The 56,302-nt window shown below is 65.0% G+C and carries 53 protein-coding genes, 1 tRNA gene and 1 pseudogene (2 of these 55 only partly in view); 36 read left to right on the forward strand and 19 right to left on the reverse strand.

The annotated features are described in order from the left end of the window. The 13 genes from ACE10W_RS19695 to ACE10W_RS19755 form a co-directional block, all read left to right on the forward strand. Positions 1-75, forward strand: the end of a protein-coding gene (locus ACE10W_RS19695; RefSeq protein ID WP_271557526.1) for an acetamidase/formamidase family protein. Its footprint begins 1,167 nt before the window's first position; the window shows 75 of its 1,242 coding nt (coding positions 1,168-1,242); its start codon lies beyond the left edge, outside the window; the stop codon is at positions 73-75. 281 nt (positions 76-356) lie between these two features. Next, positions 357-2,687, forward strand: coding sequence for an acetamidase/formamidase family protein (locus tag ACE10W_RS19700; protein ID WP_271557926.1), 2,331 nt, complete (start codon positions 357-359; stop codon positions 2,685-2,687). A gap of 17 nt (positions 2,688-2,704) precedes the next feature. Continuing rightward, positions 2,705-3,088, forward strand: a complete 384-nt coding sequence (locus tag ACE10W_RS19705; protein ID WP_271557527.1) for a RidA family protein — start codon at positions 2,705-2,707, stop codon at positions 3,086-3,088. Positions 3,089-4,341: 1,253 nt separating this feature from the next. Then, the gene (locus ACE10W_RS19710) at positions 4,342-5,505 is read left to right on the forward strand and encodes a PspA/IM30 family protein (protein WP_271557529.1); all 1,164 of its coding nucleotides are present in this window, start codon (positions 4,342-4,344) and stop codon (positions 5,503-5,505) included. 10 nt (positions 5,506-5,515) lie between these two features. Further along, positions 5,516-6,175: an OB-fold-containig protein gene (locus ACE10W_RS19715; protein WP_011087241.1), complete on the forward strand. Its 660-nt coding sequence runs from the start codon at positions 5,516-5,518 to the stop codon at positions 6,173-6,175. Between the two features lie 28 nt (positions 6,176-6,203). Continuing rightward, positions 6,204-7,898: a flotillin family protein gene (locus tag ACE10W_RS19720; RefSeq protein ID WP_271557531.1), complete on the forward strand. Its 1,695-nt coding sequence runs from the start codon at positions 6,204-6,206 to the stop codon at positions 7,896-7,898. A 211-nt stretch (positions 7,899-8,109) separates the two neighbouring features. Continuing rightward, positions 8,110-8,478: a hypothetical protein gene (locus tag ACE10W_RS19725; RefSeq protein ID WP_060912259.1), complete on the forward strand. Its 369-nt coding sequence runs from the start codon at positions 8,110-8,112 to the stop codon at positions 8,476-8,478. A 136-nt stretch (positions 8,479-8,614) separates the two neighbouring features. Further along, a tRNA-Asn gene (locus tag ACE10W_RS19730) sits at positions 8,615-8,689 on the forward strand. Positions 8,690-8,906: 217 nt separating this feature from the next. Continuing rightward, positions 8,907-9,086 carry a hypothetical protein gene (locus ACE10W_RS19735; protein WP_011087243.1) on the forward strand — a complete coding sequence of 60 codons (180 nt, stop codon included), beginning with the start codon at positions 8,907-8,909 and terminating at the stop codon, positions 9,084-9,086. A gap of 138 nt (positions 9,087-9,224) precedes the next feature. After that, entirely contained in the window at positions 9,225-9,887 is a 663-nt protein-coding gene (locus tag ACE10W_RS19740) for a protein-L-isoaspartate O-methyltransferase (protein ID WP_271557535.1), read from the forward strand. A 206-nt stretch (positions 9,888-10,093) separates the two neighbouring features. Beyond that, complete coding sequence (locus ACE10W_RS19745; protein ID WP_271557927.1) at positions 10,094-11,485, forward strand: TolC family outer membrane protein; 1,392 nt, start codon at positions 10,094-10,096, stop codon at positions 11,483-11,485. 306 nt (positions 11,486-11,791) lie between these two features. Continuing rightward, on the forward strand, positions 11,792-12,565 hold the full coding sequence (locus ACE10W_RS19750; protein WP_271557537.1) for a PopZ family protein: 774 nt from the start codon (positions 11,792-11,794) through the stop codon (positions 12,563-12,565). Between the two features lie 141 nt (positions 12,566-12,706). Further along, positions 12,707-15,583 carry a valine--tRNA ligase gene (locus tag ACE10W_RS19755; protein WP_271557540.1) on the forward strand — a complete coding sequence of 959 codons (2,877 nt, stop codon included), beginning with the start codon at positions 12,707-12,709 and terminating at the stop codon, positions 15,581-15,583. 89 nt (positions 15,584-15,672) lie between these two features. Here the strand turns inward: ACE10W_RS19755 and ACE10W_RS19760 are convergent, their stop codons facing one another. Beyond that, on the reverse strand, positions 15,673-16,275 hold the full coding sequence (locus tag ACE10W_RS19760; protein ID WP_271557541.1) for a DNA-3-methyladenine glycosylase: 603 nt from the start codon (positions 16,273-16,275) through the stop codon (positions 15,673-15,675). Positions 16,276-16,405: 130 nt separating this feature from the next. On the opposite strand from ACE10W_RS19760, the gene lipA reads away from it, so the two are divergent. Both lipA and ACE10W_RS19770 read left to right on the forward strand, forming a co-directional pair. After that, positions 16,406-17,362 (forward strand): lipoyl synthase, encoded by a 957-nt coding sequence (gene lipA, locus ACE10W_RS19765; protein ID WP_060912256.1) that lies wholly within the window; start codon positions 16,406-16,408, stop codon positions 17,360-17,362. Between the two features lie 6 nt (positions 17,363-17,368). After that, complete coding sequence (locus tag ACE10W_RS19770) at positions 17,369-17,839, forward strand: type II toxin-antitoxin system RatA family toxin (protein WP_027542754.1); 471 nt, start codon at positions 17,369-17,371, stop codon at positions 17,837-17,839. A gap of 110 nt (positions 17,840-17,949) precedes the next feature. Here ACE10W_RS19770 and ACE10W_RS19775 read toward each other — a convergent pair whose 3' ends face one another. The 6 genes from ACE10W_RS19775 to ACE10W_RS19800 are packed head-to-tail and all read right to left on the reverse strand — an operon-like array spanning position 17,950 to position 22,996. Continuing rightward, a complete protein-coding gene (locus ACE10W_RS19775) occupies positions 17,950-18,765 on the reverse strand; it encodes a c-type cytochrome (RefSeq protein WP_028174071.1) in 816 nt (271 codons plus the stop codon). Beyond that, positions 18,765-20,387: a b(o/a)3-type cytochrome-c oxidase subunit 1 gene (locus tag ACE10W_RS19780; RefSeq protein WP_271557544.1), complete on the reverse strand. Its 1,623-nt coding sequence runs from the start codon at positions 20,385-20,387 to the stop codon at positions 18,765-18,767. Before ACE10W_RS19780 ends, ACE10W_RS19775 begins: the two co-directional genes overlap by 1 nt. Further along, positions 20,374-20,937: a cytochrome C oxidase subunit II gene (locus tag ACE10W_RS19785; RefSeq protein ID WP_271557546.1), complete on the reverse strand. Its 564-nt coding sequence runs from the start codon at positions 20,935-20,937 to the stop codon at positions 20,374-20,376. The genes ACE10W_RS19780 and ACE10W_RS19785 overlap by 14 nt, the downstream gene beginning before the upstream one ends. Beyond that, on the reverse strand, positions 20,934-21,110 hold the full coding sequence (locus ACE10W_RS19790; protein ID WP_271557548.1) for a hypothetical protein: 177 nt from the start codon (positions 21,108-21,110) through the stop codon (positions 20,934-20,936). Before ACE10W_RS19790 ends, ACE10W_RS19785 begins: the two co-directional genes overlap by 4 nt. A gap of 18 nt (positions 21,111-21,128) precedes the next feature. Next, positions 21,129-22,373, reverse strand: a complete 1,245-nt coding sequence (locus ACE10W_RS19795; protein WP_161534963.1) for a cytochrome c — start codon at positions 22,371-22,373, stop codon at positions 21,129-21,131. Between the two features lie 11 nt (positions 22,374-22,384). Then, entirely contained in the window at positions 22,385-22,996 is a 612-nt protein-coding gene (locus tag ACE10W_RS19800) for a c-type cytochrome (RefSeq protein ID WP_271557928.1), read from the reverse strand. Between the two features lie 189 nt (positions 22,997-23,185). On the opposite strand from ACE10W_RS19800, the gene ACE10W_RS19805 reads away from it, so the two are divergent. Next, entirely contained in the window at positions 23,186-23,386 is a 201-nt protein-coding gene (locus tag ACE10W_RS19805) for a hypothetical protein (RefSeq protein WP_129557617.1), read from the forward strand. Positions 23,387-23,520: 134 nt separating this feature from the next. Here ACE10W_RS19805 and ACE10W_RS19810 read toward each other — a convergent pair whose 3' ends face one another. Beyond that, the gene (locus ACE10W_RS19810; RefSeq protein WP_271557551.1) at positions 23,521-24,129 is read right to left on the reverse strand and encodes a CinA family protein; all 609 of its coding nucleotides are present in this window, start codon (positions 24,127-24,129) and stop codon (positions 23,521-23,523) included. A gap of 3 nt (positions 24,130-24,132) precedes the next feature. Continuing rightward, positions 24,133-25,329, reverse strand: a complete 1,197-nt coding sequence (locus ACE10W_RS19815; RefSeq protein WP_271557552.1) for a bifunctional 2-C-methyl-D-erythritol 4-phosphate cytidylyltransferase/2-C-methyl-D-erythritol 2,4-cyclodiphosphate synthase — start codon at positions 25,327-25,329, stop codon at positions 24,133-24,135. 279 nt (positions 25,330-25,608) lie between these two features. Between ACE10W_RS19815 and dusB the strand changes: the two genes are divergently transcribed. From dusB to hflX, 7 genes are all read left to right on the forward strand, one after another. Beyond that, entirely contained in the window at positions 25,609-26,610 is a 1,002-nt protein-coding gene (gene dusB / locus ACE10W_RS19820) for a tRNA dihydrouridine synthase DusB (protein ID WP_271557929.1), read from the forward strand. Continuing rightward, on the forward strand, positions 26,607-27,782 hold the full coding sequence (locus ACE10W_RS19825) for a nitrogen regulation protein NR(II) (protein ID WP_011087259.1): 1,176 nt from the start codon (positions 26,607-26,609) through the stop codon (positions 27,780-27,782). Before dusB ends, ACE10W_RS19825 begins: the two co-directional genes overlap by 4 nt. Positions 27,783-27,791: 9 nt before the next feature. Beyond that, the gene (ntrC, locus tag ACE10W_RS19830) at positions 27,792-29,234 is read left to right on the forward strand and encodes a nitrogen regulation protein NR(I) (RefSeq protein WP_028174062.1); all 1,443 of its coding nucleotides are present in this window, start codon (positions 27,792-27,794) and stop codon (positions 29,232-29,234) included. A 491-nt stretch (positions 29,235-29,725) separates the two neighbouring features. Beyond that, positions 29,726-32,152, forward strand: a complete 2,427-nt coding sequence (locus ACE10W_RS19835; protein ID WP_271557554.1) for a PAS domain-containing sensor histidine kinase — start codon at positions 29,726-29,728, stop codon at positions 32,150-32,152. A 17-nt stretch (positions 32,153-32,169) separates the two neighbouring features. Beyond that, a complete protein-coding gene (locus ACE10W_RS19840) occupies positions 32,170-33,540 on the forward strand; it encodes a sigma-54 dependent transcriptional regulator (RefSeq protein WP_011087262.1) in 1,371 nt (456 codons plus the stop codon). Between the two features lie 289 nt (positions 33,541-33,829). Beyond that, on the forward strand, positions 33,830-34,078 hold the full coding sequence (hfq, locus tag ACE10W_RS19845; protein ID WP_007591126.1) for an RNA chaperone Hfq: 249 nt from the start codon (positions 33,830-33,832) through the stop codon (positions 34,076-34,078). Between the two features lie 11 nt (positions 34,079-34,089). Beyond that, entirely contained in the window at positions 34,090-35,472 is a 1,383-nt protein-coding gene (hflX, locus tag ACE10W_RS19850; RefSeq protein ID WP_271557556.1) for a GTPase HflX, read from the forward strand. Positions 35,473-35,529: 57 nt separating this feature from the next. Here hflX and ACE10W_RS19855 read toward each other — a convergent pair whose 3' ends face one another. The 3 genes from ACE10W_RS19855 to mazG are packed head-to-tail and all read right to left on the reverse strand — an operon-like array spanning position 35,530 to position 36,823. Further along, a complete protein-coding gene (locus tag ACE10W_RS19855; protein ID WP_375762681.1) occupies positions 35,530-35,898 on the reverse strand; it encodes a GNAT family N-acetyltransferase in 369 nt (122 codons plus the stop codon). Then, positions 35,828-35,989: a hypothetical protein gene (locus ACE10W_RS19860; protein WP_375762682.1), complete on the reverse strand. Its 162-nt coding sequence runs from the start codon at positions 35,987-35,989 to the stop codon at positions 35,828-35,830. Before ACE10W_RS19860 ends, ACE10W_RS19855 begins: the two co-directional genes overlap by 71 nt. Positions 35,990-36,004: 15 nt before the next feature. Further along, a complete protein-coding gene (gene mazG / locus ACE10W_RS19865; protein WP_271557559.1) occupies positions 36,005-36,823 on the reverse strand; it encodes a nucleoside triphosphate pyrophosphohydrolase in 819 nt (272 codons plus the stop codon). Positions 36,824-36,951: 128 nt separating this feature from the next. Here mazG and queC point away from each other — a divergent pair, with 128 nt between their 5' ends. Further along, positions 36,952-37,665, forward strand: a complete 714-nt coding sequence (gene queC, locus ACE10W_RS19870; protein WP_271557561.1) for a 7-cyano-7-deazaguanine synthase QueC — start codon at positions 36,952-36,954, stop codon at positions 37,663-37,665. A 115-nt stretch (positions 37,666-37,780) separates the two neighbouring features. On the opposite strand, the gene ACE10W_RS19875 is transcribed toward queC, so the two are convergent. The 3 genes from ACE10W_RS19875 to nthA are packed head-to-tail and all read right to left on the reverse strand — an operon-like array spanning position 37,781 to position 39,440. Beyond that, the gene (locus ACE10W_RS19875; RefSeq protein ID WP_161534959.1) at positions 37,781-38,158 is read right to left on the reverse strand and encodes a nitrile hydratase accessory protein; all 378 of its coding nucleotides are present in this window, start codon (positions 38,156-38,158) and stop codon (positions 37,781-37,783) included. Beyond that, a complete protein-coding gene (gene nthB / locus ACE10W_RS19880; protein ID WP_271557564.1) occupies positions 38,158-38,817 on the reverse strand; it encodes a nitrile hydratase subunit beta in 660 nt (219 codons plus the stop codon). The genes ACE10W_RS19875 and nthB overlap by 1 nt, the downstream gene beginning before the upstream one ends. Next, complete coding sequence (gene nthA, locus ACE10W_RS19885) at positions 38,814-39,440, reverse strand: nitrile hydratase subunit alpha (protein WP_271557566.1); 627 nt, start codon at positions 39,438-39,440, stop codon at positions 38,814-38,816. The genes nthB and nthA overlap by 4 nt, the downstream gene beginning before the upstream one ends. Positions 39,441-39,502: 62 nt before the next feature. Here nthA and ACE10W_RS19890 point away from each other — a divergent pair, with 62 nt between their 5' ends. The 4 genes from ACE10W_RS19890 to ACE10W_RS19905 all read left to right on the forward strand — a co-directional run bounded on the left by ACE10W_RS19890 (position 39,503) and on the right by ACE10W_RS19905 (position 43,926). Further along, a complete protein-coding gene (locus tag ACE10W_RS19890; protein WP_271557568.1) occupies positions 39,503-40,261 on the forward strand; it encodes a hypothetical protein in 759 nt (252 codons plus the stop codon). Between the two features lie 144 nt (positions 40,262-40,405). Next, the gene (locus ACE10W_RS19895) at positions 40,406-41,878 is read left to right on the forward strand and encodes a DASS family sodium-coupled anion symporter (RefSeq protein WP_271557570.1); all 1,473 of its coding nucleotides are present in this window, start codon (positions 40,406-40,408) and stop codon (positions 41,876-41,878) included. A 256-nt stretch (positions 41,879-42,134) separates the two neighbouring features. Next, complete coding sequence (locus ACE10W_RS19900; protein ID WP_211433385.1) at positions 42,135-43,271, forward strand: methionine ABC transporter ATP-binding protein; 1,137 nt, start codon at positions 42,135-42,137, stop codon at positions 43,269-43,271. Continuing rightward, the gene (locus tag ACE10W_RS19905) at positions 43,261-43,926 is read left to right on the forward strand and encodes a methionine ABC transporter permease (protein ID WP_375762683.1); all 666 of its coding nucleotides are present in this window, start codon (positions 43,261-43,263) and stop codon (positions 43,924-43,926) included. Before ACE10W_RS19900 ends, ACE10W_RS19905 begins: the two co-directional genes overlap by 11 nt. A 92-nt stretch (positions 43,927-44,018) precedes the next feature. Here the strand turns inward: ACE10W_RS19905 and ACE10W_RS19910 are convergent, their stop codons facing one another. Continuing rightward, positions 44,019-44,576: a helix-turn-helix domain-containing protein gene (locus ACE10W_RS19910; protein ID WP_271557573.1), complete on the reverse strand. Its 558-nt coding sequence runs from the start codon at positions 44,574-44,576 to the stop codon at positions 44,019-44,021. 694 nt (positions 44,577-45,270) lie between these two features. Between ACE10W_RS19910 and ACE10W_RS19915 the strand changes: the two genes are divergently transcribed. From ACE10W_RS19915 to ACE10W_RS19940, 6 genes are all read left to right on the forward strand, one after another. Next, positions 45,271-47,259, forward strand: a complete 1,989-nt coding sequence (locus tag ACE10W_RS19915; protein ID WP_271557930.1) for a TonB-dependent siderophore receptor — start codon at positions 45,271-45,273, stop codon at positions 47,257-47,259. A 56-nt stretch (positions 47,260-47,315) separates the two neighbouring features. After that, positions 47,316-48,605 (forward strand): siderophore utilization protein FsrB, encoded by a 1,290-nt coding sequence (fsrB, locus tag ACE10W_RS19920; protein WP_011087276.1) that lies wholly within the window; start codon positions 47,316-47,318, stop codon positions 48,603-48,605. A 200-nt stretch (positions 48,606-48,805) separates the two neighbouring features. Further along, entirely contained in the window at positions 48,806-49,024 is a 219-nt protein-coding gene (locus ACE10W_RS19925) for a DUF6894 family protein (RefSeq protein ID WP_038967569.1), read from the forward strand. Between the two features lie 124 nt (positions 49,025-49,148). Continuing rightward, a complete protein-coding gene (locus ACE10W_RS19930; protein ID WP_271557576.1) occupies positions 49,149-49,976 on the forward strand; it encodes a hypothetical protein in 828 nt (275 codons plus the stop codon). Positions 49,977-50,155: 179 nt separating this feature from the next. Beyond that, positions 50,156-50,620 carry a hypothetical protein gene (locus ACE10W_RS19935; RefSeq protein ID WP_271557577.1) on the forward strand — a complete coding sequence of 155 codons (465 nt, stop codon included), beginning with the start codon at positions 50,156-50,158 and terminating at the stop codon, positions 50,618-50,620. Positions 50,621-50,767: 147 nt separating this feature from the next. Then, entirely contained in the window at positions 50,768-52,096 is a 1,329-nt protein-coding gene (locus tag ACE10W_RS19940; protein WP_375762684.1) for a Dyp-type peroxidase, read from the forward strand. Between the two features lie 185 nt (positions 52,097-52,281). Here the strand turns inward: ACE10W_RS19940 and ACE10W_RS19945 are convergent, their stop codons facing one another. The 3 genes and pseudogenes from ACE10W_RS19945 to ACE10W_RS19955 all read right to left on the reverse strand — a co-directional run bounded on the left by ACE10W_RS19945 (position 52,282) and on the right by ACE10W_RS19955 (position 54,481). Beyond that, positions 52,282-52,644: a hypothetical protein gene (locus ACE10W_RS19945; protein ID WP_231166479.1), complete on the reverse strand. Its 363-nt coding sequence runs from the start codon at positions 52,642-52,644 to the stop codon at positions 52,282-52,284. 206 nt (positions 52,645-52,850) lie between these two features. Next, positions 52,851-52,973: a hypothetical protein gene (locus tag ACE10W_RS19950; protein WP_256380385.1), complete on the reverse strand. Its 123-nt coding sequence runs from the start codon at positions 52,971-52,973 to the stop codon at positions 52,851-52,853. Positions 52,974-53,285: 312 nt separating this feature from the next. Continuing rightward, positions 53,286-54,481, reverse strand: a pseudogene (locus ACE10W_RS19955) (M24 family metallopeptidase). A gap of 478 nt (positions 54,482-54,959) precedes the next feature. Here ACE10W_RS19955 and ACE10W_RS19960 point away from each other — a divergent pair. Together ACE10W_RS19960 and ACE10W_RS19965 are read left to right on the forward strand one after the other, a co-directional pair. After that, positions 54,960-55,979, forward strand: a complete 1,020-nt coding sequence (locus ACE10W_RS19960) for a TRAP transporter substrate-binding protein (RefSeq protein ID WP_375762685.1) — start codon at positions 54,960-54,962, stop codon at positions 55,977-55,979. Between the two features lie 15 nt (positions 55,980-55,994). Further along, positions 55,995-56,302: the beginning of a TRAP transporter large permease subunit gene (locus ACE10W_RS19965; protein WP_375762686.1), read on the forward strand. Its footprint extends 1,582 nt past the window's final position; 308 of the gene's 1,890 nt are visible here — the first part of the coding sequence; the start codon lies at positions 55,995-55,997; its stop codon lies off the right edge, out of view.

Raw genomic sequence — 56,302 nt, forward strand, 5'->3', positions numbered from 1 at the left:
GGGGTCACCCAGGTGGTCGATGCCAATTGGGGCGTCCACGGCACGATCCGCAAGAACATCTTCCGGTGCGACTAGATCTCTCCGTCTTGTCATTCCGGGGCGAGGCAAAGCGTCGAACCCGGAATCCATTTCACCACCGTCTTCTGCGCCCGATGGATTCCGGGTTCGCGCTTGGGCACGCCCCGGAATGACGAGCGTCAAGACGAGCGCATCATGCTCTAACCCGTTGAAGGTTAGCCTGTTTTCGGAATGAGAGGATGACCAACGAGCCCCATTTGCGGCCCGTCGCTGCGACGGAGGATCGCGTGCGTCTGGCACAGAGGTTGCTTCGATCAACTGCAATCTGGGTTGATCCGATGAGCTTCCGGCCGTTCACGAGCGAGTCCTACGCGCAAGACGACCGCCCCGAAGCCTGGCGGGACGTGCTGGCTGCCGTCGGCCTGCAACCGGCGACCGGCCATTCCTTCCTTGACGGACATGCAACCGCATCGCATCGCCATACTGCGGGCGTCGCGCTGACGCGCATGGCCGCGGGCGCGCAGACCATCGGTCCACTCTCGCAATTCAACGAAGATATTCCGATCGCACTGATGCCGGTCGAGGACGGCATGGTGCTGAAGAGCGCCGGCGGCCACCGCATCGTTCCCGTCGGACATCTCGTGCTGCTGCCGCGCAGCGGCGACTGGAGCATCGTGTTCCAGCGCGACATGCGCGCGATCGTGCTGTCGGTGACCTCCGAAGCGCTGCACGGGCGGTTCTCGGGCAAGCCGCGGCTCGGCGAGCCCCGCGTCGTGCCGCCCGGCGGCTTTGCCGATGTGTTCGCGCGCCTGCTCGACGCGACCGCGCGCACGCTCGACAGCTTGAGCGATGCCGAATGGAATGCGGTCGCGCAGAGCCTCGTCGATCTCCTCCTGACGCTCGCGCATCAACTGGCGGCCTCGACGTCCGACGCCGGATCGAGCGCGACACAGGCGGCGCTCCTGCACCGGATCTGCCAGACCATCGAGCGCCGGCTCGACGATCCCGAGCTGGTGCCCGCGCGCGTCGCAGAGGCCGAGGGGATTTCCGAGCGCTACTTGCAAAAGCTGTTCGAGACGGTCGGCGATAATTTCACCCACTACGTCCGCGAACGCCGGCTCCAGCGCGCCTGGGCCGACCTGTCCAATCCGGCGGAGGCGCATCGCTCGATCTCGGAGATCGCCTACGCCTATGGCTTTGGCGATTCCGCGCATTTCAGCCGCGCCTTCCGCCATCGCTTCGGCCTGCCGCCGCGCGAGTTCCGCCAGCAGGAGGCGGAGCGGGCGACCTCGCAGCACGGCGTCGCCGGTCAGCGTGGCTGGCCGCAGGAGGCGCTGGCGCAGCTCCGGGTGCATCCAAGCGTGGAGGCACGCAGCAGCGTCGCGTGTGCCGGCGCCGAGGAGCGCACGACAACGGAGCGCAGGCATCACCATCTCCCGGTCGGGGCCAGCCGCGTCCATTGGGGCTATTTCAGCCGCTCATTGCAGCCACAGATCGAGATCGCTTCGGGTGACACCATCACCATCGAGACGCTGACCCAACACGCCTCCGACGCACCCGACATGATGATCGCGGGCGATGCCGGCGCCGAGAGCGTGTTCGGATGGACGCGCGATCGAAAGAACGTCGATCGCCGCGGGGCAGGGCCGATGGATGCCAGCGTGTTCGGCCGCGGCGCCGGCGAGGGGTTTGGCGTGCACATCTGCACTGGGCCCGTCGCGGTGAAGGACGCCCAGCCCGGCGACGTTCTGGAAGTGCGCATCCTCGACATCGTGCCGCGCGCAAGCCGCAATCCGATCCATGCCGGCCGCGTGTTCGGCTCCTCGGTCGCGGCGTGGTGGGGCTATCACTACAACGAGTTTCTCGGCGGTCCGAAGCCGCGCGAAGCCGTGACGATCTACGAGATATTTGACGACACCGTCGCGCCGCACGCCCGCGCGCTGTATTCCTACCGCTGGGAGCCACAGACCGATCCGTTCGGCGTGGTGCACGCGACCTACGACTATCCCGGCGTTCCCGTCATGCCCGCCACGATCAAGCGCCGCCACGCCGTGCTCGACGGAATCCGCATTCCCTTGCGGCCGCATTTCGGCGTGATCGCGGTGGCGCCGCGCGAGGTCGATTTCGTCGACTCCGTGCCGCCGTCCTATTTCGGCGGCAATCTCGACAATTGGCGGCTGGGGAAGGGGGCGGCCGTCTATCTTCCGGTCTCCGTCCCCGGCGCGCTGCTGTCGGTCGGCGATCCCCACGCAGCCCAGGGCGACGGCGAACTCAGCGGCACCGCGATCGAGTGCTCGATGACCGGCACCTTCGAGGTGATCCTGCACAAGAAGGCCGACCTTGCCGGCCAGCCTTTCGCCGATCTCTCCTATCCCCTGATCGAGACCGCGACCGACTGGGTGTTGACCGGCTTCAGCCATCCCAACTATCTCGCCGAGTTCGGCGCGCAGGGGCAGAGCGAGGTTTACGCTAAATCCTCGCTCGACCTTGCCATGAAGGATGCCTTCCGCAAGATGCGGCGCTTCCTGATGAACGTGAAGGGCCTCAGCGAGGACGAGGCGATCGCGCTGATGTCGGCCGCCGTCGATTTCGGCGTCACGCAAGTCGTCGATGGCAATTGGGGCGTGCACGCCATCCTCAGCAAGCGCCTGTTCGAGAACGCCTCCTAACCCCAAGGATATCCCAAGTGAAATTCCACATGATCAGCGGCGGACCGAAGCCGGTCGCGCCCTTCAGCCACGCCGTCGAGACCGACGGCTTTGTCTTCGTCACCGGCCAGATGCCGGACACGCCGCAGTCGCCGGGCGTGCTGCCCGACGGCATCGTGGCGCAGACGCGAGCAGTGATGGAGAACCTGAAAGTGGTTTTGGCCGGCATCGATCTCGGCCTCGAGCACGTCGTGATGACGCGGATCTACCTCACGCGTTTCAAGGAAGACTACGCCGCGATGAACGAGACCTACCGCACCTACTTCGCGCCCGACCGGCTGCCGGCCCGCACCTGCGTCGGCGTCACCGGGCTTGCCTTTGACGCGCTGATCGAGATCGACCTGGTGTGCCGGCGGCCGTGAGGCATGTGTGCTTTGTAGGGTGGGTTAGCCGAGCGGCTGCGCGAAGCGCTGGTCGGCTGGCGTAACCCACCACTTCTGCTTCTGCGGAGATAGACAGTGGTGGGTTACGCTGCGCTAACCCACCCTGCGACCCCACAATCCGCTCAGGCGAAAAGATTCCACTTTACCGAAATTCGGCTTTGGCGTATTCGTGCGCCACCTCATCCCGGTCAGAGGGGCGTATCGCGATCGTCACGACACGCGGGGTGAGCTGCGGTGGACGTTAGTCACATCGGCGCGAGGGCATCGCAGGGCGGGCAACCGTGAGCGAAGGCCGTCGCGCACACGACCGGTGTGATCTGCGTACGGCAAAACCGTGTCGTCCTGGCGCCCGGGGTCTGTGCGCCAAGTCTTGCGGTGATGCGGCGGCCCGACCGGGCGCGCACATCAGCGATCCGCAAGGCGACGGGGGCAATAGTGCATCGCTCCCCGGGGAGAACGCGGCATAAGCCGTCAAACCACTGCGCAGGGAAGGCCGGTTGCTATGGCTTCACCTGTATGCCGCTGTGCAGATTTTCGTAGCCACCTTTCGCACAGTGGACCTCGGGTGCCAGTCGGCACCCGGTCTTCCCTGCGCCCTTTGAGAGGAGGGTGACGAGATGAGGCAAAAGCTCGGGCGAGATGAGCCGCGAGGATACGAAGGTGTGTCTGCAAGGTCGTAGGATGGGTACAGCACTTGCGAAACCCATCATGCTTCGGCGCGCGCAGAAAAAGCTTTGATGGGTTTCGCTTCGCTCTACCCATCCTACGAATACTCCGTCATTGCGAGCGCAGCGAAGCAATCCGGACTGCCGCCGCGGAAAGATTCTGCTTCGCTGCGCTCGCAATGACGACGCTAAGAGAGTCGAGCCCCAATTCTGCTCTCGTGCCCCGGACGCTGCGCAGCACGAAGTGACGCGCTGCAGAGCCGGGGCCCATGCCACAGCGTACGGTGCGGCTTCCTGGGTCCCGGCTTTGCGCCGCAACGTTTCACGTTGCAGCGCGTCCGGGACACGAGAGCGAGCAGCAAGCACCAAGCACCGTTGCCGAACGCTCCCTCCATTTCGCCTCAAATTGCAACCCGCGCGTGCAAGAAGTCTTGATCGGCTGTGATCTAGGGGTGATCGCCAGCCTTGAACGCGCCAAAGCCCGTCAGCGACCAACTCATAGAGTGCATAAGGATCAGTGGAACGTGATCGGCCTTCCCCCTTGTAAAGCACCAAAATGGTGCTTTAGTGCTTTCCATGAGCCAGTCGCCCCGAAACGCGCCGTCCGCGCTGCGTTACAGGCTTGCCCCTGACCCGGCCGCCAAGGCCGCCATGGAGGCGACATTCCAGGCCTATGACCGCATGATGGAGATCCTGGACGAGGTTGCGCGGACCCATAACGTGGGTTCCAACGTGGTCCTGCTCCACGCCCATGCCTATGAGCCGATCCGGAAAGCAACCGCACTGCCGTCGCGGCTGGTGACGCTGGGTCTGCGCGACCGCGCCGACTATCGCGCCGCGCAAGGGCGCCGCCTGCCGCTCGACGACAAGCTCGCCAAGATCAAGGGGCCCGCCACCATTTCGATTGCGACCGTGCAAGGGCGCTTCAGCGTGCCCTTCGACTACGCCGGTTATGCCGAGGGCTGGGGGCAGAGCGCGCCCGCACACCTGATCCGCACCGACGACGGCTTTGAAGTTCACTACGGCGTCACGCCGAACAGTCTGCCAGAGGAGGAGAATGCCATGGATACCATCGCTGCCGCCCCCGACAATTTCCTGTCCCGGGTCGGGCGCCTGATCGCCGGGATCGCCTATGACGCGATCGAGCAGGCGGAAGGCAAGAACAAGCTGAAAGTGGTCGGCCAGGCCATCCGCGAGATCGAGCGCGCCGAAGCTGAGGCCCGCGACGCGCTCGCGGCGGCGCGCGCCGAGGAATACCGCCTCAACGCGCGGCGCACCGAGATCGAGCGCGAGATGACCGATCTCACGGCCAAGATCGAGGGCGTGATCGCGGACGGGCGTGATGATCTCGCGCGCGCCGGCATCGCGCGCCAGATGGATCTCGAGGCGCAGTTCGAGGTGCTCTCCCGCGCCATCGACGAGAACAACGAGAAGATCGAACAGTGCGTGACGTCGCTGCGCGCCGTGCTGTCGGCCTTGCAGGATGCCGAGCAGCGTCGCGCGGATCTCGAAAAGAGCGAGGCCCACGCAAGCCACCAGGCCGCGACGTCGCCCCGGAAGCCCGGTGGTGCCTCGGCTGCGGCGAAGGCGCTGCGTGCGGGCAGGGCGGTGGCGCGCGCCACCGGCGTGCCGGCTGCCATCCCGTTTTCAAGCGACATCGACGAGCTCAGCACGTTGCATCGCGACAAGGAGATTGCAGCGAGGCTGGCGCGGTTGAAGTCGCGCTCCTGAGTAATGTGTCATGAGCGCACTGCTCGAACACGTCATGGCGCCCGAGGTCAGGCCGTTCGCGATCGCGGCGGCCATGATCGTCATCGTCGGCTCGCTCGAGGTCGTCACGATGCTGGTCGGGGCCTCGTTGAGCGAGATGCTCGGCACCAGCATCGATTTCAGTCACCCCAGCGACAACGGCGTGCTCAACGCCATTTCCTGGATCAATGTCGGTGGCGTGCCGCTGCTGATCTTCCTGCTGCTGGCGCTCGGCGCGTTCTCGATCACCGGCTTCCTGATCCAGGACGTCGCGCGGATGGTCGCCGGTCCCATGCCGGCGACGGTCGCCTCGATCGGGGCCGTCGCCGTCTCGGTTCCGCTGGTCCGCGCCGCCAGCCGCGGCATCGCGCGGGTCATTCCCAAGGACGAAAGCTATGTCGTCGGTCTCGGCGACCTCGTCGGCCGCGTCGGCGAGGTCGTCATCGGTCCGCTCGACCAGGGGCCGCCGGGCCGTGTCAGCGTCGCCGACGTCCACGGCAACAGGCACTTCGTCTGGGCGGTCGCAGCGCCCGCATCTGGACCACTGGAGCAGGGAACCATGGTCCTGCTTGTGGATCGCGCCGGCACCCGCTTCGTCGCGGTCAAGGCCGACGATGAACTCAAGCCGTCCAAGCCGACTCTAAGCACTTAGCCAGCCAAGCTCATTAGCGGAGAAAGTCATGTTCGACATCGCAGTCCCGGCCATGATCGGCGTCGCGCTGATCGTCGTCCTGGGGATCGTCTTCACCATCCTCTACAAGCGCGCCACGCGCGACGAGGCCTTCGTGCGCACCGGCCTCGGCGGCAAGAAGGTCGTGCTCGACGGCGGCGCGATGATCCTGCCGATCTTCCACTCCTATGCCAGCGTCAATCTGAAGACGTTGCGGCTCACCGTCGAGCGCAAGGAGCGGGAATCCCTGATCACCAAGGACCGCCTGCGCGTCGACATCGTGGCCGAGTTCTACGTGCGCGTCCGTCCCGACGACGAGAGTATTGCGCTCGCCAGCCAGACGCTGGGCGCGCTGACCAATGACGCCGAAGCCCTGCGTAACCAGGTCGAGGCAAAATTCGTCGACGGCCTGCGTTCGGTGGCGGCCACCATGTCCATCCTCGAACTGCAGGAAAAGCGCAGCGATTTCGTCAAACACGTGCAGGCGACCGTGGAGTCGGACGTAAAATCGAACGGTCTCGAGCTTGAATCGGTGTCGCTGACCAAGCTCGACCAGACGGATGTGAAGTTCTTCAACCCTGAAAATTTCTTCGACGCCGAAGGTCTCACCCAGCTCAAGACCATCACCGAAACCCGCCGGCGCGACCGCAACGCCATCGTGCGAGACAACGAGGTGGCGATCGCCCAGAAGGACCTCGAGGCGCGCCAGCAGACGCTGACCATCGAACGCACCAAGAAGGAAGCCGAGCTCTCCCAGGAGCGCGACATCGCCAACAAGACCGCGAGCACCCGTGCGGAAGTCGCGACGGCGACGCAGACCGCGCGCCTGACCGAGGAGAACGCCCGCATCGACACCGACCGGGCGGTCGCCGAGAAGGAGGCCGGCGCCAAGCAGGTCAAGGAGACCGCCGTGATCGAGTCGGATCTGGCGATCAACAAGCGCAAGACCGACGCGCAGCGCGAGATCCAGATCGCGACCCAGGAGAACGAGATCCAGATCGCGGCCAAGAGCAAGCAGACCTCGGAAGCCGTCGCCGAGGCCAAGACGGCCGAGGCGATCGCCGTCTCCGCGGAGGAAAAGGTCGTGACCGCGCGTGCCGTCGAGGTCGCCGATCGTGCCCGTCTCACCCAGGTGCTTGCCGCGCGCACCGAGGCCGAGCGCAAGTCGACCGAGGTGATCGTGGCGGCCGAAGCCGAGAAGAGAGCCGCGCTCGATCGCGCCGAGGCCACCAAGACGCTGGCGATGGCGGAGGCCGAGTCCAACAAGATCAAGGCGGTCGGCGTCCGGAACATCGGCGAGGCGGAAGCTGCCGTCATCACCATGAAGAACGAGGCGCAGAACAAGCTCGGCAGCAACGTCATCGACTTCGAGATCGCCAAGAAGCGGATCGAGATCATGCCGTCGGCCCTCGCCGAGATGGTCAAGCCGATCGCCAACCTGAAGGACGTCCGCATCCTGCACACCGGCGGCGCATTCGGCGGCAACGGCGCCGGCGGAGGCAATGTCGGCTTCGGCGAAGGGCTCGCGGGCGAGCTGCTCAAGGTGCACGCGCTGCGTCCGATGATCGACGAGATCCTGCGCCAGAGCGGCTTTGCGCCGGGCGATGATCCCGTGCAGGCGCTGGTCGGCGCCGTGACGGGCAAGAGCAACGGTGCCGCTGTGCCGGCGCACGCGCCGGAGAAAACGAACGCCGCCGATCTATGAACGCCCGTTCATTGCTGCTGAGAATTCGAATCGATAAGAAATCCCCGTGCGCGCCTCGCGTCGCGCACGGCTCCGGAGTGCTGATCGAGGCGTGTTGAACCTTTCGATCACGCTCCGGACGAACCGTTGGAGGCAACGCCATTGGTTGCCGCGGCGCCTGCGCCGATCGACGTCAGGCGCTTAAAGCCTGTTTCGATCGGGGGAATTTCACATGAAGTATTTTCTGGCTGCACTGGTCGCGATCGGTCTTTCGATCGCCGCCACACCGTCGTTCGCGGCGGACGCCCGCAACGTCACCGTCGTCAACGAGACCGGCTATGCCATCAAATTCCTGGGCTTCAACGCGCCGGACGATGGCCTGGACGAATGGGACAACGAGCTCGACAAGGTTTTGCAGAACCAGGCGAGCACCTATGTCGAGTTCGACGATGACGACGAGGGATGTGTCTGGAACATCCGCGTCGACTGGCAGAACTACGACGAGTCGGTGCTCTGGAAGAACGTCAACCTCTGCAAGTTCACCGCGCTGCGGCTGCGCTACGACTCCGGCACCAAGACCACGTCCTTCGTCGCCGAATAGTTTTCCGCCCGACATGGCCGGAGGAGGGGCCGTCCGGCCCTTCCTCAGGCGCGTTGCGGAAGACGACGAATTCGTCCTTTGCAAGCGCAACCGGCTTTGTTATACGCAGCCGCGCGCGAACGAACGGTTCGCCTTTTCCTCGGTAGCTCAGCGGTAGAGCATCCGACTGTTAATCGGATGGTCGCTGGTTCGAATCCAGCCCGGGGAGCCAAATTCCGCCGTAATCTCAGAAGCTTGCAGTCGCGCCTTGATGTGGTGCGCGATGTCGCTCGGGCCATCTCTCAGCACGGTGCTTGCCCGAATCCGACGCAGAATCGTGTTCAAACAAACGTGTCCCGACCGCTGCTTCGCCACCGTGCGGCTTGGCACCAAATCGACTTAATTCAAATCAAGCTTGGCAGGGCCGGACTCTTACGGAGCTGATTCCCATGCCCCACATCCAGATCGACCGTGCCCACCTGGCTCCCTCGATTCTGCCGGCCGACATTCCCGAGCTCAGCGACGACGAATGCATCGCCTGCCTGGCGCGCGCGGTCGAGACGCCCGATTCGGCGCGGCTGGACGAGGTCGCCGCCCTGATCGGCCGCCTCGCGGTGACGATCGAATAGTCCATCGCCCCCTGATGCGGCGAGTTGCGGAGGCGTTGGCCGGCGGAGGCCAACGGCCATGTTGCGTTTTCGCCGGGCATGTTCCAAAGATGCCGGCAACTTTCGTCCGCGGCATCGTCCGCATTTCAGGGTCCGCAAATGTCCGGTTTCTCGACCGCGCGCCTCAAAATGGTCGATGGCCAGGTGCGCACCAACGACGTCACTGATCGCCGTGTCCTCGACGCCATGCTTACGGTTCCGCGCGAGGCCTTCGTGCCGGCGAGCCGCCAGGCCTTGGCCTATCTCGACCTCGACCTCGATGTGAGCGAGGGCGGCGGCAAGCGGTTCCTGATCAAGCCGCAGCTGACCGGTAAGCTGCTCCAGGCCGCCGAGATCGGCGAGGGTGACAACGTGCTGGTGGTCGGCTGCGCCACGGGCTACCTCGCGGCACTGGCCGCCAAGCTGGCGAGTCGGGTTACCGCGACGGAATGCGATTCGGCCCTGGTTACGAAAGCCAAGGACGCCTTCGCCGCCCTCGGGCTTACCAATGTCACTTGCAAGGCCGCTTCCTGCACCGAGGGTGACCCCTCTGCCGCACCGTATGATGTCATTATCCTCAATGGCGCTGTCGAGGTGACGCCGGAAGGGCTGCTCGGGCAGCTTAGGGAAGGCGGGCGTCTGGTGGGGGTATCTGCCGAATCCCGGCCGCCGCGGGCCGTGATCGTGACCCATACCCACGGCGAATTCGGCCATCGGGCGCTGTTCGATGCCGCCGCCCCGGTCCTCCCAGGGCTGGAACGGGCCGCCGCCTTCGTCTTCTGACGCTCCAAAGCCCGTTAAAATCCCGTTCTGAATCAGAAGTGTGGCCGGGATGCTGCACGTGAAGAGTTTCCACCGAGAACTACCTTGAGGTAGTTCCGTCGCGCCAATCCGCGTCCTATGTTGCGACGGGGCAACGACTCCACTCGGTAGACGGTAACCCAGCTCGCGGGCACGAGCCGGACGTTAGAATGAACGGAATTTTTGGGATGCATGGGGTGAAGCTCTTCACCGGAGCTGCGGTTTCGGTCTTGGTGCTGGCGCTTGCCGGGCCGACGCCTGCCTTGGCGGACACGATCGAGGCCGCCTTGGTGCGCGCCTATCAGAACAATCCGCAGCTCAACGCACAGCGCGCCCAGGTGCGCTCGACTGACGAAAACGTACCGCAGGCCTTGTCAGGCTATCGTCCCAAGGTCGCGCTGACGGCGAGCACCGGGTATCAATATCAGGACATCCAGCAGGTGCAGAGGGGCCCGGGAATCCATGAACCCAACCCCCTTCAGCCCAACGCCGCCAGCCTGACCGTCTCCCAGACGCTCTATAACGGCAACATCACCGCCAACAAGACGCGCAACGCGGAAGCCCAGGTCTCCGGCTCCCGCGAAGCGCTGCGCGTGCTCGAGCAGTCCGTTCTGCTGCAGGCTGCCAGCGCCTACATGGACTACCTGCGTGATGCGGCAACGCTCGAAGTTCAGCGCAGCAACGTGCGCGTGCTCGAACAGACGCTCAAGCAGACGCGCGATCGCTTCAATGTCGGCGAGGTTACCCGCACCGACGTGGCACAATCCGAAGCGCAACTGGCTGCGGGCAGGACGCAAGCCCTGACCGCTGAATCGAATCTCACGACGACGCGCGCGAACTTCCGCCGGATCATCGGCAACGAGCCGACAAACCTTGCCCCGGGCTCGCCGGTCGACCGCTTCCTTCCCGGGACGATCGCCTCCGCGGTCAATCTCGGTTTGGTCGAGAACCCCAACGTCACGGCTGCTATGTACGGCATCGACGTCAACTATCTCCAGGTCAAGATCAACGAAGGCGCGCTGCTGCCGACCGTCACGATTCAGGCGGGCATCACCCAGCAGTACCAACAGACCCTGACGGTGTTCCGAACGACGACCGCTTCCGCCATCGCGACGGCTTCCGTGCCGATCTATCAGGGCGGCATTGAATATTCGCTCATCCGCCAATCGAAAGAGAACCTGGCGCAGCAACGCCTGAATCTTGAGACCACCCGCGATCAGACCCGCGCCAACATTGTGCAGGCCTGGGGCCAGCTGGAAGCCGGCAAGGCGCAGGTGCAGTCCGCGCAGGCGCAGGTCACGGCCTCCGAAATCGCGCTGAACGGCGTGCGCGAGGAAGCCAAGGCCGGCCAGCGCACCACGCTCGACGTGCTCAACGCGCAGCAGGCGCTGGTGAACGCACGCGTTGCGCTCGTCACTGCGCAGCATGACCGCGTGGTGGCGTCCTATTCGGTGCTCAACGCGGTCGGCCGTCTCGCGCCGCAGGTGCTCGGTCTCAACACAACTGTCTACGATCCGAGCGTTCACTACCAGCAGGTCCGCGACAGCTGGGCCGGCGTGCGCACGCCTGACGGGCGCTGATTCCCATAAGTGTCCGGTCGGCCTCGCAAACAGCCGGGGCCGATCGGTGCTTTGCTTGCAATCATCAAAATCCCTGACATAGCCTTGCCAAGAAGATGCGGGTCGATTCGCCCCCGCACCTGATGTCGTGTGCGTAAAGCTTGAGTGCCGAGGGCAGGGGCGCACCGCCGCACGTTGAGCCGTGATCTGGGGACAAGTCGGCCTGCCGCGACGAAAATGTCGGGGCGTCCGTTGCGGAACCGGCCAATCCTGCCGTGCTTGGTGTAAAACAACGCATGCGAGGGCGTTGATGATGTGGAGTCGGAGATGACGCAGCCTGCAAAGGTCACAGAACCCTCGATGGAGGAGATTCTGGCCTCGATCCGGCGCATCATTGCCGACGACGAGGCCAAGCCGCCGCCGGCAGACATCGCGAAGCCCGAGAAAGCCGCGGCGCCGGCAGCGCCGCCGAAGCCGATGAACGACATTCCGCCATCCAAGGTCGCACCCGCCAAGCCCGCTGCCGAGAAGCCCGCCCCGCCGCCGGCCGCAAAGCCGGCGCCGCCCCCGCCGCCTGCACCTGCCGCGGATGTCGGGCCAAACAGCCAGGACGATATCGACGCGCTGCTGGCGGGGCTCGACACAGCCACGTCAGCGCCCGAGGTCCGCGCTCCGGAACCTGAGCCGGAGCCCGAGCCCGACGTGCTCGAATTGACCGACGACATGGCGATGGACCCGGAGCCGACGCCGCCTCCGCCGCCGCCGAGCTTTCGCAAGGTCGAGCCGCGCGACGATCTCGAATTCGCCGAATCGCCCCCACCACGCCCGTCGCCGCCGCCGTCCTACGCGTCGGTGGATTTCGATGCGCCGCCGCTGCCGCCGCAGCAGCCGATCCTGGCGCAATCGACGGTCTCGGCGGTCGAATCCGCCTTCAACTCGCTGGCTCATACGGTGCTCAGCAGCAACGCGCGGACGCTGGAGGACCTGGTCAAGGAGATGCTGCGCCCGATGCTGAAGTCGTGGCTCGACGACAACCTGCCGGGCCTGGTTGAACGCATCGTGAAGGCCGAAATCGAGCGGGTCTCGCGCGGCGGCAGGTAACGCAGGCCGCGGAGCCCTCATAAAGCCCCGCTTGTACGTCACATTTGGCCTCTCGACCGGGCCGGGAAGCCGTTTTGCCGCCAGGCTCTCCGTTGACCTTTTCGTTGACTTGCCCCCCGCGCGCGGCTTTCTAGCAGCCCCATGATCGAGAAAAATTACCAGCCCGCCGATATCGAAGCCCGTATGTCCGTGGTGTGGGAGGACAGCCTTGCCTTCAAGGCCGGCCGCCCCGACCGCCGCGACGCAGTGCCCTTTACCATCGTGATCCCGCCACCGAACGTGACGGGCTCGCTGCATATGGGCCACGCCCTCAACAACACGCTCCAGGACATCCTGTGCCGGTTCGAGCGCATGCGCGGCCGCGACGTGCTGTGGCAGCCCGGCACCGACCATGCCGGCATCGCCACCCAGATGGTGGTCGAGCGGCAGCTGATGGAGCGCCAGCAGCCTGGCCGCCGCGAGATGGGCCGCGAGAAGTTCCTGGAGCGGGTCTGGCAGTGGAAGGCCGAGAGCGGCGACACCATCATCAACCAGCTCAAGCGCCTCGGCGCGTCCTGCGACTGGTCGCGCGAACGCTTCACCATGGACGAGGGCCTGTCCAAGGCCGTCATCAAAGTGTTCGTCGAGCTGCACCGCGACGGCCTGATCTACAAGGACAAGCGGCTGGTGAACTGGGACACCAAGCTCCTGACCGCGATCTCCGATCTCGAAGTGCAGCAGACCGAGGTCAAGGGCAGCCTCTGGTATCTTCGCTATCCGATCGAGGGCAAGATCTTCAGCCCCGAGGATCCCTCGAGCTTCATCGTCGTCGCCACGACGCGCCCGGAGACCATGCTCGGCGACACCGGCGTCGCCGTGCATCCCGATGACGAGCGCTATCAGAAGCTGGTCGGCAAGCACGTCATCCTGCCTCTGGTCGGCCGCAAGATCGAGATCGTCGCGGACGACTATTCCGATCCGGAGAAGGGCTCCGGCGCGGTGAAGGTGACGCCGGCGCACGACTTCAACGACTTCGAGGTCGGCAATCGCCACGGCCTGCGCCGGATCAGCGTGCTCGACAAGGAAGGTTGCCTCGATCTCCTCGACAACGAGGACTACCTGCGCGACCTGCCGGAAGGCGCCGCGCAATTCGCCGAGGAGTTCAACAAGGTTGACCGCTTCGTTGCGCGCAAGCGCATCGTCGAGCGGCTGGAATCGTTCGGCTTCGTCGAGCGGATCGAGCCGCACACCCACATGGTGCCGCACGGCGATCGCTCCAACAGCGTGATCGAGCCGTACCTGACCGACCAGTGGTATGTCGACGCCAAGACACTCGCAAAGCCCGCGATCGCGGCGGTGCGTTCGGGCGAAACCAGCTTCGTGCCGAAGAACTGGGAAAAGACCTATTTCGAGTGGATGGAGAACATCCAGCCCTGGTGCATCTCGCGCCAGCTCTGGTGGGGCCACCAGATTCCGGCCTGGTACGGGCCGGACGGCAAGGTGTTCGTCGCCGAGACCGAGGAGGAGGCGATCAGCCACGCGCTCGGCTACTACGTCGAGCAGGAGGTCATCACGGCCGAGCAAGGCCGCGAGATGGCGCTCGACCGCAACAAGCGCGAGGGCTTCATCACTCGCGATGAGGACGTGCTCGATACCTGGTTCTCCTCGGCGCTGTGGCCGTTCTCGACGCTGGGCTGGCCCGAAGACGCACCCGAGGTGCAGCGCTACTACCCGACCAACGCGCTGGTGACCGGCTTCGACATCATCTTCTTCTGGGTCGCCCGCATGATGATGATGGGCCTGCACTTCATGAAGGAAGTGCCGTTCTCGACGATCTACATCCACGCCCTCGTCCGCGACGAGAAGGGCGCCAAGATGTCGAAGTCGAAGGGCAACGTCATCGATCCGCTCCACCTGATCGACGAATACGGTGCGGACGCGCTGCGCTTCACGCTGGCCGCGATGGCGGCGCAAGGACGCGACATCAAGCTCGCCACCAGCCGCGTCGAGGGCTACCGCAATTTCGCGACCAAGCTCTGGAATGCGTCCCGCTTTGCCGAGATGAACCACTGCGCCGTGCCCGAAGGCTTCGAGCCGGCGAAGGCGAAGGAGACGCTGAATCGCTGGATCGCGCATGAGAGCGCACACACCACGCGCGAGGTGACCGAGGCGATCGAGGCCTATCGCTTCAACGATGCCGCCGGCGCGATCTACCGCTTCGTCTGGAACGTCTATTGCGACTGGTATGTCGAGCTCGCAAAGCCCGTGTTGCTTGGCCCGGACAGCCCCGCCAAGGACGAGACCCGCGCCATGGTCGCCTGGGCACGTGACGAGATCCTGAAGCTGCTGCACCCCTTCATGCCCTTCATCACCGAAGAGCTGTGGGAGGTGACGGCGAAGCGCGACGGCCTGCTGGCGCTGGCCGCGTGGCCGCTGAAGCCGGCCGAGCCGACGCCGGAGCAACTGGCGATGTTCGCCGCAGCCGCAGGTCCCACCGATCCGTTGATCTCGCCGGCCCTGATCGTGCCGATCTTCGACCATGCCGACTTCACCGATCCCAAGGCTGAAGCCGAGATCGGCTGGGTGATCGACCTCGTCACGCAGATCCGCTCGGTGCGCGCCGAGATGAACATCCCGCCGGCGACGCTGACCGCGCTGGTGCTCGCCGGCGCGTCGACCGAGACCAGGGAGCGCGCGCCGCGCTGGAGCGACGTCATCAAGCGTATGGCGCGGCTGTCGGACATCTCCTTCGCCGACCGCGCGCCTGACGGCGCCGTCCAGCTCCTGGTGCGCGGCGAGGTGGCCGCGCTGCCGCTCAAGGGCGTGATCGACGTTGCCGCCGAACGCACCCGTCTCGACAAGGAGATCGGCAAGGCCGACGCCGACATCAAGCGCGCCGAGTCCAAGCTGGCGAACGAGAAATTCGTCGCCAACGCGGCCGAGGAGGTCGTCGAGGAGGAGCGCGAAAAGCGCGAGGCGGCGCTGGCCCGCAAGGCCAAGCTGCTGGAGGCGCTGGAGCGGCTGAAGCAGGCGTCGTAGCCTCGCTGTCATTCCGGGGCGGCTCGAAGAGCCGAACCCGGAATCTCGAGATTCCGGGCTCGCGTCTTCGACGCGCCCCGGAATGACAACTACTTCGGAAACGGCTTGCTCAGAAACTTCGAGCCCTTGACGCCATAGCGCCAGGGCAGCTCGAGAGCCTTGGTGATGCCGATCCGGATGCCTGTCGCCACCTCCAAATCCTCCGTCCGCGCATGCAGCGCGATCGGCGGCCGGTCCAGCGGCAGGGCATTGTGCGCGATGGTGATGCCGAGCGCCTCCGTCAGCTTGCCCGGGCCCGAGCACAGCGCGTGCACGTCCTGGAGATGACGGCGGCGGCGCATTGCGGCGATGCCGTGCGTCGGCTCCAGCGCGCGGATCAGCACCGCCGCGGCCGAGCCTTCCGCCTCGCAGACGAAGTTCACGCACCAGTGGATGCCGTACGAGCGGTAGACATAGGCAAAGCCGGGCGGGCCGAACATGACATGGTTCCGCGGCGTCGGGCCGTTGTAGGAGTGCGCCGCCGGCTCGGTATGATGATAGGCCTCAACCTCGACGATGGGGCCGCCGACGCCATCGACCAGCATGGTGGCGCCGATCAGGTCGTGGGCGACCTCGCGGACGCTGCGGCCAAAAAAGGCGCGCTTCAGGGGCTTGCCGAGCCGCGGGGGAGAAGTCTTCGAGGTTGGAGCCATTCGAGGTGAGAATCGTCTGAGAACAGAGCAGGATATTGCCCATATCTGCCATGTTCCCTGAAGCGGTGCGAGCCGGGTTGCGATGCCGGGCAAGACCGACTAGGTAGGACCTGAACAGACCGGACACCTCATGGTCGTTATTGTCGATACCATCTCGAACCCGCTGCGCCCGCGCCACCCCGAAAAGGTGAATCGCCCCGATTCCGCTTCGCCGCCGAAGCCGGACTGGATCCGCGTGCGCGCGCCCAACACCCGCGGCTATGCCGACACCCGCAACATCGTGAGGGCGAACGGCCTGCACACGGTGTGCGAGGAGGCGGGCTGCCCGAATATCGGCGAGTGCTGGGACAAGAAGCACGCGACCTTCATGATCATGGGTGACACCTGCACCCGTGCCTGCGCCTTCTGCAACGTCAAGACCGGCCTGCCCAACGCGCTGGATGCGGCCGAGCCGCAGAACGTCGCCGAGGCTGTGGCCAAGCTGGGCCTCGCCCACGTCGTCATCACCTCGGTCGACCGCGACGACCTCGCCGATGGCGGCGCCGAGCATTTCGCCCAGACCATCCGCGCCATCCGCGCCGCATGCCCCTCGACCACGATCGAGATCCTGACGCCTGACTTCCTGCGCAAGGAAGGCGCGCTGGAGGTCGTCGTCGCGGCGAGGCCCGACGTCTTCAACCACAATCTCGAGACCGTGCCGTCGCGCTATCTCACGGTACGCCCCGGCGCGCGCTACTTCCATTCGATCCGGCTGTTGCAGCGGGTCAAGGAGCTCGATGCGTCCATCTTCACCAAGTCCGGCATCATGGTGGGCCTGGGTGAAGAGCGCCACGAGGTGCAGCAGGTGATGGACGATCTGCGCTCGGCCGATGTCGACTTCCTGACCATCGGGCAATATCTCCAGCCGACCCGTAAGCATCACGCGGTGATGCGCTACGTGCCGCCGGACGAGTTTTCGTCCTATGAAAAGGTCGCTTACACCAAGGGCTTCCTGATGGTGTCGGCGAGTCCGCTCACCCGCTCGTCGCATCATGCCGGCGAGGATTTCGCGAGACTGAAGGCTGCGCGGGCAGCTCACGCCAGCTGACGTATCATGCATCGAGTTTCGAGCAAGCACCGCGTCAACCACAGTGCGTCCGAGATGTTTGATCTGGTCGCCGATGTCGAGCGCTACCCGGAGTTCGTGCCGCTGTGCAGCGCGCTGAAGGTCCGCCAGCGCATGGCGAAGCCCGACGGCACCGAGGTGCTGGTCGCCGACATGACGGTGTCGTTCAAGCTGGTCAAGGAATCCTTCACCAGCCGCGTGACGCTCGACCGTGCCAACCTGAAAATCCTCGTCGAATATCTGCAAGGCCCGTTCCGTAATCTGGAAAACCGCTGGACGTTCGAGCCCAAGGGCGAGGGCGTCTGCGACGTCGGGTTCTTCCTCGCCTACGAGTTCAAGAGCCGCATGCTGGCGATGCTGATGGGCTCGATGTTCGACGCCGCGTTCGCGCGGTTTTCCACCGCGTTCGAGAAACGCGCGGATGCGATCTACGGCCGGCCGAAGCTGGCGTCGACGTAAGGCGTAGCCTCTCCGCCGTCATTGCGAGGAGCTATTGCGACGAAGCAATCCAGAGCCTTTCCGCGGAGGGATTCTGGATTGCTTCGCCACGCTCGCAATGACAGCGGGGCTCAATCAACGGCCTTCACGATATCCGGCGGCTGCGAGGCATAATACGCCGCGGCCTGCTCGATCTCCTGTGGCGTCATCGCGCGGGCGATGTTGCGCATCTGCTGGCTGATGTCGTTGCGCCGCTCGCCTGAGGCGAAGGCCTGCAGCTGCGCCTTCATATAGGCCTCGGATTGCCCCTCCAGCCACGGGCTGCCGGTCTTGTTGTCGAGGCTGCCATGGCAGGCGCCGCACGGCGCGATGCCGCGGATCGGCGCGCCGTAGATGACGATGTTGGGTTTCGGCAGAAGCGGCGTCGGATGATAGGCTGGTAGCCGCGGCAGATAGGCGTAGTAGTTCGCGAGGTCGGCGATCTCCTGGTCGGTCAGGTTGACGGCAAACGGCGACATCACGGCATTGGTGCGCGCGCCTGAGCGGAAATCGTGCAGCTCCTTGTAGATCACGGCCGCATACTGACCGGCGAGGTTGGGCGAGTCCGCGCGGCTGATGCCGGTCGGGCCATGGCAGATCGCGCAGCGCTGCGCGAGCGTGGCGCCGCGGCCAATCGCCTCCTGGCTCGGACGCGACAGCGTGTGCGAGGTGAGCACGACCTCCGACAGACGCATGCTCTGCTCGGGCGCCGTCACGCTTGCCGCGCGCCGCGGCACACCGGCGGCGCTACAGATCGCATCCCAGACATTGGCGAACTGCACCCAGGGCTGCGCGAAGGGCAGCACGATGAAGCCTGCGATCGCCGTCACGACGAGGATCGCGGCGGTGATGCCAACGCCAATCTTGAAATGGCCGTTACGGAAGGTGAAGAGGTCGCGCGTGCTCATCACTGCGCTCCCACATAGACGGCCGGCACCGACGTGCCCTCGGTCAGTGCCAGCGTCAGGATCGGATAGCCGTAATTGGTGATGGTCAGGGCGATCATCAGCGCCACCCACAGCGCATGGGTGTTGAGCGCGACCGGCACCGTCGCCGGCTGATGCACCGCCAGCGCGAAGCGATAGGGGCCGGCATCAGCCTGAGGCGCACGCATCCCTCGGGCCAGAATGACCAGGAATATGATGCCCGAGGTCAGCAGGATGAAACCGCCAATCGCGGAGAATGTGACGGAGAGCGCCTGCGGCGCGATCGCGGGATCGCCGAAGTCGAAATAGGCCATGCGGCGCGGCATGCCCAGGATGCCGACCCAGTGCCAGGGGAATGTCGTGACGATCATGCCGACGAACCACAGCCAGAGCTGGGTGCGGATCAGGCGAAGGTCGGTCAGCTCGCGCCCGGTGAGATGCGGCCACAGATCATAGGCGATCGCGAAATACATGATCACGATGGCGCCGCCGAAGATCAGGTGGAAATGGCCGGTGATCCACTGCGTGTTGTGGATCGACGCGTCGAGCTGATAGCTCATGTTGATGAGGCCGCCGGCGCCGCCGAAGCCGAGCATGACGAACGAGAACGCGAGCGCCAGCATCATCGGATTGTCCCATGGCAGCGCCCGAATCCAGCCAAACAGGCCGCGGCCGCCGCGCAGGCGCGCGGCGATCTCGACCGAGGCGCAGATCGTGAACACGGTCAGCAGCGTCGGCAGTGCGACCAGTGCGGTGAAGGCCGAATGGATGAACTTGAAGCCGGCGCCGACCTGCGGATCGGCGAAGGTGTGGTGCATGCCGATCGGCATCGCCACCACCAGGAACAGGATGAAGGAGATCCGCGCCATGCTGTCGGAATAGACCCGGCCGCCGATCGCGCGCGGCACGATGGTGTAATAGGCGATGTAGGTCGGCATCAGCCAGAAATAGACGATGGCGTGCAGCGTCCAGGAGAAGAACACGCGGGCAAGACCGGCGTCGATCGTCGCCTTCAGCCCCGCCGCGACCGGAATGATCTGGAGCAACAGCTCGAGCGCGGCACCGACCGCGGTCCACGCCCACAGATAGGAGCCGGCGACATTGGCGAACATCGCGAGCGGCACCGGCGCGCCGGGATGGGCTTTTCGCCAGACGCGCAGATTGACCGACATCAGCGCGACCCAAATCCATGAGCCGACCACGACCAGCACGACACCGAGGTAGTAGAAGACGTTGCCGATCAGCGGCGGATAGAAGGTGTAGAGCACCGAGGCGCGCCCGAGCGCGATCGGGATCACGGCCATGATGCTGCCGGCAACGATCAGCCAGAAGCCGGCCCAGGCCCAGCGCACGCCGACCAGGCGCTGCTCCAGCGCGGACTCGCTGATGGCGTAGCCAAAACCCATCGCGACCAGGGTCGGGAACACGTAGCCCATCACCGTGCCGTGCGCCGTCAGAGAGCGGTAGTAGAGCTCGGGGTTGGAGAGCCAGGTGCCGATCGGGCTGCGGATGAACATCTGCCAGGCGCCGAGCGTCAGCGCGACGCCGAACAGCGCAAATGCAAACCAGAAATGGGCGAGGATGAGCTTCCTATTGGCCAACACAGCTCAGCCTCCCGCCGCCCTTCGCGCGATCGGCGAAGTCGGTCTTGTCGATCACCTCGACCTTGCCCCACATGCCCTCGTGGCCGAAGGAGCAAAACTCCTGGCAGGGCATCAGATAGTCGCCGGTCCTGGTAAAGCGCATCAGCTGCTCGGAGATGTAGCCCGGCACCAGCATGGTGTTGACATTGGTGCCCTGGATCAGGATGCCGTGCACGACGTCGGCGCTGGTGGCGCGGAGCGTGATCGGCGTGTCCACGGGCACCACGATGCAGGCCGGCGTGAAGGAATATTGCTGGCCGATCGCGCGCACCGTGACGTTGCCGTTGGCCTCCAGCACGCTGCCGAGATTGCTCTCGACGAATTCACCGGAAAGATGAATCCGCGAGGGATCGGTGGTCTCGACACGCGGTTGCGGCATGGTCGCGCGATGGATGCCGGCGAACGCCGCCAGCACCGCCATACCAACGATGATGATCACGGCGATGGTCGCCCAGCGCCGCTCGACGCGGGCCGCGACCTCGGCGCTGCCATGGGTGTCCTCTGCGCTCATTGCAGCGATCCGCGCGGCAGGAAGACGAACAGATAGAAGGCGAGCCAAATCGCGACCACGCAGGCCGTGGCGATACCGGCGAGCACGATCGCGCCGGACGGGCCTTGCGCGACGACCTCCTCGACAGCCTGGTCGGCGGCGGCTGGGCTGGTCGGCGGATCGGAATTGATCATGATGGATCTCTGGCGTCCTCAGTTCAGCGGTGCGGAGCGCAGCTCGTTGGCCTCGCGGGCCGAGACCGGCGTGCCGCGATTGCCCCAGGCGGTGCGGATGTAGGAGACGACGGCGGCGACCTCATTGTCGGAGAGCAGGCCCGCGAACGGCGGCATGCCGTATGGCATCGGATTGCCCTTGGTGCCCGGCGGATAGCCGCCGTTGAGCACCATGCGGATCGGGTTGACCGCCGACTGCATCTCGATCGACTGGTTGTTGGCGAGCGGCGGCCAGTGCGGCGGCTTGCCTTCGCCCTGCGTGCCATGACAGCTCGCGCAGTTCTTGTCATAGACGGTCTTGCCGAGGCTGATCAGCAGGCTGCTCTCGGTGGTCGGCAGCGCCGAGCTCGCCGGCGGCGGCGGGGAGGGCTCCGAGATGCCCTTGAGGTACACCGCCATCGCCTTGGTGTCCTCGTCGCTCAGATATTGCAGGCTGTTGTGCACGACTTCGGCCATCGGGCCGTAGACGACACCGCGCGCCGAAACGCCGGTCTGGAGCAGGTCGGTGATGTCCTTGATGCTCCAGTCGCCGAGGCCCGCCTCGCGGTTGGACGTGAGCGAGGGCGCGTACCAGTTCTGCATCGGGATCAGGCCGCCCTTGAAGGCGTCCGATTGCGAGGTGCCGCCGAGCGCGTTGATCGGTGAGTGACACATGCCGCAATGGCCGAGGCCCTCGACCAGATAGGCGCCGCGGTTCCACTCGGCAGATTTCGTCGGGTCCGGCTTGAACTCGCCCTCGCTGAAGAACAGCGTGCGCCAGCCGAGGATGAGCTGACGGTTGTCATAGGGAAAGCGCAGCTCGTGCGGCCTGTTCCTCTGGCTGACCGGCGGGATCGAGCGCAGGTAGGCGAAAATCGCGTCGCTGTCGGCGCGCGTCACCTTGGTGTAGGAGGCGAACGGCATCGCCGGATAGATCAGCCCGCCATCCGGAAAGCGGCCATTGTGCATCGTCCTGTAGAAATCGTCGGCGCTCCATTTGCCGATCCCGGTCTCCGGATCGGGCGTGATGTTGGAGGTGTAGAGCGTGCCGAACGGCGTCGGCATGGCGCGGCCGCCGGCGAACAGGCGGCCTTCCGGTGCGGTGTGGCAGGCGGTGCAATCGCCGGCGCGGGCGAGATATTCGCCGCGCGCGATGATATCGCCGGTCTTGTCTTTGTCCTGCGCCTGCGTGGCCGTCGTGAACGCGGCGAGAGCGAGGAGCGTGATCGACAGTCTTGAGCCCATCATCCGCCTCGTCAGTTGGGCTGGCTGCCGCAGCCAAAAGGCAGCGCGTAGGTGCCTTTCGGCACGGGAGCCGGGTTCGCGGGCGCCGGCCGCGTCGCGAGCCAGGCTGCAACGGCGGTGACGTCGGCCTCGGTCAAATGGCCGGCGACGAGCTGCATGCAGTCGGGCGATTTCGCCGTGCGGTTGCCGTAGCGCCAGGCGCCGAGTTGGGCGCTGATGTAAGGCGCGCGCAAGCCGAGCAGTCCGGGGATGCCGGGCTGCATGCCCGTGAGTCCGGGACCATGGCAGCTCACACAGGCCGGAATGTTGCGGCCCGCATCGCCGCTGGTCGCAAGCTGCTCGCCCTGCGCCAGCACGTCCTTGCCGACCTCGCTCGGCGCCGGTTGCGGCAGCGGCGGGTGCTCGGTGGCAAAATACTCCGCCATCGCCTCCAGATACGGATCCGGCAGGAATTCCAGCAGATAGTTCATCGGCGGATATTTGCGCCGGCCGCTGCGGAAGGCGAGGAGCTGGTTGTAGAGATAACCGGCGGGCTTGCCGGCGAGGCGCGGGAAATAGACGTCGCTGGTGCCTTCGCCCTTGTTGCCGTGACAGGGCGTGCAGGCCTCGACCCGCGCCGCCATCGTATCCGGCGGCTGGTTGGCCGTTTGTGCGGCTGCGCCGTCAAGGGCGGCCAAGATGGCAATGGCCAGAGCAGTGGTGCGAGCGAACAATTCGTCGCCCTCCAGAAGGCTGGGCCGGTTGATTCCGGACCACAACATAGAGCGGCATTATTGCGCCAATATGGTCGCGCGCAAGTTCGGATGGGGACGATGACGTTTGGTCGCGCTCTTGCACTGCATATAACGATCGGATTCGACAAGATTTGCGTGCTTTTTGAAAAGCAAGCGCGGCATCTCAGTCTCGCCGCGCGTCTTGCCCGAGCCTTGTTTCGTGCTTCCATTGACCTCGACACAAAACACAGCTGGGTTCAGAAGGCGGAAGATCGCTACGCTGAAGCTAACGGATGTTGAGTGGCCTACAGGGATTGACCGTGGACCACATTACTCTGACGATCTTCAAGGAAATCGCGGACACCGATCTGGCGACATGCGGGACTTCTGCTGCGGCGTCCCGGGTATCGCTTCGCTCACCCGGGCGACGGGACTCACCCCCGCGGTGACCGCAGCGGCCTGCGCTTCGCCGCATGCCGGCGCGGCGACCGCGTCACACGGGGGCGCAAGCGGCTCGCGGCGGCGCGTTGTGGCTTGGCCGTGACTTGCGGGCCGCGGGCGAGATCCATCAGCATGCGCAGCGCCTCGACGACGGAGCGCTGGCGGACCGCGGTACGGCCGATCGCGCCGAAACGGTGCTCGCGGTGGATGATGCGGCCGTCGCGTGCGGCGGCGGCGAAGTGCACGAGGCCGACCGGCTTGCCGGGCGTGGCGCCGCCAGGGCCGGCGATGCCGGTGATGGCGACCGCGAGGTCGACACCGGCACGCTCCAGCGCGCCGATCGCCATCGCGGTTGCGGTCTCCTTGCTGACGGCACCGAAATTGGCGAGCGTACCTGCTTCAACGCCGAGCATCGCGCGCTTGGCGTCGTTGGAATAGGTGACGAAGCCGCGGTCGATCACGTCGGAGGAGCCGGGGATGTCGGTCAGCGCGCCGGCAACGAGCCCGCCGGTGCAGGACTCCGCCGTGGCGATCGTCAGCTTGCGCATCCGGCACAAATCGAGCAGCGAGCGGGAGAGGGCGCGTGCGTCGCTGCCGGCCATGGCCTAGACGCTCCAGGTCTTCTCGTTAAACGGCAGGCGGATGGTGGCGCTCGCGGTGGCCGCGATGCCTTCCTCGCGGCCGGTGAAGCCGAGCCGCTCGCTGGTCGTCGCCTTCACCGCGACGCGCGAGATGTCGACGCCGGAGATCTCGGCGATGCGCGCGCGCATGGTGTCGCGCAGGGGGCCGATCTTTGGCCGCTCGCAGATCATCGTCACCTCGAGATTGGCAACGCGGCCGCCGCGCTGGGCGACGCGTTCGATGGCGTATTTCAGGAACTGGTCGGAGGAGGCGCCCTTCCACTTCGCATCGCTCGGCGGGAAGTGCGAGCCGATGTCGCCGTCGGCCAGCGCGCCGAGGATGGCATCCACCAGCGCATGCAGGCCGACATCGCCGTCGGAATGCGCGAGAAAACCCTTGCTGTGCGGCACGCGGACACCGCAGATCATGACGTGGTCGCCTTCGCCGAAGGCATGGACGTCGTAGCCCGTGCCGGTCCTGATATCGCCGAGCTGGGCGGCCAGGCGCGCTTCCTCGCGCACGAAGTCTTCGGGAGTGGTGAGCTTCATGTTGGCAACATCGCCTTCAAAGGTTGCAACCGTCAATCCCGCCCATTCGGCAATCGCGGCATCATCGGTGAAATCGCTGCGTCCGTCCTTCGCCGCGCGACGATGCGCCTCGAGGATGACGTCGAAACGAAAGGATTGCGGCGTCTGTGCGATCCGCAGGCGGGCCCGATCCGGCGTGTCCTCGACGTTGCCGCTCGCGCCGGTGAGCTTGATGGTGTCGGTGACGGGAACGACGGGGATCGCGGCGCCGGTGCGGCTCGCCGCATCGATCGCGCGCGAGATCACGCCTTCCGAGACGAAGGGACGCGCGGCGTCGTGGATCAGGACGATGTCGGGCTGGTGCTTTGCGAGCGCTTCGAGACCGGCAAGCACCGAGGCCTGGCGCGTGGCGCCGCCATTGGCCGGCGGCTCGTGCTTCAATCCTGCGACCGCTGCCGTGAACATGGCGCTGTCGTCGGGGTTGACCACGGGCTGCACTGCAAACACGTCGGGGTGGCGGCTGAAGGCTTCCATGGCGCGATAGATCACGGGCTGGCCGCCGATCTCGCGATATTGCTTCGGCCCGCCGGCGCCGGCGCGCAGGCCGCGACCTGCCGCGACAAGAACGACTGCGGTGCGCTGTGATTTCGCCATAGGACTCAAATACTCAGTTGCTAATGAAAGAGTCGGAAGTGGGTGATTGCCGGCATGCCTCTAGCACGGCAGGCCCGCAAAAAAAGGGGGTTTCCCTGGATTGTGGGAAACAGCAATTTGCTGCACTGCACTTGAAAGATTTGCAGAACTGTCTAAACTGTAGGCATGACGCTTGACTGCACAAGAATTGTGCGCAAGATAGGTCATGGCAGGTGCGATGAGGCCCTGCGAGTGAATGAGACCACTGTGACCGGCTCGGCAGGATCAGGCTCCAAGCCCTTGAAAATAGGCGATATTGAGGTCGCCACCCCGGTCTTCCTGGCGCCGATGTCGGGAGTGACTGACTCGCCCGTCCGGCGGTTGGTCGCCGAGCTTGGGGCAGGTCTGGTGGTGTCCGAAATGACCGCCAGCGATGAGCTCGCCAACGGCCACCGGATGTCCCGGTTGCGCTGCGAAGCGACCGGAATCGGTCCGCACGTGGTGCAGCTCGCCGGCTGCGAGGCGCACTGGATGGCCGAAGGCGCCCGGATCGCCGAAGCGGAAGGCGCCGATATCATCGACATCAATATGGGCTGTCCGGCCCGTCACGTTACCGGCGGCCAGTCCGGCTCGGCCCTGATGCGCGATCTCGACCACGCTGTGGGCCTGATCGATGCGACGATCGCGGCGGTGAAGGTGCCGGTGACGCTGAAGATGCGGCTCGGCTGGGACGACCGCAGCCGCAATGCGCCGGAACTGGCGCGGCGCGCGGAAGCCGCGGGCATCAAGCTCGTGACCGTGCATGGCCGCACCCGCTGCCAGTTCTACAAGGGCGAGGCCGATTGGGATGCGATCCGCGCCGTGCGCGAGGCGATCTCGATTCCGCTCATCGTCAACGGCGACATCACCTCGTACGAGAAGGCGCTCGCGGCGCTCGAATCCTCCGGCGCCGACGCCGTGATGATCGGCCGCGGCGCACAGGGCCAGCCCTGGCTGCCCGGCCAGATCGGCCGGCGCCTGAAGGGCGGGGCGGCGGAAGCCACGCCATCGCTCGCGACGCAACTCCATTATGTCCGCACGCTTTATGAAGGCGTGTGCGCGCTCTACGGCCTGCGCGTCGGTCTCAAGCATGCCCGCAAGCATCTCGGCTGGGCGCTCGACGTCGCCGCCGATGCGAGCCGCGCGCCGGTCGAGAAGCTGAAATCCTGGCGCCGGACAATTCTGACGTCCGAGGATCCCCGCATCGTCCACCAGTCACTGCAAGATGCCTTCGACGACTTCGCATGGAGCGCTGCTGCATGAGCTCAGCCGCTGAACAACGTCGGCCGCTACCGTCCGACAGCGATGCGATCCTGGACGCGCTTCCCAATCCCGTGCTCCTGATCGGGCCGGACGGCAAGATCGTCGCCGCCAACATCGCAACCGAAGCCTTCTTTGAGATCTCGACGCAATTCCTGAAGCGGCAGTCGCTGAAAGAGCTGGTGCCGTTCGGCAGCCCCTTGCTGGCGCTGATCGACCAGGTGCGCTCGTCGAACTCGCCGGTGAACGAATACAAGGTCGATTTGGGCACGCCCCGCATGGGCGGCGATCGCCAGGTCGATCTGCACGTCGCCCCGCTCACCGAGCGGCCCGGCCATATCGTGGTGATGCTTCAGGAGCGCACCATCGCCGACAAGATGGATCGGCAGCTCACCCATCGCAGCGCCGCGCGCTCGGTGATAGCGCTAGCAGCGATGCTCGCGCATGAGATCAAGAATCCGCTCTCCGGCATCCGCGGCGCGGCGCAGCTGCTGGAGCAGCAGGCCTCGTCCGAGGACCGCATGCTGACGCGGCTGATCTGCGACGAGGCCGACCGCATCGTGACGCTGGTCGACCGCATGGAGGTGTTCGGCGACGAGCGTCCCGTGGTGCGCGGGCCGGTCAATATCCATTCGGTGCTCGATCACGTGAAGCGGCTGGCGCAGTCGGGCTTTGCCCGCAACATCCGCTTCATCGAGGACTACGATCCCTCGCTGCCGCCGGTGCTGGCGAACCAGGATCAGCTGATCCAGGTGTTCCTCAATCTCGTGAAGAACGCCGCCGAAGCCTTGATCGACGTGCCCGATGCCGAGATCCAGCTCACCACCGCGTTCCGCCCCGGCGTGCGCCTGTCAGTCCCCGGTCAAAAATCCCGGGTATCCTTGCCGCTCGAATTCTGCGTGAGGGACAACGGACCAGGCGTGCCGGACGATCTTCTGCCCAACCTGTTCGATCCCTTCGTGACCACCAAGCAGACCGGCTCGGGTCTGGGCCTCGCCCTGGTCGCAAAGATCGTCGGCGATCACGGGGGCATCATCGAATGCGAATCTCAGCCGCGCAAGACCACCTTCCGCGTGCTGATGCCGATGTATTCCACATCGGTCAAACATGCCGATCACAGCAGTCGCGACGGCTCTGCCGGGAAGTCGTCGTCTGCATCACAGGGGGCAAAATGAGGATTAACAATGCCCGCAGGTAGCATTCTCGTTGCAGATGACGACACCGCCATCCGCACGGTTCTCAATCAGGCTCTGTCCCGCGCCGGCTATGAGGTCAGGCTCACCGGCAATGCCGCAACGCTATGGCGCTGGGTCAGCCAGGGGGAGGGCGATCTCGTCATCACCGACGTGGTGATGCCGGACGAAAACGCCTTCGACCTGCTGCCGCGGATCAAGAAGATGCGGCCGAATTTGCCCGTCATCGTCATGAGCGCGCAGAACACCTTCATGACGGCGATCCGCGCCTCCGAGCGCGGGGCGTACGAGTATCTGCCGAAGCCCTTCGACCTGAAGGAGCTGATCGCCATCGTCGGCCGTGCGCTCGCCGAGCCGAAGGAGCGAACCTCGACGCCGGACGAGGACGCCGAGATGGAGGCGATCCCGCTGGTCGGCCGTTCGCCGGCGATGCAGGAAATCTACCGCGTGCTGGCGCGCCTGATGCAGACCGACCTCACCGTGATGATCACGGGTGAGTCCGGAACCGGCAAGGAGCTGGTGGCGCGCGCGCTGCACGATTACGGCAAGCGCCGCAACGGCCCGTTCGTCGCCGTCAACATGGCGGCGATCCCGCGCGACCTGATCGAGTCCGAGCTGTTCGGCCATGAGCGCGGCGCCTTCACCGGCGCCAACACCCGCGCCTCGGGCCGGTTCGAGCAGGCCGAGGGCGGCACGCTGTTCCTCGACGAGATCGGCGACATGCCGATGGAGGCGCAGACCCGCCTGCTGCGCGTGCTCCAGCAGGGCGAATACACCACCGTCGGCGGCCGCACCCCGATCAAGACCGACGTGCGGATCGTTGCGGCCTCCAACAAGGATCTGCGCGTGCTGATCCAGCAGGGCCTGTTCCGCGAGGACCTGTTCTTCCGACTCAACGTCGTGCCGTTGCGGCTGCCTCCCTTGCGCGAGCGCATCGAGGATCTGCCGGATCTCGTGCGCCACTTCTTCGCGCTGGCCGAGAAGGACGGCCTGCCGCCGAAGAAGCTGGATGCGCTGGCGCTGGAGCGGCTGAAGCAGCACCGCTGGCCCGGCAACGTGCGCGAGCTCGAAAATCTCGCCCGGCGCCTCGCGGCGCTCTATCCGCAGGATGTGATCACGGCCTCCGTCATCGACGGCGAGCTTGCGCCGCCCTCGGTCAGCCCGGGTGCTGCGGTCCAGCAGGGCGTCGACAATCTCGGCGGCGCGGTGGAGGCGTATCTGTCCTCGCACTTCCAGGGCTTTCCGAACGGCGTGCCGCCGCCGGGCCTCTATCACCGCATCCTCAAGGAGATCGAGGTGCCGCTGCTCACGGCCGCGCTGGCGGCGACCCGCGGCAACCAGATCCGCGCCGCGGACCTGCTCGGCCTCAACCGCAACACCCTGCGCAAGAAGATCCGGGACCTCGACATCCAGGTCTATCGGAGCGGGGGCTAGTTCTAGCTCGCCGCCTCGGACGGTGGCTCAGCTCCCCCTACCAAGGCGGAGCTGAGCCTGTCCGGATCGCGCTGGCCTTGATGGCTGACGCGGTGAGCAGAAGTCCGAATCGGACTGAATTGTTCCGCCGGAACATTCAAATGAGTCATTCGACCGCGGGGTGCGGTCTCGCGCCTATCTGACCAGTCGGGCTGACGCCGGCAGCATGGCCACGTCAGCCGGTGCCTGTCTGCCGGGGCCGTTGACCAGCAGGTCGGAAGCCACGATCAGCAGCAGAACGGCCGCGACCATTATCGCGAGAAAGAACCTGTCCATCCCAGTCAAGCCGGAATGGACGGATTCCGTTCCCGCTGACCCGGCGTGCCCTGTGGATGCGCCGGTCCGTCGCGGCAGGGGCGCCGCGGAATTGTCGCAATTCGGCAACAATGTGGTACGAATACATCAGTATCCGCCGCCGCCGCGGACCCCTGTTTTCAGCACCCATTGCCGGAATGACCAGCGCAGACACCTCGGCCGCATCCTTTGACACGGCCCCAGCTGAAGAGCCCCGACGCTGGTCGCCGCGACGCTGGCTGGCGCCCTTTGCCGTGGCGCTGGCGCTGCTGTCGGGCCTGCTGACCTTCCTGGTCCTGACTGGCCTCACTAGGATCGATCCGACGCCGGAGGTGGTCCGCACGTTCTATCTGATGAATGCGGGCACGATCCTGCTCCTGGTCGGGATCATCGTCCGCGAGCTCTGGCAGCTCATCCTGGCGCGCCGGCGGGGCAGGGCGGCGGCACGTCTCCATGTCCAGATCGTCAGCCTCTTTTCGATCGTGGCGGTGCTGCCGGCCGTGCTGGTTTCCGTCGTCGCCAACGTCACCCTCGAGCGCGGCCTCGACCGGTTGTTCTCCGGGCCGACCAAGGAGGTCATCCAGAATTCGCTGAACATCGCGCGGGCCTATATGCAGGACCATGCGCAGCTGATCCGCGGCGACATTCTCGGCATGGCCAACGATATCGCGCACGCCCGGCCGCTCTACGACCAGGATCGGCGGTCGTTTCGCGAGCTGCTGACGGCCAGTGCCAGCTCCCGCAATCTGCCGGGCGCGATGATCATCGACAAGAACACCAACATCCTGGAATCCGCCGACACCGGCATGCGGCTGGCCTATTCGCCGCCGGCGCCGGACTTCCTCAGCAACGTCAACGAGTCCGAGCCCGAGATCGCGGTGCTGCCGGATGCGAGCTTCGTCGCCGCGGTGATCCGCCTGCGCGCCTTCAGCGACACCTTCCTCTATGTCGCGCGGCCGCTCGATCCGAACGTGGTCAACCAGCTCAAGCAGACCGAGGTCAGCGTCGCCGAATATGCCCAGATCGAGTCGCGGCGGCTCGGCATCCAGGTCGCCTTCGCGCTGATGTTCGCGGTGATCGCGCTGACCATCCTGATGGCTTCGGTGCTGATCGGGCTGAACTTCGCTAACTCGCTGGTCTCGCCGATCCGGCGGCTGATGAACGCGGCCCACACGGTCTCGACCGGCAACCTTCACGTGAAGGTGCCGGTGCACCAGTCGGAGGGCGATCTCGCCCAGCTCGGCGAAACCTTCAACAAGATGACGCAGGAATTGCGCAGCCAGCGCGACGAACTGGTCAACGCCAGCGACCTCATCGACAGCCGTCGCCGCTTCATCGAAGCGGTGCTGTCCTCGGCGAGCGCCGGCATCATCGGCGTCGATACTTCGGGCAGCGTCGGCATCCTCAACCGCTCCGCCGAGAAGCTGATCGGGCACTCCGAAGCGGAGACGCTCGGCCATGCGCTCTCCGACGTCCTGCCGGAGCTCGACGAGATGATGAAGACGGCGCGGGAAGGCACCCAGCGCCTGGTGCAGGGCCAGATCACGATCACCCGCGACGGACAGGAGCGCAACCTCTCGGTCCGCGTCAGCGCCGAGAAGAACCAGCCGCACGACAGCTACATCATCACGCTCGACGACATCACCGAGCTGGTGTCGGCACAGCGCACCTCGGCCTGGGGCGATGTGGCGCGCCGCATCGCCCATGAGATCAAGAACCCGCTGACGCCGATCCAGCTCTCGGCCGAGCGCATCCGCCGCAAGTTCGGCAAGGACATCACCGAGACCAAGGACAAGCAGATCTTCGAGCAGTGCACCGACACCATCGTGCGCCAGGTCGACGACATCAGGCGCATGGTCGACGAATTCTCGCGCTTCGCGCGGATGCCGAAACCGGTGATGGAGGGCGAGGACGTCGTCGACACCGTGCGGCAGGCGGTGTTCCTGATGAAGGTCGCCCACCCCGAGCTCGATATCGAGGCCGAGTTCAAGGAAGATCCGCTGCGCGCCCAGTTCGACCGGCGGCTGATTTCGCAGGCGGTCACCAACATCGTCAAGAACGCCACCGAGGCAATCGAGCAGGTCCCGCCGGAAGAGCTCGGCAAGGGCCGCATCGACGTCGTGGTGTCGCGCGAGGGCGAGGACGTGCTGATCGACGTCATCGACAATGGCATCGGCCTGCCCAAGGTGGCGCGCTCGCGACTGCTCGAGCCGTATGTGACGACGCGGGCCAAGGGCACCGGCCTTGGCCTTGCGATCGTCGGCCGCGTGCTGGAAGACCATGGCGGGCGCATCGAGTTGAAGGACGCCTCCGACTTCCGCGCAGGCCAGCGCGGCGCCTGGATGCGGATGCGCTTTGCGATCTCCGGCACGCCGGCGAAGACCGAAGGGACCGAGCGGGCGCCGGCCGTCAAGAATACGCGCGAGGAAGCGACCGCGGAAACGGTCAAGGATGCGGCGAAGGAAGCGGAAATCGCCAAGGAATCCGTCAAGGGCACGGAAACAAAAGGGCCGGCAGCCGAAACCAAAGAGCCGGCTGAAAAGACCAATGATTCAACGAAGATCGAAGCCTCAACAGGCAGCTGACAAGACAGGCGCGACCCATGGCAAGTGAAATTCTGATTGTCGATGATGAGGCCGATATTCGGGATCTCGTTGCGGGCATTCTCGAGGACGAGGGGTTCGTCACCCGGACTGCACGCGACAGCGACTCGGCCCTGGCCGAAATCGCCAACCGCAGGCCGCATCTGGTGTTCCTCGACATCTGGCTCCAGGGCTCCAAGCTCGACGGCTTGCAGCTCCTGGAGCAGGTCAAGAAGGACAATGCCGACCTGCCGGTCGTGATGATCTCCGGCCACGGCAACATCGAGACCGCGGTCGCCGCGATCAAGCGCGGCGCCTACGACTTCATCGAGAAGCCGTTCAAGGCGGACCGGCTGATCCTGGTCGCCAACCGCGCGCTGGAGAACTCGCGGCTCAAGCGCGAGGTCAAGGAGCTGAAGCAGCTCGCACCGAGTGCAAGCTCGCTGGTCGGCCGCTCGCCCAGCATGAACCAGCTGCGCCAGACCATCGAGCGCGCGGCCAAGGCCAACAGCCGCATCCTGATCGTCGGCCCCGCCGGCGCCGGCAAGGAGCTGACTGCGCGCACGCTGCACACGGCCTCGGGCCGCGCCGACGGTCCCTTCGTCGTCATCAACGCCGCCGCGATCACGCCCGAGCGCATGGAGCACGAGCTGTTCGGCGTCGAGCAGTCCAATGGCGAGCAGCCGCGCAAGCCGGGCGCGCTCGAAGAGGCGCATGGCGGCACGCTGTTCATCGACGAGATCGCGGACATGCCGCGCGAGACCCAGAACAAGATCTTGCGCGTGCTGGTCGAGCAGTCGTTCCAGCGCGTCGGCGGCACCGGCAAAGTGCAGGTCGACGTGCGCATCATCTCCTCGACGGCGCGCAACCTGGAGGAGGAGATCGCGGCCGGCCATTTCCGCGAGGACCTCTATCATCGCCTCTCGGTCGTGCCGATCCGCGTGCCCGCACTCTCGGAGCGGCGCGAGGATATTCCGGAGCTGATCGACTACTTCATGGAGCAGATCTCGGCCGGCAGCGGCCTGCCCAAGCGGCAGATCGGACAGGACGCGATGGCAGTGCTGCAATCGCATGTCTGGCCCGGCAATGTGCGCCAGCTCCGCAACAACGTTGAAAGAGTCATGATTCTGGCCGCGGGCGGACCGGAGGTCATCATCACCGCCGACATGCTGCCGCAGGACGTCGGCTCGATGGTGCCGGCGATGCCGACCAGCAACAATGGCGAGCACATCATGGGCCTGCCGTTGCGCGAAGCGCGCGAAGTGTTCGAGCGCGACTATTTGATTGCACAGATCAGCCGTTTTTCAGGAAATATTTCTCGCACGGCTGAGTTCGTTGGCATGGAACGGTCGGCACTGCATCGAAAGCTGAAGGCACTCGGCGTCGGTTAGAACGCTGCGAGCGAATTGGATACCGGTCCGCATACAGAAATCGCCGCGACGTCGTGGCGGCTCGTCAGGGATAAGCGAGGAAAATCATCGATTTCCGTAGTTTTTCGGGGCAATAGGGCATGGGCTGCCGCGTGAAGCGGCTTGCCTAATATCCCGACCTGTCCTCTAATCGAACCGCTGTTCCTCCGAGGGGGATCTCATGAGGAGCGGCAACCGGAAGAGGTCCCGAATTTCACAAAGAGGGCCGCAACCGGTGCAATAAAAAGAAACTCAAAGCGAGAAAAAAACAATGGCGGCAGACCGCGCACAAAACCTACAGGACACCTTCCTTAATCACGTTCGCAAAACCAAGACGCCACTGACGATCTTTCTGGTCAACGGAGTGAAGCTCCAGGGCATCGTGACCTGGTTCGACAATTTCTGTTTGCTGCTTCGGCGCGACGGTCACTCGCAGCTCGTCTACAAGCATGCGATCTCGACCATCATGCCGGGCGCTCCGATCCAGCTGTTCGAAGGCGGCGAGGATCAGCCGGCTTGAGAGTGACCTGATTGGAACCCCGGAATTTCGACGGGGATGCCGACCGTTCGCGGCCGGCAGGGGCTAAGCAAACGGGGCGGGTGCTTGTCATCGGCCCCTACTTGCGTGTGCGCGCGGGCGGTACCGACGCGCAATCGGAAAGCCATGTCGTGCGTGACGCCGAGGCCCGGCTCGATGAAGCCGCGGGCCTCGCGCGCGCGATCGATCTCGTCATCGCCGACGCCATCATCGCGCCGATCAGCCAGATCCGTCCCGCCACCTATATCGGCAAGGGCAAGGTCGAGGAGATCGCCGCGCTGGCCAAGAGCCTCGACGTCGAGCTCGTGGTGATGGATTGCGCGCTGGCGCCGATCCAGCAGCGCAACCTCGAGAAGGAGCTGCACGCCAAGGTGCTCGACCGCACCGGCCTGATCCTGGAAATCTTCGGCCGCCGCGCCAAGACCAAGGAAGGCTCGCTCCAGGTCGAGCTCGCGCATCTCAACTACCAGCGCTCGCGCCTTGTGCGATCCTGGACCCATCTGGAACGCCAGCGCGGCGGTTTCGGCTTCATGGGCGGTCCCGGCGAGACGCAGATCGAGGCCGACCGCCGCCTGATCCAGGAGCGCATCTCCAAGCTCGAGGGCGAACTGAAGAAGGTGCAGGCGACGCGGCGGCTGCATCGCGCCGGGCGCCAGCGCGTGCCGTATCGCGTCGTCGCATTGGTCGGCTACACCAATGCCGGCAAGTCGACGCTGTTCAACCGCCTGACGCGCGCCGACGTGCAGGCCGCCGACATGCTGTTTGCAACCCTCGATCCGACCCTGCGCGCGCTCACCCTGCCGCATGGCGGCAAGGCGATGCTGTCCGACACCGTCGGCTTCATCTCCAATCTGCCGACGCAGCTCGTCGCCGCCTTCCGCGCCACGCTGGAGGAGGTGCTGGAAGCCGACGTCATCCTGCATGTCCGCGATATCTCGCATGAGGACGCCGAGGCGCAGCAGAGCGACGTCGACGCGGTGCTGCGCCAGCTCGGCATCAATCCCGACGATTCCGGCCGCATCATCGAGGTCTGGAACAAGATCGACCGTTACGACGCCGAGCAGCGCGAAGAGCTCTTGAACATCGCCGCGCGCAGGCCGGAGGATCATCCGGCGATGCTGGTCTCGGCCGTGTCAGGCGAGGGGGTCGACGCGCTGCTCGCCGCGATCGAGGAGCGGCTTGCGGCCAAACGCACCACGCTCGATCTCTCGATCGACGCCGGCGACGGTGCCGGAATCAGCTGGCTGCACCGCAATTCCGAGGTGCTGACCAAGGAGCTGCACGACGGCCGCTTCGACATGACCGTGCGGGTGGACGAGACCAAGCGCGATATCGTGGTGAACCGGTTCGACGCCGTGCCGCGTCTGTCGGCGTAAGCCACGCTTCGCGTCCCGGATTGCGCTTCGCTCCGACCGGGCTACGAACCGAGAAGATCACTTGGACAGGTCGAGGCGCATGAACTGGTTGTGCGGGCTCGCCTGATAGTCAGCGAACGGCTCGCAGGATACGAAACCGGCGCTCCGGTACAGCGAGATGGCGGGAGCGTGCAGCGGCGCTGTGCCCGTCTCCAAACTGAGTTGCTGATATCCTCGCTTGCGGCCCTCGGCAATGATGTGGTGCAGCAGAGCGCGTCCGACCCCGCTACGCCGCGCAGTGGGCGCAGCGCGCATCGACTTCACTTCGCCGTGCGTCTCATCCAATTGCTTCAAAGCCCCGAATCCAGCCAGCACATCACCCTGCCAGGCCGTCCAGAACGTGACGCTCGCAGCCCGAAAGACCGCTCGCGTCCAGCGCCTGCGCATGCTCGCCCATGACGCTGCGGAGCTCTTCCAGATGATGCGCCAACAAATAGGCGACATAGGGGGCCGTCGGATCGTCCTGCCTGATTTCCACGTCGCGCCCCCCGCATCAGATTGCCGTCTTCGCCGCATTCCACAGCGCGTCCATTTCCGCCAGCGACGCCTGCTCCAGCGTCCGGCCCTGCGCTTCCAGAGAGCGCTCGATATAGGCAAAGCGGCGCTCGAACTTTGCGTTGGTCGCGCGCAGCGCGGCTTCCGGATCGGCATCGACATGGCGGGCGAGGTTGACGAGGGCGAACATCAAATCGCCGGTCTCTTCGGCGATCTCCTGCTTGTCATTGCGATCCAGCGCGGCCTCGATCTCGTCGGCTTCTTCGCGGATCTTTTGCAGAACCGCGCGCGGGTCGTTCCAGTCGAAGCCGACGGTGGAGGCCTTGCGCTGCAGCTCCATGGCGCGGGTCAGCGCAGGCTGGCCGGCCTTCACGCCCGAGAGCAGGGATTTGTGCGACGGAGCTTCCTCCGGCGGCCGGCGCGCAGCGCGCTCGGCTTTCTCCTCGGCCTTGATGCGGTCCCAGACTTCCTTGACGTGGGAGGAGGCGAGATTGCCGTCCTTGTCGGCGAAGACATGGGGATGCCGCCGGATCATCTTGCGGGTGATGGCCTCGACCACGTCTCCAAAGGCGAACGCGTTCTGCTCCGAAGCCATCTGGGCGTGGAACACGACCTGGAGCAGGAGGTCGCCGAGCTCTTCGCGCAAATCGTCGAGATCGCCGCGGGTGATGGCGTCCACCACCTCATAGGCTTCCTCGATCGTGTAGGGCGCGATGGTCGCAAAATTCTGCTCGAGGTCCCAGGGACAGCCGGTCACCGGCGTGCGCAGCGCGGCCATGATCTCGATCAGGCGGGAAATGTCGCGGGAAGGGGTCATTGCGGGCCATTGCTCCTGGGTCTCCAGCCTTATGCCAAAAGCGGCCCGCCGATCCCAGCGCGGCGCGACGGAACGGGCCGATTTCCACCGATTGGCGGGCCCGTTCCGCAGTGCTAAAGCGCGGGGCCATGAGTGACGCATTTTCATCCGAAACCGCCCTGGTGCTGTTCTCCGGCGGGCAGGACTCCACCACCTGCCTTGCCTGGGCGCTCAGCCGCTTCGCGCGCGTCGAGACGCTGGGGTTCGACTACGGCCAGCGCCATGCTGTTGAGCTCGCTTGCCGTGATCGTCTGTTCGATGGCCTCAAGGGCCTGCGCGCGGATTGGGCGGACAAGCTCGGCGAGAGCCACACGCTGTCGATCCCGACCTTAGCCGCGATCTCGGACACGGCGCTGACGCGCGACGTCGCGATCGCGATGGGCACGGACGGCCTGCCCAACACCTTCGTGCCCGGCCGCAATCTGGTGTTCCTCACCTTTGCCGCGGCGCTGGCCTACCGGCGCGGCATCACCCACATCGTCGGCGGCATGTGCGAGACCGATTATTCCGGCTACCCCGATTGCCGCGACGAGACCGTCCGCGCCATGCAGGCCGCGCTCGCGCTCGGCATGGCCCGTAAATTCGAGCTGCATACGCCGCTGATGTGGATCGACAAGGCCGCGACGTGGAAGCTCGCGCATGACCTCGGCGGCGAGGGCCTCGTCGATCTCATCCGCGAACAGTCGCACACCTGCTATCTCGGCGAACGCGGCGCGCAGCATGAGTGGGGATACGGCTGCGGCGAGTGCCCGGCGTGCAGCCTGCGGGCGAAGGGGTGGAACGAGTACGTGGCGCACAGGTAGCGTCTCAAACTCCACCGTCATAGCGAGGAGCTCTTGCGACGAAGCAATCCAGAATCCCTCCGCGGAAAGATTCTGGATTGCTTCGCTGCGCTCGCAATGACGGGTGTGGTTCGACCTACCTAAAATCCTCCGGCTTCAGCTCAATCGGCTTGCCGTGCGGCGTCCTGTCGGCGGCGTGGTCCCAGGCGTCGCGGTAGCGGTGCAGCGTCTCCGTGGATGCGACACCCTTGCGTGCGACGAGCCCCTCCAGCGTGGCGAGCCAGTGCAGGTAGTAGGTTTCGCCCGTATCGGGGTCGCCGGCGGCCTGCGCGCGCTTGATCTCGGAGGCCAAGGCTGCGGCCCATTCCGGCCAGGTGAACACGCCGCGCTCGTGCAGGCTCAAGGCCATCGCGAACGCATGGGCCTCCCAGGGCGCGCGGAACACCGGGCCGTCGTCATCGCGCGGAATGCTCGGAATGGCCGCGGTCGCGGCGGCAGCAAGCGTGCTGCTCATCACGCCAGGTCCAGATACGGCTCGAACGCGTCGATCGAGACCTTCGAGGTCGGATCGCCATCCGCGCCCCAGAGATCGCTGCCCTCGAACACGACCGTGTAGAGCCATTGCGGATTTTCGCCGAGCTCCATCGCCGCCGAATCCGGAAAGACGTGGCAGCCATGGTTGAGCTCGACCACGCCGATATGGCCGCGGACATAGCGCGGCAGCCGCGTGTGCGTCGCCGGATGGATATTTTTCGCCCGCACGCGATCGCCGATGTTGAATTTCGCTGGCGCCGGGGCAGGGCGGGCGAACTTGCCGCGCACCATGACGCGCTCGACATTGGCGAGGTCGAACTTGCCATGCTTGAGCGCCTTCGCAGGCTGGATCGCGTGGCCGGCGGCGACCTCCTCGCGGGTGAGGTAGCCCTTCTCGATCAGCATCTCCTCGAGACCGAGAAACCATTTCTTGTAATAGGAGCTTGACAGGTACACGTGCGGTGGCAGCGTCTCGCGATAGAAGCGCGAGGTGTCGATGTTGAAGGCGCCGGCCGCGCCCATCGCGCGCACCATCGCGAGAACGCGGGATTCCCATTCCTCGTGAAACATCGGTTCGTTCGGCTCGGGCTCGACCTTGCCGAACCCGTCCATGCCGCCCATGTCGTGCACGCCGTTCATGACGGCGCTCCCGGGGTCTTGGGGAATCCGGTGCCGATCATGGAATCGCGCGTGACAAGCTCGGCGAGCTGCTCCTCGCTCCAGCCCTCCGTACCCCCGGGGCGCATCGGCAGCACCAGGAAGCGCGTCTCGGCGGTGGAATCCCAGACGCGAACTTCGATATCCCTGGGCAGCGCGACGCCGAAATCGGCGAGCACGCCGCGCGGGTCCTTCACCGCGCGCGAACGGTAGGGCGCGGCCTTGTACCAGACCGGCGGCAGCCCCAGCATTTCCCAGGGGTAGCAGGAGCACAGCGTGCACACGACCATATTGTGCCGCTGCGGCGTGTTCTCGACCACGACGAGATGGTCGCCGACGCGGCTGACATGGCCGAGCGTGCCGATCGCCTTCGAGCCATCCTCGAGCAGCGCCTGCTTGAAGGCCGGATCGGTCCAGGCCTTGGCGACGACGCGGGCACCGTTGTGCGGGCCGATCCTGGTCTCGTAGGCCTGGATGATGGCATCGAGCGCGGCCGGCTCGACATAGCCTTTTTCAGTCAGGATCGTCTCGAGCGCGCGCACGCGCAGCTCGGTCTCGGACAGTTCGGAATGGTCGTGATCGTGGTGATGATGATGGTCGCTCATGGACGGAAGATAGTCCCAGAATCCGGGCCTTGTCGAGGCGAAGACTCTGCTAACATCGGGCCATGGGATGGGCTGCACGAACCGGAATAACCGCCGCAATCGCGGCTCTTGTCGTATTCGCAGCACAGGATGCGCGCGCCGCGAATGGCGCCTATGCGGTGGATGCCGCCGACATCTCCGAGGTCGGCTCCTGCAAGGTCGAAAGCTGGCTGTCGACGGCTTCAAACACCGATGTCGAGGCAGTCGCCAATCCCTCCTGCGTCGTCGATCCTTTCAGGCCGATCGAGCTGAGCATGCAGACCATCCGGGCCCGCAACGACGGCGACTGGAGCACGACGGTCGCTCCGAAAGCCAAGACGAATTTCGTCCCGACCGGCATCGGCCGGTGGGGATTGTCGGCTTATGGCGGCGGATCATTCGATGCGGCGACCGGCGAGGCGCTGTCCGCCTTTGCCGTCATCCCCGCGACCTTTCGCCTGTCCGAGACCATGCGCGTCAACGTCAACGGCGGCTGGCTCTGGGATCGCACGGTCGATCGCCACTATCTGACCTACGGCATCGGCTTCGACTGGAAGTTCACCGACACGTTGCAGTGGACGATCGAGGCCTTTGGCCAGGCCGGCGCGTCCGAAATCGCGAGCGCCGTGCAGCCGCGCTTTCAGACCGGCGTCCGCTACCGGCCGAACGAGATATTCTCCGTCGACGTGATCTACGGCCGCAACATCACCGGCGAGAACGCCAACTGGATCACCATCGGGACCACCATCCGGTTTCCGGTCCGCGGCAGCGAGCCGGAGCACCGGCGCACCGGGCATTTGTGACCGCGAGGGAAAATCAGGCGCCGGGCGGCAGAACCCGCGTCAAGCCATTGATCGCGCCGCGGACAGTCCTTATACGCCGCGCAGGGACAAAAGCGGCCCGGCCAACGGGCGGCACGACGCAACGACAATCGAGGGGGAGGGCCCATGGCCGCGAGCTCACAGGCACCTGAGGCGAAAGGGTTTCGCTGGAAACTGATCGCACCGCTCGTGGTGTGGCTGGCGATCTATCTGTGGCCGGTGCCATCAGGGCTCAACGTCAATCAATGGCACTACTTTGCGGTGTTCGCGGCCGTCATCACCGGGCTCATCCTGGAATCGATGCCGGTCGGCGCGGTCGGCCTGATCGGGCTGACGGTCGCCGGCGTCGGCGGCTATATCGATCCCGATCCGACCAAGTCGCTGCGCTGGATGCTGGCGGGCTTTGCCGAGAGCACGGTGTGGCTGATCGTCGGCGCCTTCGTGTTCTCGATCGGCTATCGCAAGAGCCAGCTCGGCCGGCGCATCGCGCTGGTGCTGGTGCAAAAGCTCGGCCGCAACACGCTCGGCCTCGGCTATGCGGTCGCGATGTCGGACTTCCTGCTCGCGCCGGCAACGCCCTCCAACACCGCGCGCAGCGGCGGCATCGTCTATCCCATCATCAGCAACATCCCGCGCATCTATGGCTCCGAGCCGGGATCGACCGCCGGCAGGATCGGTACCTATGTGATGTGGACCGCGTTCGCGGCGACCGCGGTCACCAGCTCGCTGTTCTTCACCGCGCTCGCGCCCAATGCGGCGGCGCTCGCCATCGCCAAGAAGACCGTCGGGGTCGAGGTGAGCTGGGGCCAGTGGTTCATCGGCTTTGCGCCGCTCGGCATCCTCCTGATGATCCTCGTCCCGCTGCTCAGCTATCTGGTGTGCCGGCCCGAAGTGAAGCGCAGCCCGGAAATCGCCGAATGGGCGGCAAAGGAGCTCAGCGAGATGGGCCCGATGTCGCGCAACGAATGGATCATGCTGGCGCTTATCGTGCTCGCGATGTTCCTGTGGATCGCGGGCTCCAGCCCGGACATCAACGTGCCGCTGCTCGGCTCGAACTTCGTCAACGCCACCACCGTCGTCTTCATCGTGATCTCGTTGATGCTGGTCACGGGCGTGATCGAGTTTGCCGACATCGTCAGCGAGAAGAGCGCCTGGGAGGTGTTCTTCTATTTCACCTCGCTGCTGACGCTGGCCTCGGGCCTCAACGAGATCGGCTTCATCAAATGGTTCGCGACCGAGTACGCAAAGCCGCTCGCCGGGCTGTCGCCGTCGACCGCGATGATCCTGCTGGTCGCGCTGTTCTTCTGGATCCACTATTTCTTCTCCAGCATCACCTCGCATGCCGCCGCCGTGCTGCCTGTCGTGCTCGCGGTCGGCTCGGGCATTCCCGGCCTGCCGGTCACGACGCTCGCCATGCTCTGCATGTATTCGCTCGGCCTGATGGGCGTGATCTCGCCTTACGCCACGGGGCCGGCGCCGATGTATTTCGGCAGCGGCTATATCGGGAAGGGCCAGTTCTGGGGTTTTGGCCTGGTCTTCGGGCTGCTCTATTTCGCAGGCCTTCTGCTGATCGTGCTGCCCTGGTTGCAGGTCCACTGAGCCGGGCGGCGCGACTGATGCCCCCGGCAGATGAATTTTCTTCGCCGGGGCGGGATTGGGAAAACTTCGTCCAACTCCCCGCAAATATCTGACATTGCAAGAAAGACCCGTTCGGGCGATGGTGCATGCTGCGGTGCAGCGCGCTCGACCCGGGCGCCCGGTCGCAGTTTCATTCCCCGTCGCGCGATGCGACCTGGTTCCCGTGCGCCCCCTGGGACACGCGGCAAGCGAACTATTGTACAAGAAGGCCGCCGCCATGAACGCCCACCAATCGCTCGCGATCGGACAGAGGATCGAAACGCGCGATGCGATTTCACCTGCCGCGACCGCGCCGGACGCGATGGTCCGTTTCGAAGGCATTTCGAAGACCTATCCGGCCTATCGCGGCAAGCCCGGCGTCAACGCCCTGCAGGACATCGACTTCGCGATCCCGCGCGGCTCGATCACCGGCGTGATCGGCCGCTCCGGCGCCGGCAAGTCGAGCCTGGTCCGGCTGATCAACGGGCTGGAGAAGCCGACCACGGGACGCGTGATCGTCGACAACAAGGATATCTCGGCGCTGGCGGGCCGCGAGTTGCGGCTGGCGCAGCGCTCGATCGGCATGATCTTCCAGCATTTCAACCTGCTGTCGTCGCGCACCGCGGCCGACAACATCGCGTTGCCGCTCGAGATCGCCGGCTGGGCCAGGGCGGATATCAAGGCCCGCGTCGCCGAGCTGCTGGCGCTGGTCGGCATCGCCGACAAGCACGACCGTTATCCCTCGGAACTGTCCGGCGGCCAGAAGCAGCGCGTCGGCATTGCGCGGGCGCTGGCGACACGGCCGAGCGTGCTGCTGTCGGACGAGGCGACGTCCGCGCTCGATCCGCAGACCACGCGCGCGATCCTCGATCTGCTTGCCAACATCAACCGCGAGCTTGGCGTGACCATCGTGCTGATCACCCACGAGATGTCCGTGGTGCGCCAGCTCGCCAGGGAAGTCGTGGTGCTCGATGCCGGCCATGTCGTCGAGAGCGGCCACGTCGCCGACATCTTCACCCGTCCCAAACATCCGATCACGCAGTCCTTCCTGGCCGAAGTGGTCGGCGACAGCCTGCCGGTGTCGCTGGCGAGCCGGATCGTGTCGGAGCCGTCTGCCGGCGGGCAGGCCGTGATCCGCGTCCAGGTGCGCGGGGCGGGGGCCGGCGACACGCTGGTGGCGCGGCTCGCGCGCGAGCTCGGCCTCGACGTTGCGCTGCTTGCGGCGCGTATCGACGAGATCGGCGGCCAGCATGTGGGCTCGCTCACCCTTGGTATCCCTCTCGGTATTTCCAGCGGCGAAGACGCGGTGACGCGGACGCTCGCCTGGCTCTCTCAATATCAATTCCCGGCGGAGCGTCTCGGCTATGTCGCCTGAACTCATCAATTTGATCATCCAGGCCACCTTCGAAAGCCTGTACATGGTCGGTATCGCAGCGCTGCTCGGTACCGCCTTCGGCCTGCCGCTCGGCGTGTTCCTGGCGACCAGCCGGAAAGGGGAGCTGTTCGCGGCCCCCGTCGTCAATCGCGTGCTCGGCATCGTCGTCAATGCGACGCGCTCGACGCCCTTCATCATCCTGGTCGTCGCCATCATCCCGTTCACGCGGCTCGTCGCCGGCACCTCGATCGGTTCGACCGCGGCGATCGTGCCGCTGACCATCGCCTCGACGCCGTTCATCGCGCGCCTCGTCGAAGCCGCGATCCGCGAGGTCGACGGCGGCCTGATCGAGACCGCGTCCTCGTTCGGGGCTTCCCCGATGCAGATCGTGTTCAAGGTGCTGATCCCCGAGGCATTGCCCGGCTTGTTGCTGGCCCTGACGCTCGCGGTGGTGAGCCTGCTCGGCTACTCCGCCATGGTCGGCGCCGTCGGAGGCGGGGGTCTGGGGGATCTCGGCATCCGTTACGGCTACCAGCGCTTCATGCCGGAGATGATGCTGGCCGTCGTCGTCGTGCTGATCGTACTGGTCCAGCTCGTCCAGAGCGCCGGCGACTATCTGGCGGGCCGGGTCAATCGCCGGCTGCGGCATCGCTGACACAAGCTTCTACACACCGGAGAGCTCAATGCGCTTTCCGGCAACGCTCGCGGCTGCAGCCAGCGAGTGATGTCGCCTTCGTCAGCGTGAATTCACTCCGCCGCCAGTTCGACCTCGCTCGCGGTGGGCAATCCGATCGACGGCGGGCCGGCAACCAGGCTGTCGAGGTCGACCAGCAACAGATCGGCAATGTGGGTGAGCTGGTGGAGCGGGATGCTGACCTCGCCGTTCTCGGCACGTGACACGTAATCGGGCGAGACGCCAATGAAGTTCGCAATCTGGAGCTCGGTATAGCCCCGTGCTTCGCGCGCGCCGCGCACCTGCGCACCAATATGCTGCCGGTGCAGAGCCTGCTCTGCTTCGGTCATCATGAGGGCCTGCTCGTCCAGGCTCGCAACACCGTCCGCGAATGCGACGCCGAGCAGTCTGCGCTTCTGCCATGCCACACGACAGGGTTTTCGCAGCCCGTCGGCAAAGATCAGCGTGGCCTCCTTCGGAAACGACAGCGACCAGTCGAGCTTCAGCCTTGCGCCCGTGCCTGATACGTCCGAGATCGTGCAGGGGATGCTGACGATGCCTCTGGCGCCGTCAAACTCGATGATCCCGGTCCTCGCGGTCGGTTGCCTGGTCGCAGCGCGCAATTCGCTCATGGACGTCGAACCCCGGGTGCCCAGCACGCGCTGGCGCAGAACGTTGCGGCGCGTTCCGCAAAATGAATGAAGTATCCCGCGGCTGAATCTACCTCCTGGGTTCCTCAGGCTCAATCGAGCCTGGCGGGCATGGTAAAGGATTCGTTCTCCGCGCTCGCCTTCGATGTCGGCGAATGTCCTGTCCGGTCGATCGACCGTGTTCGTCTAGAAGGATTCCAAATCCGGAGCACATGCACGTTGGGTCGCGCATGGGCGCATTCGCCGCAGTTGCTGCGCACAGCTCTGGAGAAATTCTAACGCTGTTCCTATCGCACTCCGAAATCGCCTGCGTTAGGGCGGGGCATCAAGAACGATACCGGCAAAGCCGGCAGTGCGTGGGGCCTCGCAAGACGTGACCAACTTCCAACTTCCTTCGCGTTCCCAAACGCGTCTTCGACAGCTTCAGGTGTTTTTCTTCGGCGCCGTCAGCACATTTTCTCTCGTCGCCCCCTTCGGTTCGGTGCAGGCGCAGACGCAAATTCCCGCTGTCTCCGTTGAAGCGCCGGCTCAGCGTGCCCGTCCCGCGGCGGTTGCTTCGTCGCGACGGTCGGCAACGACGCGCAGCTCCCGCACCAATCGTCACGCTCCCGCGCAGCAAGCCGCGCCAACCCGGTCGGCCTCGAACGGCGCCACCGGCGAACGCGCCAACGGTCCGGTGCGCGGGTTCGTCGCCACGCGCAGCGGCACCGCCACCAAGACCGATACGCCGCTGATCGAAACGCCGCAGTCGGTGTCCGTCGTCACCACCGACCAGGTCAGGAACCAGGGCGCGGTCTCGATCGGCGAGGCCCTGCGCTACACCGCCGGCGTCAGCGGCGACGTCAATGGCGGTTCGGACACCCGCTTCGGCGCCCTCCAGATCCGCGGCTTCGACACCACCATGTCGGGCCTCTACGTCGACGGCCTGCGAATCCCATCGAGCAACTACGTGCACTTCAACGGCCTCGATCCCTACGGCGCCGAGCGCCTCGAGGTCCTCAAGGGGCCGTCCTCGGCGATGTATGGCGGCAGCGGCACCGGCGGCATCCTCAACTACGTGACCAAGCTGCCGACCGCGCAGCAGTTCGGCGAGGTCTCGGTCTCCGGCGGCAGCTTCAACCGCTATCAGGGCCAGTTCGACATGGGCGGCCCCGCCAACAAGGACGGCACCGTGCTGTGGCGCCTGACCGGCGTGGTGCGTGACGGCGAGACCCAGGTCGACTTCACCAAGGACAACCGCGTCTTCATCGCGCCCGCAATCACCTTCACGCCGAACGAGGACACCACCATCACGATTCTGGCCAACTACCAATGGGACCGGGCAGGGTGGGGCCTCCAGTTCCTGCCCGCCTCAGGCACGGTGTGGCCGAACAACGGCCGCACCATCCCGGTCTCGTTCTTCGCGGGCGTGCCGAGCTTCAACGCGTTCAACACCGAGATCGCAACCGCCGGCTACCAGCTCTCGCACAATTTCACCGACAACATCACGTTCCGGCAGAACCTGCGCTACGCCTATCAGCACAACGAGGAAAAGGTGTTTTACGGCGGAGGCTATACCGACGAGGCCGCGGGGCAGCTCGCGCGTTTCGGCAGCTACAGCAACTCGTACATCAACTCCTTCGCGGTGGACAACCAGCTCCAGGGCAAGTTCACCACCGGCATCCTCAGCCACACCACGCTGGTCGGGATCGACTATCGCAACACCTCCTTCCGCGACACCGCCTTTGGCGTCACGACCTCGGCCCCCGAGATCAACGTGTTCAACCCGGTCTATAGCTACGACTGGACCATCGGCGCGATGAGCGACAACACCGGCGTCAAGCAGTCGCAGGTCGGCCTCTACGCGCAGGACCAGATCAGGCTCGGCCGGCTGTCATTCCAGCTCGGCGGCCGCCAGGATTTCGTCACCACGCAGGTCGACAGTGGTATCTTCGACACATCGGTCTCGAAGGATGCTTCGGCCTTCACTGGCCGCGCCGCCGTGATGTACAATTTCGACAACGGCATCGCGCCGTATTTCAGCTATTCCGAGTCGTTTCTGCCGGTGCTCGCGACCGGACCGCGCGGCCAGCTGCTCAACCCTGAAACCGGCGTGCAGTACGAGGTCGGCGTCAAGTACCAGCCGATCGGATGGAACGCGCTGTTCACCTTCGCCGCCTTCGACCTGACGCGCGACAACGTCGTCACCTACGCCCCTCCGCTGAACGTTGCTGAGCAGACCGGTCAGGTGAAATCGCGCGGCATCGAGCTCGAAGGTACCATGTCGCTCGCCGACGGCTGGAACCTGCGCGCCGCCTATGCCTATGTCGACGCCATGCTCACGCAGGATCCGGTGAATGTCGGCAAGGCGCCGGTCACCGTGCCGCTCAACCGTGCCTCGCTGTGGAGTGACTACACGCTTCAGAACGGGCCGCTCGCCGGCCTCCAGTTCGGCGGCGGCGTCCGCTATGTCGGCGCGACCTGGGGTGACGATGCCAACACGTTCAAGGTGGGAGCCTCGACCGTGCTGGATGCGCTTGTTGCCTACACCAGGGACAATTGGCGCCTGTCGCTGAACGTCACCAACCTTGCCGACACGCGCTATGTCGCCGCCTGCTACAGCCTGTCGGGCTGCTTCTACGCGGAGGGACGCAAGGCCATCGGCAAGCTGACCTATCGCTGGTGAGTTCAAATTGAAAACGATCCGGCAAGCGGACCGGACCTGTTTGGTGAGAGACGACGATGAGAGCGATATTCGGCAGGCTGCATCGCTGGGCGGGACTGCTCACGGCCGGATTCCTGTTCTTCTCCGGCATCACCGGCGCGATCATTTCCTGGGATCACGAGATCGACGACGTCCTGAACAGCCACCTGTTCGACGTCACCAGCAAGGGACCGGCCATTCCCTCGATCGAGCTCGCCAAGCTGATCGAGCAGCGCGATCCCCGCGCGCGCGTCGTCTATCTCTTCATGACGCCGGAGGAGGGCCACTCGCTGTGGTTCTTCATCATGCCGCGGATCGATCCCGCGACCGGCAAGCGCTATGCCCTCGACTACAATCAGGTCTTCCTCGATCCCAACACCGGCGTCGAGCTGGGGCGGCGCTATTGGGGCGCGGTGTGGCCGGTGACGCGGGAGAATTTCGTCTCATTCCTCTACAAGCTGCACTACACGATGCACATCCCGGAGTTCTGGGGCAGCGACCGCTGGGGCATGCGCCTGCTCGGCATCATCGCCATCATCTGGACAATCGACTGCTTCGTCGGCTTCTACCTGACCCTGCCGTCACGGCGCAGCGCGAAGGCCGCGCGGGCGCCGCAAGTCACGCGCCAGCTCGAACGCGGCTTCTGGGCGCGCTGGGCGCCGGCCTGGACCATCAAGACGTCGGGCAGCGCCTACCGGATCAATTTCGACATCCACCGCGCCTTCAGCCTGTGGACCTGGGGCGTGCTGTTCGTCATCGCCTTCACGGCGTTCTCGCTGAACCTCTATTTCGAGGTGTTCTCGCCGCTGATGAAGATGGTGTCGAACTACACGCCGACGCCCTATGAGCAGCGGCCGTACCGCGATCTCGACAATCCGATCGAGCCCAAGGTGACATTTGCCGACATCGCCGCGCGCGCGGCGGCCGACGGCAAGGGGCGAGGGTGGTCCACTCCGGTCGGCGCGCTCAGCTACGGCCCAGCTCACGGGGTCTATGCCGCCGCCTACTTCCATCCCGGCGACGATCACGGCGCCGGCGGCGTCGGCCCGGCGCAGCTCTATTACGACAGCGAGGACGGCCGTCCGCTCGGCGCGCGTCTGCCCTGGGTCGGCACCGCCGCCGACATCTTCGTGCAGGCGCAGTTTCCGCTGCATTCAGGCCGCATCGTCGGACTGTTCGGCCGCATCCTGATCTCGATCATGGGGCTGGTGGTGGCCGCGCTCTCGGTCACCGGCGTCGTGATCTGGTGGCGCAAGCGCCGCGCCCGTGTCCGGGTGCGCGAGACCGCCGCGATGCGCCTGAGCCGGCAGCTCACGCCGGCGGAGTAGGGCGCTCACGCCCCCGCCGGTGATCGCAACGGCTTACGCGTTGATCGGAATCAAATCCACCCCTGGGAACCTTCGCTAGCTTCGCGGGGTGTTTAACCCGATTTGCAGTTGCGTCAGCCAGGGCTAGGAGGCCCATGTTTGCTTTCCTCTCCGATAGGTTGGCCAGGCACTCCAGGACAGGTGGACGCGAGAGGATTGTGATGCGCACTTACTATTTCGACATGAAGGATGGCGTTCCGGCTCGGGACAAGTCGGGTCTGGAGTTTGGAAGCGACGGCGCCGCCATTGCCCACAGCAAGAGCCTGGCGGAAGACGTTCGCACGAAGAGGCCGGGAGGACATCCAGATCTCCGGATCGTCGTCATCGATGAGAACGGCCGCGAAGTTCATCGCGAGCCGGTATATTCGAAGAACCGTTGACCATAGCGGTCCATTTACGCCGGCGCAGCAGGGCCCCACGACGGCGCGGTGACCACCACGGATGAATCTTCCCGCGAAACAGAGGCACCAAGACTGAAGACAGCTCTTACTTCGTGGGATCGATATGAAGTGCCTTGCCTTACTCTGCCTGCTCGTCCTAGCTGCGCCTGCCCATGCGGCCACTCCCGAGCAGCGCTATCTCGAGCTGCGCGATCGCTACATCGCAAAGTTCTCGAAGGCTGCGGAAAACGACGAGACCTCCAGGCAGCACGATGCGGCGCTCAACGAGCTGACAGGCGTGCTGCGCGGCTTGGTGGGACCGGTCGCGATCAAGGGGCTGCCGGCAGAGGGCAAGTCGAACGCCGATACGCTTTTCAAGGGTGACTCAGGCTTCGGCCATCTCGACGGGCTCGGTTTTGCTTCGGAAGGCGACCAGTTGCAAGCCGTGGTGACGACCACGGCGCTGCTCAGGCACTGGCTGCGCGAGCATCGCGAGGATGGCATGCCGCAGGAGACCGGCGCCGCATTCAAGTCGGATCGCTTCTACTATCAAGCGATCCAGGACTCGGCGTTCGCCAAATATGCCGAGCTGCCGGTCACCAAGCCCGCATCCACGAGCGCCGCAGTCGCCGTTCTCGGCGTGCGCGGCAATGGCGATCTGAAGGGGCCGCCGCATGAAATCGACGTCGTCGCGATCCAGGGCGAGAAGGTCTTCTTTCTCGCCTCATCGGACGCCGTGAAGACGACGCCGATCCCGGCCTGCGAGAAGGTCTGGAAGCAGATGATGGCGAGGCCCATCGACAAGAAGGATCCGCGCGGCGACATGACCCGCGAAGATAACGCGATGACGGCCTTCACGGCGTGCTTCGCCAAGGAAGCGCCAAGCCAGAGCTGGTTCGCGGCCGCCGTCAAGAAGGCGCAAAGCCAGTTGGACCTGCTGCCGCTGCGTTAGTCTTGCTGAATCGCCACGACCTTGGCCGGCCGGTGCCTTTGCACGTCAAAGGATAGCCAAAAATGTCAGCACAGGCGCCACAATGACGCGGGCGCATCCGAACTCGGCGAAAAGATTCGCTTTCAATTCCTTGCTGCAATGATAACATCCCAGAGTTGTATTTTTTAAGGACATTTCCCATGACCCATGCGCTCAATCTCACGCTGAAGATCAAACAGGATGCCGCGACACAGGCGCAATTTAAGAACCTCGAGGCGATCTTCGCCGACAAGGTTCAGCCATTGATCGAAGCGGCGCTGAAGAAATCCAGGATCGTTCATTTCGCGCGCGTCGTCGTCATCGGCAACGAGTACATCCAGGTCATCACCGAATATGAGGGCTCGCATCAGGAATACACCGAATTCTTCCGGCGCGAGCTCACCCCGGTCTTTGCGGCGATATTTTCGCTGGCAGATATGGGCGACAAGGAGCTGGACGTCACCAACCCCAATGCATTTTTCGAATTCTCCAAGAATCGCAACGAGCGTTCGCTGGGCAAGGCGACCGATGGCTCGACGGACATCAACGGCAATCCGTCCGGCTGGCTGTTCTCGGCTTATGACCACATGACGGTCGAGGAGATCCTGACAAAGCTCGGGAAATAGCATTGCGGGCACATTCGCTCGCCTGTTGAGCGACGTGCCCGGCTCTGTGGCTGGCTATTGAGCGTTCCCACAAGGACAGACGCGATGGTGGATCTTGCCAATTTGCAGGCGATCATTGCCCGAAGCTCCACCAAGCCGCTGCTCGCGGTGCTGCTGTTCAAGTTCGGCGACGCCGGCCGTGCCAGGGCGTTCCTGCAGCAATGGATACCGCGGACTGCGGCGGGAAGGGCGCCGGACCCCGCTGGGCCGGCCTTCCACTTCATGTTCAGTTGGAAAGGTATAGAGGCGCTGATGGCGGGGCGTCCCGGCTTCGACGTGGCGCAGGGCCGTCGGGAGTTCGACGTCTTTTTCGTGGATCCGGCGCAGGCGCCGGACGGCGGCGTCGCGGAGCAACTCGGTTTCTCCGGAACCAGCGCTCCAGCTGCGTGGTGGGATGGCAATTTCAAGTCGGGTGATGTCGATCTCGCCATCCACATCGGGTTCGACACAGCCGAGCAGAAATCCGATTGCCTCGCAGAATTGCGACAGTCGGCGGCAAGCTTCGGTGTGCAGGAATTAACGCTCGAAGGTTGGGACGACAGCGCGCTGTCCGGCAGCCTGCCGGCCGACGGCCGCCTGCATTTCGGCTACCGGGATGGAATCACCGCCCCCAACATCGACTGGCAGGACGCTGGCACGCCCGGCATGGTCAACTGTCGCGAGATCGTCGTCGGCTATCCGAACGAAGACTTTCCAACGGCGCCACACAATCCGGGCCCATGGCAGGACTTTGCGCGGGATGGCTCCTTTGTCGGCTTGTCGTGGGTGTATCAGGACGTCGCGGGCTTCAACAAATTCCTCCAGGACAACGCGCCGCTGGCGGCGCCGCATGCCGGCCCGGAACTGGCCGAGGAGTGGATCGCCGCAAAGCTCATGGGACGCTGGCGGCATGGATCGCCGCTGTCCAGGTTTCCGGACGCACCGCCGTCGACCCCGCAATTGGATGATTCATTCGGCTATGGCGACGATCCGGATGGCGTCAAATGCCCGCTCGGGGCCCACATTCGAATTGCCAATTGCCGCGATCAGCCGATGAAATATGCCAATCACGTTCGCTTTCCGAAAGGGCCGCCGCGCGTCATCCGACGCGGATTCTCCTATGGGCCCCGCCTGGACAGCGTGCAGGACGATGGCAAAGACCGCGGCATCGTCGGGCTCTTCTACTTCGCCAGGATCAACGAGCAATTCTATACGATCCTGAGATGGATGCAGAAGACGGAGTTCGCCGATGCCTACAAGAAGCTCCCGAACGGATACAACGCCCAGGATGCCCTGACCGGGAATCGCCGATATCCGAAGGCTGAAACCCAGTTCGGTGTCCCTCTGAAGGACAACGCCTCCGTGACCTTTCGGTTGGAGGAATTCATCCGTTTCAAGGGGGTTGCGGTCCTGTTTGCGCCGAGCATGAGAGCGCTCAATACGATGATTTCAGCCTAGCGCGCAGTGCCGCCGCGATTCCAGCCGCGGCCGCCCTCAGCCGCTGATCGTCCCCTCACGCGAGTATCTGGCATTACGGTTCAGCACGTAGCCGCAACGGGTGATCAAGCGCGCGCTCGATGGCACGCTGATTGGGAAGGGTCAGTGACAGAGACTGCCGCGCCCAAACAGCGTCATTCGTGCCCTCAGTACGGGGAGTAGTATTGGCGGCGATAGGGATAGGCGTCGCCGTAGTACCCTGGCGCAGCGTACCTTGGCTCGTAGTACCCGGGCCCGTAATTGCTGGACCCGTAGGCCCCATAGGCGGCGGCTCCAGCCGCGGCGCCCAAGATGCCGAGCCCGATTGCGGCCCCGGGAGCGCCGTAGTAGCCGCGACCGCGGTAGTGGCGTCTGTAGTAGACCTCTGTCACTGCGGACGAAGAAACCGCTTGCTTCAGGAGACTCGTGCTCGGCGAGATCGGAGCTGCCCCTGACGGGAGCACCGAGCCGAGGATCGCCGCGCCGAAGAACGAGACGGCAACCACGCATTTCATTGTCTGCTGGTTCATGATCGTATCCTTTCGAATTTGGAGCATCTCAAGCGGCAAGTCACTTGCGTGCCACTGGCCGAGAAAGAAGCTCGACGCGGGGCACTCTTGAGGGGCGCTGGTGGCGGCGGATTTGAGGATTCGTGGTTCTAACGAACTCACAGACCCGCCTCCGTACTCACGCTCCGACTTAGCCGATTACTTGGCGCAAGTTACTTGGCACAAGTTTACTTGGCGCAAGTCTTGTCCGCCTTCATAGCTGCTTCTGCCGAAGCCTTTGTCGTGTGAGCGGCGCCGACAACCTTCATGGTGCCGCCGGCAGGCTGGCTCTCGACGATCTGACACTTCATGGTCGCGGTATCCTGAGCCAGGTAGAACGAGGAGGGCGATTGGCCAACGGTCTTGCCCGTCTCAGCTGCGACTGACGGAGAAGCGAATGCGAGAACGGCGACTGCCGCCAATAAAATTCTTTTCATAGTATCCACCAATTGTTACGCGTCCGGATCGGACAAAGAATGAACAGGGCGGGCCGACAAGGGTTCCCGCGATCGCCGATTTGTTTTTTGCGCGTGCACTGATGGAACGAAAAACAATGCGCTTGGGCGGAAGCCGTGCGCAAGAAATCACGCAGAGTGCCTCAGCCGGCGTGCGACCCAGTCAGATCAAAGCGCACTCCCACCGCGATTCCAGCCGCGGCCGCCTTCGCCAAAAATTTCGTGGCCCGTCGCCGTCACCACCACCGTGTCCTCGAGCTTGATGAAGCCGCGCTTCGGATGCTTCATCGTGGTCTCGATCGACACCACCATGCCTGTTTCGAGCGGCAGCCGCGCGTCCGTGTCGTCATAGGAACCGGACCCGTGGCGGTCAGGTGAGGGGCCTCGTGGCTGACGAGGCCCATGCCGTGGGCCAGAAATTCGGTGCAATCGCGCTGTGTGATCTGGGCGAGCTGCCGCTCGGCCGCGACGTAGATGTCGCCGCCCATGGCGCCCGGCCGGACGGCGGCGAAGGCGGCGCGCTGCACTGCCTCGATCTCGGCCAGGCAGTCCCTCAACTCGCCGTCGGGCTCGCCCAGCACCGCCATGCGGGCGAGGTCGCCGATATAGCCGTGAAAATTGCCGCCGGAGTCGAGCGACAGCACCTCGCCTTGCTCCCAGCGCTGCGCCGACGGCGCGCGGTTGTGGCTGTTGCCGCAGGCCAGCAGGCAGTATTCGAAGGTGAGCCCGCGGTTGACCTCGGCGACGCGCAGTGCGTCCGACAATTGCTGCTTGGTCGTGCCGGGACCGTGCCCGGCGATCACCTCCAGCATCGCGGCGATCACCAGTTCAGACGCCGTCTTCAGCCTGGCCAGTTCGTCCGCAGACTTGACCGCGCGCAGACGCTCCAGGACGAGGAGGGCGTCCTTGAGCGCCGCGTCGGGCAGGGCGTCGGCAAGCGCTTGGCCCGCATCCATCGGCAGGAATGCCAACTCGACCCCGACCCGCTTCATCGGCACACCGGCGTCCTTCAAGGCCGCAACGGCCCGCGTGATCGCATCGACCGAGCCGCTGGACTCGGTCCGGACCTGCGGCACCCAGGGCGGCGCCACGGCGCGCTGATGGGTCTCCAGCCGGTGGCCGACATAGACGGACTTTTCCGGCGCGCCCTTGGGATAGACCAGGACGGGCAGATAGCGGCTGACGCCCATGGCATCCATGTAGTCGAAGAAGATCGCGCGCTCGGCCCCGAGCAGGTATTGTACGTTGTGCTTGGAGGTCGCGATGAGTACGTCGAGGCCGGCTGCTTCCATCAGGCGGTCGAGCTTGGCGGCATCGAATGGAATGGCGCGCGAGCCGGTCGCGCCGGCGACGTTCAGCTCCATGATGGACCTCCCAATAGGCGACGGTTTGGACCGCCTGTGTTCTTGCCTGCGACCATCCGAGCGACCGTCGGATCGTCGCAGCGCGCCGCGATTGTCCGCCGGGAGCGGGGTTCTGGATAGCTGCGGATTTGGCTGGCCTGACCTGCACGACCATATCCATGATTCGCATAAGGTATATTATGGAATATATTTATATACAATCAGATCAAATATTTAGACGGAATTCCTGCCATCCCGGCTTCGCTCCGGCGCGACTTTCGGCTCGGCCCTCGAACGTCGTCCCAACTCTTGACGGCTACTGTGCATGGGGTTGTTTTTCGCTTTTTGAATCCGGCTCCGTGTGCCGAAAGCGATATTGCGGTGACGTGGTCCGGCTGCAATAAGCGAGGCTTCGCGAGATCGCAGATGACCTTCTGACTTTCCATCCGTATAGGTTTGCGTCTCAGAACAACAACAAACCTTCCGAGGAAGCAGACCCATGAGCTTTTCCCGACGCACGCTTCTCAAGGCCTCCGCCGCGACCGCGGTCCTGGGCGGCCTCAGCGCGCCCCACGTGGCCCGCGCCCAGAGCGCCGAGTTCAGCTACAAATACGCGAATAACCTGCCGGACACCCATCCGCTGAACGTGCGCGCCAGGGAGATGGCGGCGGCGATCAAGAGCGAGACGAACGGCAAGTTCGACCTTCAGATCTTCCCGAACAACCAGCTCGGCTCCGACACCGACATGCTGAGCCAGATCCGCTCCGGCGGCGTCGAGTTCTTCACGCTGTCGGGCCTGATCCTGTCGACCCTGGTCCCGGCCGCGTCCATCAACGGCATCGGCTTCGCGTTCCCGGACTACGACACGGTCTGGAAGGCCATGGACGGCGATCTCGGCGCCCATGTCCGCGCCGAGATCAAGAAGGCCGGCCTGGAGGTCATGGACAAGATCTGGGACAACGGCTTCCGCCAGACCACGTCCTCGACCAGGCCGATCACCGGTCCCGACGACCTCAAGGGCTTCAAGATCCGCGTGCCGGTGTCGCCGCTGTGGACCTCGATGTTTAAGGCGTTCGATGCAGCGCCCGCCTCGATCAATTTCAGCGAGGTCTATTCCGCGCTCCAGACCAAGATCGTCGAGGGCCAGGAGAACCCGCTGGCGATCATCTCGACCGCAAAGCTCTACGAGGTGCAGAAATACTGCTCGCTGACCAACCACATGTGGGACGGCTTCTGGTTCCTGGCCAACCGCCGCGCCTGGAGCGCGCTGCCGGAGGACGTCCGCACGATCGTCGCCAAGAACATCAACGCCGCCGCGGTCAAGGAGCGTGAGGATACCGCCAAGCTCAATGCCAATCTCCAGCAGGAGCTCGCGGCCAAGGGCCTGACCTTCAACCAGCCCGCGGTCGCGCCGTTCCGCGACAAGCTGCGGACCGCCGGCTTCTATGCCGAGTGGAAAGGCAAATATGGCGATCAGGCCTGGGACCTCTTGGAGAAGGCCGTCGGCAAGCTCTCGTAACGCGTTGGGGCCGTCATGGCTCATGTCGAGGTTGAGGTGACCGAAGCGGCGGGCGAGGTGGCTGTTCAGTCCCCTCGCCGACCTTCGTTGCTGGCTTCGCTCGAACGCCTCCTCGGCCTCGCCGTCGAGATCCCCGCGGCGACCCTGGTCGTCGCCGAGATCGCGATCCTGTTTGCCGGCGTGGTCGCGCGCTACGGCCTGCACCGGCCGCTGATCTGGTCGGACGAGCTCGCCTCGATCCTGTTCCTGTGGCTGGCCATGCTGGGCGCGGCGGTCGCATTCCGCCGCTCCGAGCACATGCGCATGACCGCCGTGGTCGCAAG

This window comes from Bradyrhizobium sp. B025 (genome assembly GCF_042257955.1).
GTDB lineage: Bacteria > Pseudomonadota > Alphaproteobacteria > Rhizobiales > Xanthobacteraceae > Bradyrhizobium > Bradyrhizobium diazoefficiens.

What these genes read in the sequence shown, in the direction of transcription:
- ACE10W_RS19700 (WP_271557926.1), top strand. Translation starts at nt 357, where the DNA reads ATGAGCTTCCGGCCGTTCACGAGCGAGTCCTACGCGCAAGACGACCGC.
- ACE10W_RS19715 (WP_011087241.1), top strand. Translation starts at nt 5,516, where the DNA reads ATGAGCGCACTGCTCGAACACGTCATGGCGCCCGAGGTCAGGCCGTTC.
- ACE10W_RS19720 (WP_271557531.1), top strand. Translation starts at nt 6,204, where the DNA reads ATGTTCGACATCGCAGTCCCGGCCATGATCGGCGTCGCGCTGATCGTC.
- ACE10W_RS19725 (WP_060912259.1), top strand. Translation starts at nt 8,110, where the DNA reads ATGAAGTATTTTCTGGCTGCACTGGTCGCGATCGGTCTTTCGATCGCC.
- ACE10W_RS19735 (WP_011087243.1), top strand. Translation starts at nt 8,907, where the DNA reads ATGCCCCACATCCAGATCGACCGTGCCCACCTGGCTCCCTCGATTCTG.
- ACE10W_RS19740 (WP_271557535.1), top strand. Translation starts at nt 9,225, where the DNA reads ATGTCCGGTTTCTCGACCGCGCGCCTCAAAATGGTCGATGGCCAGGTG.
- ACE10W_RS19745 (WP_271557927.1), top strand. Translation starts at nt 10,094, where the DNA reads ATGCATGGGGTGAAGCTCTTCACCGGAGCTGCGGTTTCGGTCTTGGTG.
- ACE10W_RS19750 (WP_271557537.1), top strand. Translation starts at nt 11,792, where the DNA reads ATGACGCAGCCTGCAAAGGTCACAGAACCCTCGATGGAGGAGATTCTG.
- ACE10W_RS19755 (WP_271557540.1), top strand. Translation starts at nt 12,707, where the DNA reads ATGATCGAGAAAAATTACCAGCCCGCCGATATCGAAGCCCGTATGTCC.
- ACE10W_RS19760 (WP_271557541.1), bottom strand. Translation starts at nt 16,275, where the DNA reads ATGGCTCCAACCTCGAAGACTTCTCCCCCGCGGCTCGGCAAGCCCCTG.
- lipA (WP_060912256.1), top strand. Translation starts at nt 16,406, where the DNA reads ATGGTCGTTATTGTCGATACCATCTCGAACCCGCTGCGCCCGCGCCAC.
- ACE10W_RS19770 (WP_027542754.1), top strand. Translation starts at nt 17,369, where the DNA reads ATGCATCGAGTTTCGAGCAAGCACCGCGTCAACCACAGTGCGTCCGAG.
- ACE10W_RS19775 (WP_028174071.1), bottom strand. Translation starts at nt 18,765, where the DNA reads ATGAGCACGCGCGACCTCTTCACCTTCCGTAACGGCCATTTCAAGATT.
- ACE10W_RS19785 (WP_271557546.1), bottom strand. Translation starts at nt 20,937, where the DNA reads ATGAGCGCAGAGGACACCCATGGCAGCGCCGAGGTCGCGGCCCGCGTC.
- ACE10W_RS19790 (WP_271557548.1), bottom strand. Translation starts at nt 21,110, where the DNA reads ATGATCAATTCCGATCCGCCGACCAGCCCAGCCGCCGCCGACCAGGCT.
- ACE10W_RS19795 (WP_161534963.1), bottom strand. Translation starts at nt 22,373, where the DNA reads ATGGGCTCAAGACTGTCGATCACGCTCCTCGCTCTCGCCGCGTTCACG.
- ACE10W_RS19800 (WP_271557928.1), bottom strand. Translation starts at nt 22,996, where the DNA reads ATGGCGGCGCGGGTCGAGGCCTGCACGCCCTGTCACGGCAACAAGGGC.
- ACE10W_RS19805 (WP_129557617.1), top strand. Translation starts at nt 23,186, where the DNA reads ATGACGTTTGGTCGCGCTCTTGCACTGCATATAACGATCGGATTCGAC.
- ACE10W_RS19810 (WP_271557551.1), bottom strand. Translation starts at nt 24,129, where the DNA reads ATGGCCGGCAGCGACGCACGCGCCCTCTCCCGCTCGCTGCTCGATTTG.
- ACE10W_RS19815 (WP_271557552.1), bottom strand. Translation starts at nt 25,329, where the DNA reads ATGGCGAAATCACAGCGCACCGCAGTCGTTCTTGTCGCGGCAGGTCGC.
- ACE10W_RS19825 (WP_011087259.1), top strand. Translation starts at nt 26,607, where the DNA reads ATGAGCTCAGCCGCTGAACAACGTCGGCCGCTACCGTCCGACAGCGAT.
- ntrC (WP_028174062.1), top strand. Translation starts at nt 27,792, where the DNA reads ATGCCCGCAGGTAGCATTCTCGTTGCAGATGACGACACCGCCATCCGC.
- ACE10W_RS19835 (WP_271557554.1), top strand. Translation starts at nt 29,726, where the DNA reads ATGACCAGCGCAGACACCTCGGCCGCATCCTTTGACACGGCCCCAGCT.
- ACE10W_RS19840 (WP_011087262.1), top strand. Translation starts at nt 32,170, where the DNA reads ATGGCAAGTGAAATTCTGATTGTCGATGATGAGGCCGATATTCGGGAT.
- hfq (WP_007591126.1), top strand. Translation starts at nt 33,830, where the DNA reads ATGGCGGCAGACCGCGCACAAAACCTACAGGACACCTTCCTTAATCAC.
- ACE10W_RS19855 (WP_375762681.1), bottom strand. Translation starts at nt 35,898, where the DNA reads ATGCGCAGGCGCTGGACGCGAGCGGTCTTTCGGGCTGCGAGCGTCACG.
- mazG (WP_271557559.1), bottom strand. Translation starts at nt 36,823, where the DNA reads ATGACCCCTTCCCGCGACATTTCCCGCCTGATCGAGATCATGGCCGCG.
- queC (WP_271557561.1), top strand. Translation starts at nt 36,952, where the DNA reads ATGAGTGACGCATTTTCATCCGAAACCGCCCTGGTGCTGTTCTCCGGC.
- ACE10W_RS19875 (WP_161534959.1), bottom strand. Translation starts at nt 38,158, where the DNA reads ATGAGCAGCACGCTTGCTGCCGCCGCGACCGCGGCCATTCCGAGCATT.
- nthB (WP_271557564.1), bottom strand. Translation starts at nt 38,817, where the DNA reads ATGAACGGCGTGCACGACATGGGCGGCATGGACGGGTTCGGCAAGGTC.
- nthA (WP_271557566.1), bottom strand. Translation starts at nt 39,440, where the DNA reads ATGAGCGACCATCATCATCACCACGATCACGACCATTCCGAACTGTCC.
- ACE10W_RS19890 (WP_271557568.1), top strand. Translation starts at nt 39,503, where the DNA reads ATGGGATGGGCTGCACGAACCGGAATAACCGCCGCAATCGCGGCTCTT.
- ACE10W_RS19895 (WP_271557570.1), top strand. Translation starts at nt 40,406, where the DNA reads ATGGCCGCGAGCTCACAGGCACCTGAGGCGAAAGGGTTTCGCTGGAAA.
- ACE10W_RS19900 (WP_211433385.1), top strand. Translation starts at nt 42,135, where the DNA reads ATGAACGCCCACCAATCGCTCGCGATCGGACAGAGGATCGAAACGCGC.
- ACE10W_RS19905 (WP_375762683.1), top strand. Translation starts at nt 43,261, where the DNA reads ATGTCGCCTGAACTCATCAATTTGATCATCCAGGCCACCTTCGAAAGC.
- ACE10W_RS19910 (WP_271557573.1), bottom strand. Translation starts at nt 44,576, where the DNA reads ATGAGCGAATTGCGCGCTGCGACCAGGCAACCGACCGCGAGGACCGGG.
- fsrB (WP_011087276.1), top strand. Translation starts at nt 47,316, where the DNA reads ATGAGAGCGATATTCGGCAGGCTGCATCGCTGGGCGGGACTGCTCACG.
- ACE10W_RS19925 (WP_038967569.1), top strand. Translation starts at nt 48,806, where the DNA reads ATGCGCACTTACTATTTCGACATGAAGGATGGCGTTCCGGCTCGGGAC.
- ACE10W_RS19930 (WP_271557576.1), top strand. Translation starts at nt 49,149, where the DNA reads ATGAAGTGCCTTGCCTTACTCTGCCTGCTCGTCCTAGCTGCGCCTGCC.
- ACE10W_RS19935 (WP_271557577.1), top strand. Translation starts at nt 50,156, where the DNA reads ATGACCCATGCGCTCAATCTCACGCTGAAGATCAAACAGGATGCCGCG.
- ACE10W_RS19945 (WP_231166479.1), bottom strand. Translation starts at nt 52,644, where the DNA reads ATGAACCAGCAGACAATGAAATGCGTGGTTGCCGTCTCGTTCTTCGGC.
- ACE10W_RS19950 (WP_256380385.1), bottom strand. Translation starts at nt 52,973, where the DNA reads ATGAAGTGTCAGATCGTCGAGAGCCAGCCTGCCGGCGGCACCATGAAG.
- ACE10W_RS19960 (WP_375762685.1), top strand. Translation starts at nt 54,960, where the DNA reads ATGAGCTTTTCCCGACGCACGCTTCTCAAGGCCTCCGCCGCGACCGCG.